Here is a 57,671-nt window from a genome sequence, read left to right as displayed (position 1 = left end):
CGAGCCCGCACGAATCGAGGCTGCGCCAGACCGGGCTGCGCGAGATGATCTCCATGCTTCAGCCGTTTGACGACCTCGAGGCTGAACATCGGGCGGACACCCTGTTCTGGCTGAGCTCGACGGACGACGTGTACCGGCGGGTCAAACCGGCTGTACCGGCACGCCACCTGGTGTCCTACGTGGTGCCAGTCGATCCCCGGACCGGGGACCTGCTCCTGGTGGACCACCGCAACGCGAAGCTGTGGCTGCCGCCGGGAGGCCACGTCGAGCCCGGTGAGGACCCGGCGGTCACCGCGGCGCGCGAACTGGCCGAGGAGCTCGGTGTGACCGGCGCGGCTTCGGCACCGATCTTCCTGACGGTGACCCGCACGGTGGGCATCGACGCGGGTCATACCGATGTGAGCCTGTGGTATCCGGCAACGGTGCACCGGGAGACGCCGATGACGGTGGACCGGGGTGAGTTCGCGGACGTCCGCTGGTGGTCGCGGGCCGAGCTGGCGGCGGCGGATCCGGCACGCTTCGACCCGCATCTGGGGCGTTACCTGGCCAAGACGTCCTGATCAGTTGGCGTGCCAGATCCAGGCGTTGAGGGCTGTCGCGAAGGTCACCCACGCCCAGTAGGGCAGCAGCAGGCCCGCGGCGAGCCGGGAGACCGGGCGGAACAGAAAGACCGTGACGCCGATCATCAGCCACATCACGATGATGTCGGCGAGCGCCAGACCGTACTGGCCGAACCCGAAGAAGATCGGGGTCCAGATCGCATTCAAAACCAGCTGGACAGCGTACGCCGTGAGCGCCGGAGTCCAGCCCACCCGCCGCCACACCAACCAGCCCGCCACGGCGATCAGTACGTAGAGCAGCGTCCACACCGGCCCGAACAGCCATGACGGCGGCGCCCATGGAGGCTGCCGGAGGCTCTGGTATTCCGATGCTGTGCCGGCGACACCCAGTCCGCCGGCGAGTGCGGCCACGGCGACGGCGGCACCGAACGGCGCGAGGCTGAGGTAGGGCCGGCGGGCGGCGTGACTGGTCATGGCCTACGTCTACCCGGCTGTTTTGACGATCATGCACATGAGGGTGTTTGGGAGCGCTTCCGTTCGGGGTATCAGGGCGCCGCCTTACCCCCACAGAATAGAGGCTCTCCGATGTCCATCCAGGGACTGTTCTACATCATCGCCGTGATCCTGCTCGTGCTCGCCGCGCTGCCGATCGGCACCCGGGGCATCTCGCTCGCCCTGCTCGGAGCGGCCTTCGCCCTCCTCGCCTACTCCTGGGACACGATCACCGCCTGATCACCCGGCCACCCCGGCACCGGTCCCGCCGCTTCAGGCAGGGCCGGTGCCGTGCGTCCGGGCCCCGAAACGAGCAGGGCGGGACGAAACAGAGCCGCGGCAGAGCAGAGTCGGATCAGCTGACGGTGCGGCGGTAGATCACCGCCTGCCACGGTTCGAGGAGCAGGCCCGTGGGTGCCGGGGCGTTGGTCAGCAGGAGCTCGGCTGCCGACCAGGCGTCGGCGTCGGGGATCTCCGCTCGGGCCGGTTGGCCGGTGAAGTTGCCGATGACCAGGAGTTCTGTGGTGCCGTGGCGGCGGGTGAACGCGTACAGGCGTTCGTCCTCGGGCATCAGCATGGTGAAGTCGCCGTAGATGACCGCGGGTTCCTCGTGGCGGAGTTCGATGAGGCGGCGGTAGAAGTGGTAGACGGAGTCCGGGTCCTTGGTCGCGGCGGCGGCGTTGATCTCCACGTGGTTGGGGTTGGCGGCGAGCCATGGGGTGCCGGTGGTGAATCCGCCGTTGGGTGAGGCGTCCCATTGCATCGGTGTGCGGGCGTTGTCGCGGCTGCGGGCACGCAGCACCGTGAGGACGTCCGAAGCCTGCCGGCCCTCGTGCTCCACGGCCTGGGTGTAGAGGCCGAGCGCCTCGATGTCGCGGAAGTCGGCGATCGACGCGAACGGCGTGTTGGTCATGCCGAGTTCTTCGCCCTGGTAGACGTACGGTGTGCCGCGGTGCAGGTGCAGGACCGCGCCCAGCATCTTGGCCGAGCGGTTCCGCCACTGCGGCGAGTCGTCGCCGTAGCGCGAGACGACGCGGGGCTGGTCGTGGTTGTTCCAGTAGAGACTGTTCCAGCCCTTGTCGGCGAGGCCGGCCTGCCAGCGCGCGAAGATCGCCTTGAGCCGGGTGAGCTGCAACGGGTAGAGCAGCCACGGGTCGGCACCCCGGTCGACCCAGACGTGGTCGAAGTTGAAGACCATGTCGACCTCGCCGCGTTCCGGGTCGGTGTAGAGGATGGCCTCGTCGACCGTGACGCCGGGCATCTCGCCGACGGTCAGCAACGCGTCCCGGCCGGCGAAGACCCGCTCGTGCATCTCGTGCAGGAACTCGTGGTTGCGCGGGCCGTTCATGTAGTGCGGGCCGCCGTCGCCGTAGAGCGATCCGGCCCGGACCATGCCGTCGGGCAGCGTCGTGTCCTTGGAGATGTGGTCGATGACGTCCATCCGGAAGCCGTCCACGCCCCGGTCGAGCCACCAGTTCATCATCGTGTAGATCGCGTCGCGGACCTCGGGGTTCTCCCAGTTGAGGTCGGGCTGCTTGCGGCTGAAGATATGCAGGAAGTATTCGCCGGTCGCGGGGTCGTATTCCCAGGCCGGGCCACCGAAGACCGATCCCCAGTTGGTCGGCTCGGCGCCGGGGGTCCCGGGCTCGACGCCGTCGCGGGCGGGGCGCCACCAGTACCAGTCGCGTTTCGGGTTGTCCTTCGAGGAGCGGCTCTCGGCGAACCACGCGTGCTCGTCGGACGAGTGGTTGACCACGAGATCCATGACCAGGCGCATACCCCGGTCGTGTACGCCCGTCAGCAGCTCGTCGAAGTCGGCGAGCGTACCGAAGATGGGGTCGATGTCCTGGTAGTCGCTGATGTCGTAGCCGTTGTCGTCCTGCGGCGAGGGGTAGACCGGCGACAGCCAGATCACGTCGGCGCCCAGGCCCTTGATGTGATCCAGGTGGTTGATGATGCCGCGAAGGTCGCCCATGCCGTCACCGTCGGCGTCGGCGAAGCTCCGGGGGTAGATCTGGTAAACGACGGCACTGTGCCACCAGGGGTTGTCCATGGTCTCTCTTTAACACGTGAAGCACTGACGAAACACCGAATCGCTCCCATACTGGGGACCATGAAGGTGGCGCTGCTGGGACCGATCGCTTGGCGTACGCCTCCGATCCACTACGGCCCGTGGGAGCTCGTCACGAGCCTGCTCGCGGAGGGGTTGACCGCCCGCGGGGTGGACGTGACGCTTTTCGCGACGCTGGACTCCGTCACGAAGGCCACCCTGGACGGCGTCGCGGTGCACGGTTACGAGGACGACCCCGATCTGGACGGCCGGGTCTGGGAGGCCCTGCACGTCGCGTACGCCCTGCAGCGCTCCGGCGATTTCGACCTGGTCCACAACCATCTGGACTGGCTGCCGCTCGCGTTCTCCGCACTCTGCCGGGCGCCGATGCTCACCACGATCCACGGTTTTTCGGGGCGGAACATCCTGCCCGCGTACAAACGGGCCCGCTCGTCGTTCGTGTCGATCTCCGACGCCGACCGCAGTCATGACCTGAGCTATGTGGGGACCGTCTACCACGGCGTCGACCTGGACGAGCTCCCGTTCACCGCGGACGGTGGCGACGACCTGGTGTGCTTCGGGCGGATCCATCCGGACAAGGGCACGGACACCGCGATCGAGATCGCCCGGCGGGCGGGACGACGGCTGACGCTCTGCGGCATCGTGCAGGACCAGCGCTTCTTCGAGGAGATGGTCGAGCCGCACATCGACGGGGACCGCGTGGTGTACCGGGGCTCCGTCGGGCCGCAGGACCGGGCGCGGATCCTGGGGGGCAGCGCGGCGTTGCTGCACCCGATCCGGTTCGCCGAGCCGTTCGGGCTGTCGGTCGTCGAGTCGATGATCTGCGGGACGCCCGTGGTCGCGTACAGGAAAGGCTCCATGGCCGAGGTGGTCGACGAAGGTCTCACCGGCCGTCTGGTCGAGGACATCGACCAGGCGGTGGCCGCCGTCGGCAAGATCGACCTGATCGACCGCGGGGCCTGCCGGGCCCGCGCCCGGAGCCGCTTCGGGGCGGACCGCATGGTCGACGACTACCTGGCCATCTACCGCGAATTGCTCAAATGAGCATCAGATGGCCCGGTGGTGAGCCCGCGGCTCGACCCAGGTCCTGAATAACCCTCACTGACCAGGCAATTCTTGTTAACGTCGCATTACTCAATTGCGGCAATTCTCCCGAAAGGGCAGGTCCACAGTTCCGCGCGCCCGTTAGCGCCGCGGGGAGGCAGCCGCCTGAACAGAAGGGGCCTGTCATGCCCGCGACCTACGGATTTCTCAGCACCTATCCCCCGACACAATGCGGTTTGGCGACGTTCAATGCCGCGCTGTCGTCCCACCTCACCGCGGGCGTGCCGGGCAGCGGGGTGGTGCGGTTGCTCTCCGCGGACGCGGCCGGTGGCGGGCTCGAGGTCGACCGGGCGGCACCGCGGGTCGTACACACCTGGCCCACCGACACCGCCGGCGGCTGGACCGCCGCCGCGAATGCGCTGAACCGCTTCGACGTCGCCGTTGTGCAGCACGAGTACGGCATCTACCCGGGGCTCGACGGCGACGAGGTGCTGCCGTTGCTGAGAGCCCTCAAGGTTCCGGCGATCGTGGTGCTGCACACCGTTCTGAGCACCCCGACACCGATGCAACGCTCGGTGCTCGAACGGATCGTGGCGCTCGCGGACGCGGTCGTGACCATGACGGACACCGCTCGTCAGCGACTGACCGCCGGTTACCGGGTCGACCCGCACAAGGTGACCGTGATCCCGCACGGCGCCGCCAGCCATTCCAGCGCGCCCCGCGAGGTCCACGACGTGCCGCACCTGCTCACCTGGGGACTGCTCGGCCCGGGTAAGGGCATCGAATGGGCACTGCGGGCCCTCGCCGGGTTGCGTGACCTGGACCCGATGCCGCGATACACCGTCGCCGGTCGCACCCATCCGAAGGTGCTGGACTACCACGGCGACGGCTATCGCGAATCGCTGGTGCGGCTCGCGGACGAGCTCGGCGTGGCCGACCGGGTGCACTGGGAGGACGTCTACCTGGACGAGGCCTCGCTGAGCCGGCTCATCCGCTCGGCCGACGTCGTGGTGCTGCCCTACGACTCGACCGAGCAGGTCACCTCGGGCGTGCTGATCGAGGCCGTGGGTGCCGGTGTCCCGGTGGTGGCCACGGAGTTCCCCCACGCGGTGGAGCTGCTCGCCGACGGTCCGGGCCTGCTGGTCCCGCATCAGGACCCGGTGGCCATGGCCGCCGGCATCCGGCATGTGCTGCAGTCCCCGGACGTAGCGAATCATCTGACCGGCCTGGCCGGTGGACCGACGCTGCGCTGGCCCGCGGTGGCCGCCCGCTATCAGAGCCTCGCGGCGCACCTGCTGACCGCGAGCACGCCCGTCGCCACCTCGGTTCCCGCGTGAGCGTGACTCTGCGGCTGGTCCCGCCGCCCGTGCGGTTGATCGACGCGCCCGAACCGAACTGGTCACACGTGGCCCGGCTCTCTGATGACACGGGGCTGCTGGAACACGCCCGCAACGCGACCGTACGACGCGAGCACGGCTACTGCGTCGACGACGTGGCCCGCGGCCTGCTGCTCGCCGGCCGGGAACCGCAGCCGACCGCCCTGGTCACCGGGCTGGCGGAGCGCTACCTGGCGTTCGTCACGCATGCGATGGCACCCGACGGCACCGTGCGCAACAGGCTCTCCTTCGACCGGCGCTGGCAGGACGAGCCCGGCACGGACGACTGCTGGGGCCGGGCGCTCTGGGGTCTCGGCACCGCAGCCGGCCGTTGCGCGGTCCCGTGGATCCGCCGGGAGGCCCGGCAGGCGTTCCTGATCGGCGCGCGGCAACGCTCGCAGTGGTCACGCGCGATGGCCTTCGCCGGCCTGGGCGCGGCCGAGGTGCTCCGCGGCGACCCGGCCTGCGGCGAAGCGGCACAACTGCTGGCTGACGCGGCCACCGTCGTGGGTCTGCCGGGAAGCGACCCCGGCTGGGTCTGGCCGGAACAGCGGCTCTCGTACGCGAACCCGGCGCTGGCCGAGGTCCTGATCCACGCGGGCGACCTGCTGGGCGACGAGCACCTCCTGGAGGAAGGTCTCCGCATGCTCGGCTGGTTGTGCCGCGTGCAGGAACACCAGGGTCACCTGTCGACCGTGCCGGTGGCCGGCTGGCAACCGGCGGATCTGAGCACCCCCGACGGCCGGCACCGCTTCGACCAGCAGCCGATCGAGGCCGCCGCGACCGCCGACGCCTGTGCCGCCGCGGCGACAGCGACCGGGGACGACGCCTGGGACGCCCCGCTCTTTCAGGCCATCGCCTGGTTCCTGGGTGACAACGACGCCGGAATTGTCATGTATGACCCACTGACCGGTGGATGTTATGACGGATTGACCCCGGAAGGCCCTAATCTGAATCAAGGTGCCGAATCAACTCTCGCGCTCGTCTCCACGTTGCAGCACGCTCGCGCGTGGGCGGGGCGCAGCGCGACCCGACCGTCAGGCGGCCTTGCGTGACCGCAACTATGGATCCCCAGGAACGTGCCCAGACCACCAGCCTCGCCATGCGCCACGCGCTGACGATGCAGCCCGACGCGCGACGCGTGGTGATCAAGCTCTTCGTGCCCGGCGAGGACGCACAGCTCGTGCAGAACCGCGCGTCGAGCCTCATCGAGCGGATGTTGCGGCTCGACGAGGACGAGATCGCCCGGCTGCTCGACGACGTGCTCACCCGGTTCGCGGGGCGTCACCACGACCTGCTCACGACGTTCAGCCATCACTTCGATCTGGTGCACCACCGGGTCCCGCCGGATGCCGAGCTCTCGCCGAACGCCCGGATGCTGATCGGTGCTTACTTCAGCCATGAGTACGCCATCGAGGCCGCGGCGCTGTGCAACCCGTCGATGGTGCCGCACCCGGATCAGAGCGGGCTGCAGCCGGGCGAGCTCCGGGCGGCGATCAGCCTCCGCCAGATCGGCGAGGGTCACATCTCGTCCATCGGCTTCTGCTCGGCGGTGCTCGGCCCGGACGACAGCTTCCGCCTCGAGGACCGTGACGGCCCGCTCCTGGTCGGCGAGCGGACCGGGGCACGCCACCAGCGGGACGCGCTCGCCGCCGGCCTGGCCGAGCTGGAACTCGACAACGAGCTCTCGGCGACGGTGCTGGCCGCGCTGCCGGAGAGCTACAGCGAGGAGGAGTTCGAGGACGTCCTCGGTCACCTCCCGGGCGAACTGCTGGCCCGCCCGACGACCGGCGAGACCCTGGCGTTCCTGCGCGAGATCGTGGCCACCGATTACGCGGTCGCGTTCCCGGCCACGGTCCCGCTGCACCAGCGCGTGCTCTGGCCCGCCGCCCCGGCCGAGAGCAACGGCATGGAGGACGCCCGGTTCGTGCAGACGGAGGACGCGGAGGGCCGGATCACGTACGCCGCCACCTACACCGCGTACGACGGCAGGCAGATCGCCGGCCGCATGCTGCAGACCCGCGACCTGCGTCATTTCGAGGTCACCGCCCTGCGGGGCCCCGCCGCCCGCAACAAGGGCATGGCGCTGTTCCCCCGCGCGGTCAACGGTCGTCACCTGGCCCTGTGCCGCTCGGACGGTGAGACCCTCGGGCTCAGCGAACGCGACGAGTCCAACCGCTGGCACGCGGCGGTGCCCCTGCTCATGCCGCACCGGGGCTGGGATCTCATCCAGGTCGGCAACTGCGGCTCACCGGTGGAGACCAGCGACGGCTGGCTGGTGCTCACCCACGGGGTCGGCCCCATGCGCCGCTACGCGATCGGTGCCATGCTCCTCGACCTCGACAACCCGGAGCGGGTGATCGCGGACCTGCCGCACGGCCTGCTGGAACCCGACGAGATCGAGCGCGAGGGCTACGTCCCGAACGTCGTCTACTCGTGCGGCGGCATGCTGCACGACGGCCGCTTCTGGCTGCCCTACGGCGCGAGCGACGTACGCGTCGGCTTCGCCAGCATCTCGATCGACAGCCTGCTCGGGGCCATGGTTCCGGTCTCCTGATCAGCTGCAGCGCTGCCCCGGTCCGCGGATCGGGGCGGCGCTGCGTTAAATTCACGTACATGGATGGAAAAGGCACCACGCGGCGGGGAATCCTCAAGCTCGGCGGCGCCGCGGCAGTCACCGCGGTAACGGGGACCGAAGCGATCACCGGCCACGAGGCGTCACCGGCCGGCTTCCATCTCGGCACGTACACCTCGGCGGGCGGCCCCGGCATCGCCGCCGGCCATCTCGACCCCACGACCGGCCGGCCGTCCGTCGAGAGCAGCACCGCCGTTGTACCCGAGGCTTCCTGGCTGGCCATCAGCGCCGCCGGCAGCATTCTTTACGCGATCAGCGAGCAGGAACGCGGGACGGTCAGCGCCCTCACTCCCGCCCTGGAACTGCTCGGCACGGTGGCCACGGGCAACGGCCCGGCACATGTGGCCGTACACCCCGATGGGTCGTTCTTGTTCGTCTCGCTCTATGGCGAGGGTGCCGTGGTCACCCACCCGATCAACGCCGACGGCACGCCCGCGGCAGCGACGGACCGGCGCTCCCACGGCACCGGCGCGCACGCGCACCAGGTCGTCGTCGATCCCCTCGGCGCCTACATCCTCGCCGTCGACCTGGGCCGGGACGCGGTCTACACCTACGCGCTCGACCGCCAGGCGGGCTCCCTCACCGAGGTCACCCGCCTCGAGCTCCCGGCCGGCAGCGGACCTCGCCACCTGGCCTTCCACCCGTCCGGCACGGTCGCCTACCTGGCCAACGAGCTCAATTCGACCGTGACCGTCTGCGCGTACGCCGAGGGCGTCCTGCAGCCCGGCCAGGTCGTGACCGCCGCACCGGAAACCGGGGTGACCAACTATCCGGGCGAGATCGCGGTGTCCCCGGACGGCAGCCACGTCTACGTCAGCAACCGGGGCACGAACACCATCGGCGTGTTCACCACCGGAGCCGACGGTACGACCCTCACCCGCGTGGCCGCCCCCTCGTGCGGCGGGGACTGGCCCCGGCACCTGGCGCTCGATCCAGCCGGTGAGCGGCTCTACGTGGCCAACCAGCGCTCGGGCACGATCGCCTGGCTGCCGCTCCTCGACGGCATCCCCGGCCAGGTCAGCGGCACTGTCGCCGCACCCGGGGCGGCCCAGATCCTCTTCTGAGCAGGGTCAGACCGTGCCGCAGACCACCCAGATGGTCAGTACCGCGAGGAAGTCGCCGCGCTCGCCGGCCGCGCGGACCTGGTCGAGCCAGGCGGCCCGCAGACCGGCCGGGGCCTTCCACGTCTCCTCGGGCACGCCCGCATTGATCATGGGCAGCACCACGGCGGCCGAGGCCGGGTCGGGGAAGTAGCAGGTCACCGGGGTGGCGGTGACGTCGCACAACCCGTGATCCAGGAGGCGACGGCGAAGCGTACGGCCCAGGTCGTCCTGCACCGGGGTGAGCGGGCCCCGCGCGTGCTCGATGACCGCCCTGGCCAGCGCGCTGTCGACGCCGTCGAAGGCCAGCGAGGTCCAGTCGGTGTCGACCAGGCAGACGCGCCCGCCGGTGCGGGTCACCCGGGCCAGCTCGGCGATCGCGCGGCCGGGGTCGTCGACGTGTTGCAGCACCCGCTCGCACCAGACGCCGTCGAAGCTCTCGTCGGCTAGGTCGAGGGCGCCGATGTCCCCGGCGACATAGCTGATCTCGCCGCCCTGATGCCGCTCCCGCGCCGCCGCCAAGGTGGCCTCCGACCGGTCCAACGCCACAACAGCACCGCCGGGAGCGACCGCGGCGGCCAGTTCTCGGGCAACGTCGCCGGTGCCGCAGCCCGCGTCGAGCAACCGCTGCCCCGGGGCGGGCCGCAGCGCCTCCCAGGCGGTGTGCCGCACGCGGCGGATCTCCGGATGACGCGACATCGCCTCGAGGGCCGCCACCAGCATGGCGAGCATGGCGGGCGGCGTCCGGTCGAGGTCCGCGAACGGGGTTCGTTCCAGCTGAGCGGGCTCCATGGCGCCATATTGACTCGGCCGGCGGCGCGGTGCAGGCGGCCGTCAACCTTCCGACACGGAAGCCTCACTTTCGGTGGCGATCTACCGATCAGGCTGGCGTGCGCCGCTGGCAGGATGTCATCCCGACCACGACGCTGGGCCGGGTCCGGCTCGGCGCGGTGGCACTGTCGCTCGTCAGCCTGCTCACCGAGACCGGGCAGATCGGGGCGACCACCGGATCGCCGCTCTGGGACACGTTGGCCCGGGTCTCGCTGGCCGTGCTCGGCCTCGGGTTCGTGCTCACCTACGTGCTCGGCCGAACCTGGCTGCTCGACCCGATCGTGCTGCCGGCGCTGGTGGCCGTCGCGGGGTCGGCGCTCAAGGACCCGGTCGCCACGATCGGTCTGACCATGGTGCTGCTGATGGTCCAGTCGTTGTACGGCTCGTTCCGGTCCTGGGCGGTCCGGTCGGTCTTCGGCATGTTGTCGCTGCCGGCCGCGCTCATCGCCGCACCCACCCCGGTCGGCGCGATCATGGACCTCGGGCGGTCGGCTCAGCTCCTACCCCAGATCGTGCTGGTCACCGCCCTGACCCGGGCCATCTACTCCGCGCTGCGCCGCCAGGAACAGGCCGCCGCCCGCGACGCCCTGCTCGCGCGGGCCGGCAGCGAGGTCCTCGCCGCCACCGACATCGCGACCGTGCACCGCATCGCGCTGGAGACCTCGCAGGGGATCATGGCGTTCGCCCCCGGTGTCGCCGTCGTGCTTGTTGCCAAGACCGACGACGGCCTGGTTGTCGCGGGTACGGTCGGCGAGATCCGGGATCTCACCGGTCTTGTCCTCCCCATGAGCGCCCTGACGGATCCGGCGTCCGCGCTCGCCGATGCGGCGCCACGGATCCGGCACTGGCAGGTGGAGGAGCTGCTCACCGGTCAGCGTTACCGGCTGATCGGGGGCGTGCACCGCGTACCCGAGCCCGTTCACGACGCCTTCCGCACGCTCGGCACGCAGGTCCGGCTCGGCGAGGCCAACCTGCGCTCGCACGCCGAGCTCGACCACCAGGCCAACCATGACAGCCTCACCCAGCTGCCGACGCGGGCGAAGTTCTTCCGAGAGCTGATCAACGCGGTCGACAACAGTACGCCCGGAGAAGTCGCCCTTCTCAACATCGACCTCGACGACTTCAAGCAGGTCAACGACGTCTACGGCCATCCCGCCGGTGACGAGCTGCTGGTCCGGGTCGCCGAGCTCATCGCCGAGGCGGGCGGCGCGCACGGTGTCGCCGGGCGCCTCGGCGGCGACGAGTTCGTCCTGATGCTGACCGGTCTGAAGGATCCGGCCGAGGCCGAGCAGAACGCCGAGTTGCTCTGTTCGCGGCTGGTTCAGCCCATGCGACTGACGGCCGCCACCGTACGCGTCGGTGCGAGCATCGGCGTCGCCCTGAGCGCACCCCGGACCACCGCTGCCGAGCTGACCCGCCGCGCTGACATCGCCATGTACTCCGCCAAGGCCCGGGGCAAGAACCGGGTCGAGATCTTCAACCCGGTCGAGCACGGCGAGGTCGCGCGGCACCGGACCCTGGAGGACCAGCTTCCGTACGCGATAGAGCGCGGCGAGATCCACGTCTTCTACCAGCCGTACCTCGACCTGGGCACCGGCACCTGGGCCGGCGTCGAGGCACTGGTGCAGTGGCAGCACCCGGCGTTCGGTGACGTGGACTGCCGCGAGTTGCTGAACCTCGCCGAACGCACGGGCGACCTCGCGCTGATGACCGCGTACTTCCTGCGCACGGTCGCCGCGCAGCTCGCACCGCTGCCGACCGGCGCCACGACACGCATCGGCATGAACCTCAGCGCCCACCAGCTGTTCGACCCGCGCTTCGCCGACACCGTCCTGGACACGCTCGCGGAGTGCGGGCTCGCACCGTCGCGGCTCGCGCTGGAGATCGTCGAGTCGGAGCACATCGACGACGCCCGGGCCCGGCTGCAACTGGACCGGCTCGCGGCGTGCGGCGTACGGATCGCACTGGACGACTTCGGGACGGGCTACGTGTCGCTGGCCTCGCTGCGGGCGTTCCCGATCCATCAGCTCAAGATCGACGGGGCGTTCCTCGACGGCGATCCGGCGGCCCTGGACCTGGTGCTGTCGGTCGGCAACCTGCTCGGCACGGAGACCGTCGTGCAGGGCGTCACCACCGAGGAGCAGCTCGACCGGCTGCGCCGGACCTCCGCCACCGCCGGCCAGGGCCCGTTGATCGCCCCCATCATGACGGCCGCCGTCCTGGCCGCCCTGCTGACCGACGGCCACGCCCCGATCCCGGGCCGTGCCTGAGAGACCGGCCGGGCCTGAGAGAACGGCCGGGCCTGAAAGAACGGCCGGGCCTGAGAGTTGAGGCGGCCTGAGAGTTGAGGCGGGCCTCGGAGCGACACCCGAGGGGCGCAATGGGCTGATGGGACCGATGAGTATGCGCTGACTGTGGCGAAGATCAGATCCATAGCTTCGCGGCATGGCTCGCAGGGGTCCTGGTTTGTAAGATCCGAAACATGACGGCAACAAGGATCGGACTGGTCGGGTTCGGAGCGGGCGGGCGAATTTTCCATGCCCCGCTCATCGCGGCCGCGGAGGACGTTGAGTTTGCCGGTGTTGTCACCCGGTCCGCCGAGCGGCGGGAGGAGCTGGCGAAGCTGTTCCCGGGGGTCCCCGCGTACGACTCGGTGGCCGATCTCGCCGCCGCCGGCGTCGATGCCGTGACGGTGTCGACACCCGCTGACACCCACGCCGGCCTGGCGAAGGAGGCCATCGGGCTGGGGCTGGCCGTCGTGGTCGACAAGCCGTTCGCGCTGGACGCCGAGGGCGCCCGGGAGATCACCACGCTCGCCGCCGACGCCGGGGTGCTGCTCAGCGTCTACCAGAACCGGCGCTACGACTCCGACCTGTTGACCGTGCAGCGGCTCATCCGCGAGGGCGCGCTCGGCGACGTCCGGCGCTTCGAGTCCCGCTTCGAGCGGTTCGCCCCCGATCGCCAGCCCCCGGCGGCCGGCGGCGGAACCCTGCTCGACTTCGGCGCCCACCTCGTCGACCAGGCCCATCTCCTCTTCGGACCTTCCACCAGGGTGTACGCCGAACTGCGCAGCGACTCCCCCGGCGACCTCGACAGCGACTTCTTCGTGGCGCTGCACCACGAGAGCGGCGTCGAATCGCACCTCTGGGGCAGCTGGCGCCAGGCCGCGCCGGGGCCACGGTTCCGGGTCAGCGGCACTACCGGCACGTACATCATCGACGGGCTCGACGGCCAGGAGGCAGCGCTGAAGGCCGGCCGCTCCCCCGCCGCCCTCGGCGAGCGCTGGGGTGTCGAGGCGGAGCACGCCTGGGGCCGCCTCTACCGCGGCGCGACCGGAGCGCCGGTGCGCAGCGACCGCGGCCGCTGGGACGAGTTCTACCCGGCGTTCGGCAAGGCCGTCCGCGGCGAGGGTCCGCTGCCGGTCGACCCGTGGGACTCCGTCCGCAACATGGAGGTCCTCGACGCCGCCCGCGCCAGCGCCGCCACCGGCGAGACCGTCACCCTCTGACAAACGTCGACGCCGCCGGGTCACGATCCGGCGGCGTCCACAGAGCACCGTCAGAACTCCCGCGGCTGAACTTCCGGCCCCAGCACCCGCGCGGTCGCCAGCGAATCAGCGAAACCCGCGGGTGAAAGGTCAAGACCGCCCGGCACCCAGCACGGTTCGACAGCGCCGGGACCCCCCGTCGCGATGAAATCAGTGCCGGACCCAGCCATAGCGATGAAATCGGCGTCGAAGCCCGTCATCGCGGTGAGGATGTCGGCGGGGGAAAGGCCCGCGAGTTGCAGCGCGCGGATTTCGCGGGCGTTGACCCCGAGCGGCAACGGGCCGTTTCCCAGGTCGGTGCCGTAGCGCACCTTTCCCGCGTACGAGACGAATTGCCGCAGGTTGGCGATGGCGGTCTCGCGAGCCGGGGTTGATGTTCCCCAGCCGTGGATGTCGATGGTGCTGATCCAGGTCATCCGCACGGCGCAGTCACGCACCAGTCCCGCGTCGAGCAATGCCGTCCACGGCGTGTGCGCGAGCATGTCCGCACCCGCCTCGAGCGCGGCCTCGACCGTTCCCGGACCTTCGGCGTGAACGACCACCGGCAGTTCCCGCGAATGTGCCGCGTCGACCAGCGCGGACAGCGTCGACGCAGGCAACATCGGCCCGCCGGCGTGAGCAGTCACCTTGATGAGCGTGGCACCGAAAGCATGGGCCTCGGCGACCGCGTCCGCCGCGTCCGTGGGTGAATGGATTTCGCGGCAACTGTCCGGTGGCACCCAGGAACGGTCGGTGGGATAGCCGCCCGGGGCGGTCAGGAACGGCCCCGCGAATCGTTCGATCAGGAACGGCGTCACCGCGGACGGGTTTCCGCCGAGGTCCCAGACGCCCGAGATCCCGCCCGCGCGCAGGGTCGGCAGATGCACCAGCTGAGCGTGGGCGTGCGCGTCGATAAGCCCCGGCAGAACTGTTCCCGGAAGGTTCACAACAGGCTCCGCAAAGCGTCCAGACCGCGATAGACCTCGGCGAAACTGGTGCTAAGCGGCGCCGGCCCGATACGCAATCCGTCGGGCTGACGGTAATCCGGAATCACCCCGCGCTGCCACAACGGCTCGAGCAGTGCGGCGAATCCCTCGCGCCGCAGAGTCACGTGCCCGCCTCGCCGTGCCGGATCGCGGGGGCTCACCACCGTGACGCCGTGCGGCACCAGCCATTCGTCCGCCAGGAGCAGCACATAATCGGTGAGCTGCAGCGACTTGCGGCGCACGGCCTGAATGGTGGCGGTGGACAGCATGTCCAGGTTGGCGTCGAGCGGAACCATCGCGAGGATCGGCGGCGTGCCGCTCAGCAGCGCCCGGATTCCCGGCGCCGGCTCATATCCGGGGCCCATCTCGAACGAGTCGCGGTGCCCCATCCAACCGTGGATCGGCTGCCCTTCGACAGCGCCGTGCAACGCGGATGCCACATAGGCGAATGCGGGTGCCCCCGGGCCGCCGTTCAGATACTTGTAGGTGCAGCCGACCGCGAGATCGACACCCCAGTCGTCCAGCGAGAGCTCCACCGACCCCACCGAATGCGACAGATCCCAGAGCGTCAGCGCACCGGCGGCATGGGCGATCTCATTGATGGCGGCCGCGTCGGCGAGCCAGCCCGAACGGTAGGCGACATGGCTGAGCAGCACCAATGCCGTCGACGAGGTGACGGCTGCGGCGACCTGATCCGGGGTGATGCCGGCTGCGGGGTCGGTTTCGATCCAGACCAGGTCGAGGTCGCATTCGGCCGCGATGCCTTCGACGATGTAGCGGTCGGTCGGGAAATTGTCCGTGTCGACCACGATCTCGCGACGGCCCGGCCGGGCCGCGACCGCCGTGCGCGCCAATTTGTAGAGCAGCACCGTCGTGGAATCGGCGACCACGACCTGCCCCGGCGCCGCACCGAGCGCCGCCGAACCCAGCCGGTCGCCGAGCCGTTCCGGCCACGAGAGCCACGGATCGGCCGGGGAATTCCAGCCCCGGATCAACTGCCCGCCCCATTGCGTACGCACAAAGCCGTCCAGCAACGCAGCAGTCGCCCGCAACGGCCGCCCGAGCGAATTCCCGTCGAGATACGAGACGACGTCGAAGTCGTCCGGAGCGAGGAACTGCTCGCGCAACGGTGCCAGGGGATCGGCCGCGTCAAGTTCGAGCGCACGCGCCTGCAGGGAGGATGAAGTCACCCCGGTAGAAGATCACAGGAGGTCAGATGTTGACGAGGGTCCCGTTGGTAAGGATCGGACCCCAGTACACCCACTGACCGTCATGGCGGACGAAACGACTGCGTTCCCGCATCTCACCGGGCTTGCCCCGATCGCGGTAGTGCGCCCTGAACTCGACCTGCCCCTCGGCGTCGAACATGCCGCCACCGCTGGACTCGATCACGACGAGGCTGACCCAGCGCAGGTTCGGGTCGGGTTCCACCTCGGCGGGGCGGGTCTCGGGGTGCCACGACTTCAGGACGTAGGCCTCGTTGTCGAGCGCGAAGGCCGCATAACGCGACCGCATCAGCGCCTCAGCCGTCGCCGGGGCCTTGCCTTCGTGAGCGGGACCGCAGCATTCCTCGTAGGGAAGACCGAACCCGCAGGGACAACCAGAAAACGCCATTGCCCTATTGTTCCCCAACGGTCGCGTCGACCGACTGGTAGTACCGGATCTTCTCGCGGATGTGGGTGCGCTGCAGGATCAGCTCGTCGATCCGGTGGCCGATCTGCGTGTCGTGGTCCTCGAGCAGTTCGCGGCGTTCGGTGACGGTGGTGGTGTCGCGGCTCAGCTCGGCGTAGCGGCGCATCTGGGCAATGGGCATGCCGGTGTCGCGCAGGCACCGCAGAATGCTCAGCCAGGCGATGTCGTTGTCGGTGAAGATCCGCTGCCCGCCGGCCGTGCGGGAGACGTTTTCGAGCAGGCCGATCCGCTCGTAGTAGCGCAGGGTGTCGAGGCTGAATCCGGTCTTCTCGGAGATCTCACCGGGCGTATACGACATGCGCCCATCTTAGGAAGCAACGATTTCACTGACCACCCGCTGACAACGGTCGAGCTCCGCGATGAGGTCACGCATCTCCGCGATCGCCGCGACCGCGTCGTGGGTGCCCTCGCGGATGTCCGCGACCTGGTCGCCGATCCCGTTGGTCGCCGTCGCGGTCTCGTTGGCCAGGTCCTTGACCTCGCTGGCGACGACTGCGAAGCCACGACCCGCCTCACCGGCCCGGGCGGCTTCGATGGTCGCGTTGAGGGCGAGCAGGTTGGTCTGTTTGGCGATGGTCGCGATCAGCTCGACGACCTTGCCGATCTCGGCACTGGCGGCCTCCAGCCGGCGGATCACCGCGACGGCCGTCTCCGCGGCGCGTACCGCCGAGCGGGTGGCCGTGGCCATGTCGCCGCTGACGTCCGCGAGCCGGTGCGTCGAAGAATTCGTCACTGTGATCCGCCCATCGCTCGCCCCGGCCTCAACGTCGCCCCCCTTATCGACCAGGCGCGGGTTTTCTCAAGGATCTGCAAGAGCAAGCAGATCGGCGCAAGATGCGGTTCAATTTTTGCAACGGAAAGACGTAAGATTGCGACGTGACCAAACGTCTGGCCGAAGTGGCCAAGAAGGCAGGCGTCAGCGAGGCGACCGTCAGCCGGGTGCTCAACGGCCGCTCCGGCGTCTCCGAGGCGACCCGGGCATCGGTGCTGACCGCGCTCGACGTGCTCGGCTACGAGCGCCCGACCAAGCTGCGCGGCGAGCGGGGCCGGCTCGTGGGGCTCGTCCTGCCCGAGCTGCAGAACCCGATCTTTCCCGCGCTGGCCGAGGTGGTGACCGCCTCGCTCGCGCAGCGCGGCTTCACCCCGGCGCTGTGCGCGCGCACGGTCGGTGGTGTGCCCGAGCGCGACTACATCGAGATGCTGCTGGACCATCAGGTGTCCGGTGTGGTCTTCGCCGGCGGGTCCTACGCGCTGGCCGATGCCGAGCACGGGCACTACAAGCAGCTGCTCGACCGCCGGATGCCGGTGGTCATGGTCAACGGCGGCGTCGGCGATCTGGGGTTCCCGCACATCTCGACGGACGACGCGGTCGCCGTCGAGCAGGCGTACGGACATCTGCGCTCCCTGGGCCACGAGCAGATCGGCCTGGTCCTCGGCCCGGAGGACCACGTGCCCTCACGCCGCAAGCTGGCCGCCGTCGCCGAGGTCGCGGGGTGGACCGGCCCCACGGCGGACTGGCCCGTCGAGCGCACCAACTTCACGATGGAGAGCGCCCGGCTCGCCGCGACCCGGCTGATCGAGCGCGGCATCACCGGCATGATCTGCGCCAGCGACGTGCTGGCGCTGGGATCGATCCGGGCCGCCCGCCGGCTCGGCCTCGACGTGCCACGTGACGTGTCGATAGTCGGCTTCGACGACAGCGCGCTGATGACGTGCACCGACCCGCCGCTGACCACCGTGCGTCAGCCGATCGAGCTAATGGGCCAGGCCGCGGTGGATGTGCTCGTCAACCAGATCGAGGGCGCGGCGGCGACCACCGACGAGCTGCTGTTCGAGCCGGAGCTGGTCGTGCGGGGCTCCACGGCGCCGGTGCCGCGGAAGACCACATAGACCACAGCTGATCAGCGAAAAGGGCGGGCCCAACCGGGCCCGCTCTTTTTTGTGTGACCGCTAACACGACAGTCGCGTTTTTTCTAGTTGCCGTCGAGTTCTTGCGGGCAGGAGTTTGACTTTGTATCGTCATCCGCACGTAACAAAGCAACGAGACTCAGGTCACACATAGCCCCAAGGAAGGGCGTAATCCGCCATGTTCAGAACCAGGTTGCGCAGTGCCCTCGGGCTGATGCTCGTCGCCGGGGTCGCCATGTCGTCGGCTGCGTGCGGCGGGGACGACGACTCGGCCGCGTCGAAGGACGGCAAGGTCACGCTCGTGATCAACGGCCTGCCGCCGGCCACCGAGAAGGCCACCCACGACCGCTTCCTCGCCAACGTCGCGGAGTTCGAGAAGGCCAACCCGAACATCGACATCGACGCCCGCGAGGGCAAGATGGATCCGCAGACTTTCCCCGCGAAGCTCGCCGGCGGCCAGCTCGAGGACGTCTTCTACACCTACTTCACCGACCCGGCCAACCTGATCGCCAAGCGCCAGGTCTCCGACATCAGCAAGTACACCAAGGACTTCCCGATCACCTCGCAGCTCAAGCCCGAGGTGCTCCGGGTGTTCCAGGACGACAAGGGCGCCACGTACGGGCTGCCGTACAAGAACTACTCGATGGGTCTGCTCTACAACCGCGACCTGTTCAAGCAGGCCGGCCTGGACCCGGACAACCCGCCGAAGACCTGGGCCGACGTGCGGACGGCGGCGCAGAAGATCACCGCTCTGGGCAACGGGGTCACCGGTTACGGCGACTACAGCAAGAGCAACACCGGCGGCTGGCACTTCACCACCGAGATCTACTCGCTCGGCGGCGAGGTGGCCGTGAACGACGGCGGCACCTGGAAGGCGGCGTTCAACAGCCCGCAGGGCAAGCAGGTCCTGCAGCAGCTCAAGGACATGCGCTGGACCGACAACTCGATGGGCCAGAAGCAGCTGCTCGAGTGGGCCGACCTGCTCAACCAGATGGGCTCGGGCAAGCTCGGCATGTACCTGGCGACCGCCGACAACATCCCGACGATCGTCAACCAGTACAAGGGCAAGTACGAGACGTACGGCCTGGGCCCGATCCCGGACGGCAAGGGCACCCTGGGCGGCGGTGAGGGCTACATGTTCAAGGCGGGCCTGAGCCCCGAGAAGATCAAGGCCGGCCTCAAATGGCTGACCTTCTGGTTCACCTCGGCCGACCGTTACGAGGCTGAGAACAAGTGGTCGAGCGAGACCAAGCAGCCCGTCGGCCTGCCCGAGCCGGCCATCTTCACCGGCGCGGCCGCCGAGACCCAGGCCGCGTCCGACAAGAAGTACGCGAACGTCCCGCAGGCCAACTACGCACCGTTCACCGCGAGCATGGCCACCATTCCGGTCAAGCTCGAGCCGCCGAACGCGCAGCAGATCTACGCGACCCTCGACGTGGCGATGCAGAAGGTGCTGACCGACAAGAACGCGAACGTCGACCAACTCCTCGCGGATGCGGAGACTCAGGCCAACCAGATTCTGGCCAGCGTCAAGTGAGTGCACTTCCCTCGGTGACCCGCGCGCGTGAGGCGCGCGCGGGTCTCCTGCGCCGCAAGCTGTCCGACAATCTCCTGGCGTACGCGTTCATGGCGGCCGGCCTCGCCTGTTTCGCGCTCTTCTCGTGGTATCCCCTCGTCAAGGGCGTGATCCTCAGCTTCCAGCAGGACAACTTCGTGGTCCCGCCGTACTGGGTGGGCCTCGACAACTACCGGGCGCTGTTCGCCGACCCGCTGTTCTACACGGCATGGAAGAACACGCTGTTCTTCACCGCGCTGGCCCTGGTGTTCGGTTACGTCCTGCCGTTCTTCATCGCGGTGCTGCTCAACGAGTTCCGCCACTTCAGCGGCTACTTCCGGGTCCTGGTCTACCTGCCGGTGATGCTGCCGCCGATCGTGTCGGTGCTGCTCTGGCGCTACTTCTACGACCCGGGCAACGGCCTGTTCAACTCGATCCTGCGTGGTGTCGGTCTGCCCGAGTCGCAGTGGACCCAGTCGTCGGACACGGCGATGATCTCGCTGGTGCTCATCTCCACCTGGGCGAACCTCGGCGGGGCGACGCTGATCTACCTGGCCGCGCTGCAGAACATCCCCGGTGAGCTCTACGAGGCGGCCGAGCTCGACGGCGCGAGCATCTGGCAGCGGCTGCGGCACGTGACGTTCCCGCAGATGCGGTTCATCATGCTGGTCCTGCTGCTGCTGCAGATCATCGCGACCATGCAGGTCTTCATCGAGCCGTACGCGCTGACCGGCACCTCGAACCCGGACACCGTCACGGTGCTGGTGCTCGTCTACCGCTACGCGTTCACCGTGAACAACGACTTCGGGCTCGCCGCCGCGATGAGTGTGCTGCTCTTCGTGGTGCTCGGCGCCTTCTCGGCGATCTACCTGCGACTGACCCGAAGCGCGGACTGAGGAAACAGCCGATGACTCTGACTGCACCACCAAAAGTTCCTGTCGACGGCGCTCCGGGCGTACCCGTCGCATCGAAAAGAAGGCGCAGGACGGCCGCGAGCGGACCTGCCAGCCGGACCCTGATCTCGGTCGTTGATCTTCGGCGGCACCGCACGCTGTATTTTGTCGTGCTCGGGCTGACCCTGCTGGTCTTCACGCTGGTGTTCCTGTTCCCGCTCTACTGGATGGTCAGCGGTGCGGTGAAGTCGCCGGCGGAGTTCGCCCGCAGCACGCCGACGCTGATCCCGGAGTCGTTCCACCCCGGCACGTACGTGACCGCGTGGAACAACATGCAGATCGCGAAGTACTTCACGAACACCGTGTTCTACGCGTTCGGCGGCTGGATCATCTCGCTGCTGGTCGACGTGGGGGTGGCGTACGCGCTCAGCAAGCTCAAGCCCATCTTCGGCAAGATCGTGCTGGGCGGCATGCTCGCGAGCCTGATGCTGCCACCGACGGCGCTGCTGGTCCCGGCGTACCTCACGGTTGCCGACCTGCCGCTGGTGCACATCAACCTGCTGAACACACCGTGGGCACTGTGGCTCCCGGCCGCCGCCAACGCGTTCAACGTGTACGTGCTCAAGCGGTTCTTCGACCAGATCCCGAACGACCTGCTGGACGCGGCCGCCATCGACGGCGCCGGCAAGCTGCGCCAGTTGTGGTCGATCGTCCTGCCGCTGTCCCGCCCGGTGCTCGGGGTGGTCTCGATCTTCATCATCGTCGCGCTGTGGAAGGACTTCCTCTGGCCGCTGGTCGTGCTCCAGGACCCGGACAACCAGACGCTGAGCGTGGCGCTGGCCCGGCTGGCCAACACGAGCCAGGTGCCACCGACGGAGTTCATGGCCGGCCTGGCGATCGCCAGCCTCCCGATGATCGTGGTCTTCCTGATCTTCCAGCGCAGCATCATCGGCGGCCTCGGCTCGGGCTCGTTGAAGGGCTGAGACGAACCATCATGAGAAAGCAGGTCACTGTGGCTATTGCCGACCCGAAATGGTGGCGTGACGCCGTCATCTACCAGGTCTACCCGCGCAGCTACGCCGACGGGAACGGCGACGGCGTCGGGGACCTCGACGGGATCCGCGGCCACCTGGGCCACCTGGCCGCCCTCGGCGTCGACGCGATCTGGATGAGCCCGTGGTACCCGTCGCCGATGGCCGACGCGGGGTACGACGTGGCGGACTTCCGCGACATCGACCCGGCGTTCGGCACGCTCGCCGACGCGGAGGCGCTGATCGCCGAGGCGCACGAGGCCGGCATCCGGATGATCGTGGACATCGTCCCGAACCACATCTCCAGCGAGCACGTCTGGTTCAAGAAGGCACTCGCCGACCCGGCCGCCCCCGAGCGGGAGCTGTTCTGGTTCCGCCCGGGGCGCGGCGAGAACGGTGACGAGATGCCCACCGACTGGGTCGGCGAGTTCGGCGGGAGCACGTGGACGCGTACGCCCGACGGCGCCTGGTATCTGCACCTGTTCACGCCGGAGCAGCCGGACCTGAACTGGGACCACCCCGCCGTGCGAGCCGAGTTCGAGGACATCCTGCGGTTCTGGTTCGACCGCGGTGTCGACGGCATCCGGATCGACTCGGCAGCGCTGCTGTTCAAGGACCGCGACCTCGCCCCGGTCGTCGACGGGCAGCCGCACCCGTTCCACGATCTCGACGAGGTGCACGACGTGTACCGCGCCTGGCGCCGCGTCGCCGACGAATATCCGGACCGCGCGCTGATCGGCGAGGTGTGGATGCCCGAGGTGGAGCGGTTCGCCAACTACCTGCGCCCCGACGAACTGCACGCCGCGTTCAACTTCGACTTCCTCGGCTGTGCCTGGGATCCGGAGCTGATGCGCGAGTGCGTGGATCGCACCCTCAATGCGCACCGTACGGTCGGAGCGCCGGCCACCTGGGTCCTGTCCAACCACGACGTGACCCGCCACGTCACCCGCTACGGCCGCGTCACCACCACGTTCAGCTTCGAGAACAACCTCGACGGCACCCCGGTCGACCTCGAACTGGGCACCCGCCGGGCCCGCGCCGCCGCACTGCTCTCCCTGTCGCTCCCCGGCTCGACCTACGTCTACCAGGGCGAGGAGTTGGGCCTCTGGGAGAACGAGAACATCCCGGTCGACCGGATGCAGGACCCGATGTACGCCCGCCGCGGCCACTCCCGCGACGGCTGCCGGGTGCCGCTGCCGTGGAGCGGTGACTCGCCGCCGTTCGGTTTCACCACGGGCGAACCCTGGCTTCCCCAGCCCGCCGAGTGGAAGGACCGCACGGTGCAGGCGCAGACCGGGGACCCCAGCTCGATGCTGGAGCTCTACCGCTCGGCGATCGCCCTGCGTCGTCTCGAAAAGGGACTTCACACACCGCACCTGGAGTGGATCGCGCGTGGGGCGGGAGCCCTCGCGTACACCAGGGGCCCAGGTTTTGCCTGTGTCCTGAACATGTCGCCGGAAGCCGTAGCGCTGCCGGAGCACGAATCCGTCCTTCTCCTCAGCAGTCCCCTCGACGGCGGGCTTCTCCCCCAGGACACCGCCGTCTGGCTGCGCTTGTAACACCAGAAAGGGATCCCCATGGCCAAGAGAACGCTCGCCGTGCTGGCGGCCGCCGCGACAGTGGCGGCCTCGGCAACAGCGATAGTCACGTGGTCAGCAGCCCCCGCGCTGGCCGCCGGTCTCTCCCCCTTCGACGTCCCCGGCCGCGGTGCCACCGTCCCGTTCACCGAACAGGAAGCGGAGAACGCCGCGACCAACGGCACCAAGACCGGAACGAGCCGCTACTACGGTCAGCTGTCCTCGGAGGCATCCGGCCGCGAGGCCGTCACCCTCGACGCCACCGGCGAATACGTCGAGTTCACCCTGACCAAACCCGCCAACGCGGTCACCTTCCGCTACAGCATCCCGGACGGCAACGGCGGCGCGGGCCTCGACGCGGCGCTCGACGTGCGGGCCAACGGCACCCTGGTCAAGTCGGTACCGGTCACCTCGAAGTACGGCTGGTACTACGGCGGTTACCCGTTCAACAACAACCCGGGTGACACCAACCCGCACCACTTCTACGACGAGGCCCGGACGCTGTTCGGCACGACGTACGCGGCCGGGACGAAGGTCCGGATCCAGGTCGCGTCGACCGCGCAGGCGCCGAGCTTCACGATCGACCTGGCCGACTTCGAGAACGTGCCGGCGGCTCTTCCCAAACCCGCGGGCGCGATCGACGTGGTGGCCGACTACGGCGCGGATCCGAGTGGCGCCACCGACTCCACGGCGCGCTTGCAAGCCGCCGTGAACGCCGGCTCGGCGCAAGGCCGCGTCGTCTACATCCCGCAGGGCAACTACACGCTCTACAGTCACGTGATCGTCGACCGGGTCACGCTCGCCGGGGCCGGGCCCTGGTACACCGTGCTCGGCGGGCGGCACCCCACCCAGCGCAACCTCGCCGCCGGCATCTACGGCAAGTACAACGGCAGCGGCGGCCCGAGCCAGAACGTCACCGTCAAGGACCTCGCGGTCATCGGCGACATCCGCGAACGCAACGACGACGACCAGGTCAACGCGTTCGGCGGGGCGATGAGCAACTCGGTCATCGACAACGTGTGGATGCAGCACACCAAGGTCGGCGCGTGGATGGACGGCCCGATGGACCGCTTCACCATCCGCAACAGCCGCATCCTGGACCAGACCGCGGACGGCGTGAACTTCCACATCGGCGTCACCAACTCCACGGTCACCAACACGTTCGTCCGCAACACCGGCGACGACGGCCTCGCGATGTGGGCGGAGAACACGCCGAACGTCGCGAACTCCTTCACCCACAACACGGTCGTCGCGCCGATCCTGGCGAACAACATCGTCAGCTACGGCGGCCGCGACATCGTGATGACCGACAACGTGGTGACAGACACCGTCACCAACGGCGGCGGCATCCACGTCGCCAACCGCTACCCCGGCGTCAACGGGCAGACCGGCGTTCAGGGCACGTGGACGCTGGCACGCAACACGCTCATCCGGGCCGGCAACTCCGACTACAACTGGAACTTCGGCGTCGGGGCGATCTGGTTCTCCGCGCTCAACGAGGCGTTCCAGAACCCCACCATCAACATCACCGACACGGACATCATCGACAGCTCGTACGCCGCCCTGATGTGGATCGAGGGCCAGACCAACGGCATCCACCTCGACAACGTCAACATCCAGGGCGCCGGAACGTACGCGCTGCAGGTCCAGGCCAACAGCCAGGTCAGCTTCAACAACGTCCGGGCCAGCGGCATCGCACAGCCCAACCCGATCCACAACTGCGTCGGTGCCGGCTTCCAGATCACCCGCACCGGCACCAACACCGGCTGGTACGCCGACCCGCCCTTCTGCGGCCCCTGGCCAACGCCCGTGTGGAACACCACCCCCACAACGCCTCCCACCACAACGCCTCCCACTACAACTCCGCCTACTACGCCCCCTCCTGCCACCGGCAACCTCGCTCTCAACCGGCCGGCAACTGCCACAGGCCAAGCCGATGTGTACGGACCGGGCAACGCAGTCGACGGCAACGCCAACACCTACTGGGAAAGCCCGAACAACGCCTTCCCCCAGTCGCTCACGGTCGACCTCGGCCAGAACCGCCAGGTGTCGCGGATCGTGCTCAAGCTCCCACCCGCAACCGCGTGGGCCACCCGCACCCAGACGCTCTCGGTGCTCGGCTCCACCGACGGCTCGAGCTACTCAACCGTCAAGGCCTCCGCCGGCTACACGTTCAACCCGGCCACGGGCAACACCGCCACGGTCTCCTTCACGGCCACCAACCAGCGCTACCTCCGCCTGACCTTCACCGGCAACACCGGCTGGCCCGCCGGCCAGGTCTCCGAATTCGAGGTCTACACCTCCTGAGGTCCGCCTCGTTCGCAAAACCGAGGCAGCAGGTCCGCCTCGTTCGCAGGGCCCGAGACAGCAGGGCTGTCTCGTAGCAAGACGCGGGGCAGCACGTCCGCCTCGTTCGCACGACCCGGGGAGGGCAGCGTCCACCGATCGCGGCCCTCCCCGTTTTTTAACCGCCCTCATGGAAGAAGGCGCTCCCCCATGTCCAAATTCAGGAGATTTGTCGCCGCGGCAACCTCAGCCGCCCTCGTCACCGTCGGCCTCCAGCTCATATCCCCCACCACCCCAGCCCACGCGGCCGGCCCCAATCTCGCGGCGGGCAAGACGTTCTCCGCGAGCAGCGTCTCCGACGTCTACACCTCCGGCAACGCGGGCGACGGCAACGCGAGCACCTACTGGGAGAGCGCCAACAACGCCTTCCCCCAGTGGCTGCAGGTCGACCTCGGCACGTCGGTCAGCGTCAACCAGGTCATCCTCAGACTCCCCCCGGCAACCGCCTGGTCGACCCGTACCGAGACCCTCGCCGTGCAGGGCAGCACCACGGGCTCGAACTTCGCCGACCTGAAGGCGAGCGCCGGCTACACGTTCAACCCGGCGACCGGCAACACCGTGACCATCGACTTCGGCGCGGCAACCACGCGTTACGTACGCCTGAACGTCACCGGCAACACCGGCTGGCCCGCCGGTCAGATCTCCGAGCTCGAGGTCTACGGCCCGGCCACCGGCGACACCCAGGCACCGACCACGCCCGGCAACCTCGCCTACACCCAGCCGGCGAGCGGGCAGATCCGCCTGACCTGGACCGCGTCGACCGACAACGTGGGCGTCACCGGCTACGAGATCTACGCGAACGGATCGCTGCTCTCCACGGTCAACGCGCTGACCTATCTCGACAACCAGCCGGACAGCGCGACCGTGCAGTACTACGTGCGCGCGAAGGACGCCGCCGGGAACTCGTCGGCGAACAGCAACACGGTCACGCGTACCGGTCAAGGTGGTGACACCACCGCACCGACCACGCCGGGCACGTTGTCGTACACCCAGCCGGCGACCGGGCAGATCCGCCTCGCGTGGGGTGCGTCGTCGGACAACACCGGTGTCACCGGGTACGAGATCTGGCGCAACGGTTCGCTGGCCACGACGGTCAACGCGCTCACCTACACCGACACGCAGGCCGCGAACGTCACCGTCTCCTACTACGTGAAAGCACGTGACGCGGCCGGCAACGTGTCCGCGGCGAGCAACACGGTGACGCGCACGGGCACGATCACGGACGGGACGAACCTCGCCGTCGGTAAGCCGGTCACCGCGTCGTCGAGCATCTTCACGTTCGTCGCGGCCAATGCGAACGACAACGACACCGCGACGTACTGGGAAGGCAGCGCATACCCGGCGACCTTGACGGTTGCTCTCGGCGCGAACGCCACCACCAGCTCGGTCGTGGTCAAGCTCAACCCAGGCACCGATTGGGGTACGCGCACCCAGACGTTCGCCGTCCTCGGCCGCGAGCAGAGCGCGACCGGCTACACGGCGCTGGTGAGCTCGGCGACGTACACGTTCAACCCGGCGAGCGGTAACACGGTGACGATCCCGGTCAGCGCGACCGCCGCCGACGTGCGGCTCAGCTTCACCGCGAACAGTGGCGCGCCGAGCGGACAGGTCGCCGAGTTCCAGGTCATCGGCGTGCCCGCGCCGAACCCGGACCTGACCATCACCGCCCTGACGGCGTCCCCGTCCGCACCGGTCGAGACCGACGCGGTCACGCTGTCGGCCACGGTGCGCAACGCGGGCTCGGCTGCGAGCCCCTCGAGCAACGTCAACTTCTATCTGGGTACGGCCAAAGTCGGCACCGCGACCGTAGGAGCACTCGCCGCCGGCGCATCCGCCACGGTCACCGCGAACGTCGGCGCGCAGAACGCCGGCACGTACGTGCTGAGCGCCAAGGTCGACGAGGCGAACACGGTCGTCGAGCAGAACGACGCGAACAACGCGTACACGAGCCCGTCGAATCTCGTGGTGTCCCCGGTGTCCAGCTCGGACCTGGTCGCGTCGGTGGTGAGCTGGTCGCCGTCGAACCCGTCGGCCGGTCAGACCGTCACGTTCGCGGTCACGCTGAAGAACCAGGGCACGGCGTCGACGGCCGGTGGTTCGCACGGTGTCACGGTCACGGTCATCGGCGCGAACGGCACGGTTGTGCGTACGCTCACCGGTTCCTGGACCGGCACCCTCGCAGCCGGCGCCTCCTCGCCTTCCATCACGCTCGGCACCTGGCCGGCGGTCAACGGTAAGTACACCGTCCGCACGGTTGTCGCCGTGGACGCGAACGAGCTGGCGGTCAAGCAGGCCAACAACACCAGCGAGAAGCCGTTCTTCGTGGGCCGCGGCGCGAACATGCCCTACGACATGTACGAGGCCGAGGACGGCACGACAGGCGGCGGCGCGCAGGTCGTCGGGCCGAACCGCACGGTCGGTGACCTGGCCGGCGAGGCGTCCGGGCGCAAGGCCGTCACGCTGAACTCGACGGGCGCCTATGTGCAGTGGACGACCCGGGCCGCGACCAACACGATCGTCGCGCGGTTCTCCATCCCCGACAACACGACAAGCTCAATCAATGTGTACGTCAACAATGCAGTCAACATGACGCTGCCACTCAACTCGAAGTACGCATGGCTGTACGGCAACGAGACCGCGCCGCAGAATTCCGGCACCGGCCCGCGGCACATCTACGACGAGGCCAACATCAAGCTCACCGGCTCGTTCCCGGCGGGCAGTGTCATCAAGCTGCAGAAGGACAGCGGCAACACGGGGAACATCGCGATCGACTTCATCAACACCGAGCAGGTCGCGCCGGTCGCCAACCCGAACCCGTCGACGTACGTCGTGCCGACCGGCTTCGACCAGTCGTCGGTCCAGGCAGCGCTGGACGCGGCCCGGATGGACAGCAGCAAGACCGGTGTCTACCTGCCCGCGGGTGACTACCAGACCTCCAGCAAGTTCCAGGTGTACGGCAAGCCGGTCCAGATCATCGGCGCCGGCCCCTGGTACACCCGGTTCTTCACCCCGCAGACCCAGTCGGAGACCGACGCCGGCTTCCGCGCCGAGGCCACCGCGAACGGCTCGACGTTCGCCAACTTCGCGTTCTTCGGCAACTACACGATCCGCCAGGACGGCCCGGGCAAGGTGTTCGACTTCGCCAACGTCGCCAACGTGACGATCGACAACATCTGGGCCGAGCACACGGTCTGCCTCTACTGGGGCGCCAACACCGATCACATGGTCATCAAGAACTCCCGGATCCGCGACACGTTCGCGGACGGCGTCAACATGACCAACGGCAGCACCGACAACCTCGTCGACAACAACGACGCCCGAGCCACCGGCGACGACAGCTTCGCGCTCTTCTCGGCAATCGACGCGGGCGGCAGCGACGAGATCAACAACGTCTTCTCGAACCTGTCATCCACCCTGACCTGGCGCGCGGCAAGCATCGCGGTCTACGGCGGCTACGCCAACACGTTCCGCAACATCTACATCGCCGACACCCTGGTCTACTCGGGCATCACCATCAGCTCGCTCGACTTCGGCTACCCGATGAACGGTTTCGGCGCCAACCCGCCCACCGTCTTCGACAACATCTCCATCGTCCGAGCCGGCGGCCACTTCTGGGGCTCCCAGGTGTTCCCGGCGATCTGGGTCTTCTCCGCCTCGAAGATCTTCCAGGGCATCCGCGTCAGCAACGTCGACATCATCGACCCCACCTACTCGGGCATCATGTTCCAGACGAACTACGTCGGCAACCAGCCCCAGAACATCATCCAGGACACAGTCTTCACCAACGTGACCATCACCGGCGCCCAGAAGAGCGGCGACCAGTTCGACGCCAAGTCCGGCTTCGCCCTCTACGCCAACCCCCTGCCAGAAACGGGCCAGGGCCCGGCAGTCGGCTCGGTCACCTTCACCAACCTCCAGCTCAGCAACAACTACCGCGACATCGAAAACACCACCTCAACCTTCACCATCAACCGCAACTAGCCCACCCCCGACCTCAGGGCCCGCACCGATTCGGTGCGGGCCCTGAATCGTTAGCGATTAATGGCTACGCGGGCACCTCACCGTGCCGCTCCTCGCGGACAGGGCCACTTCGGCAACGATTCATGATCCTGGTACGGGTATAGCCAGGTTCCACGGTGATCGGGAGACGCCTTTCGGAAAGAACACCCGGACGATCCGATCCAGGTTTTCATTGCTGCCAGGTCCTCACGGGGAGCGCGAGTGCGAGGACATTGCATGTCGGAGTATCGCGCCTTCCTGCCCGAGTCAACCGGCTAGCAGCGTTTCCCAGATGCTCGCCGTCGCCGTCGCCGATGACGCCGACGACGGCATGGGCGGCGCCAGCCAGGCGAAAGACCACGGACTCGCGGGCCTCGCCGACTGGATCGACACCCGCTACAAGTCACGGAAGCCTCCGATCGCTTATCCGGAATGACTCATCAGCCGAAGCCCCACGGCGGCCCCGCCGGGCCCGGCGGGGCAGGTCGCGCGGACGTGTCGCGCGGACGTGTCGCGCGGACGTGTCGCGCGGACGTGTCGCGCGGACGTGTCGCGCGGACGTGTCGCGCGGACGTGTCGCGCGGACGTGTCGCGCGGACGTGTCGCGCGGACGTGGGAGGTCGTCGCGCGCGTCAAGGCAGGGCATAGCCCGGCTGTCGGGCCACCTTCTCGCGGCAGAGGCCACGCCGCTGATGCCTCCGATCGCGACAGTGGGCCACGCGTGTATGCCTCCGACGGCGTGTCCGGCGTGTAGGAGTTCGCCGGTAGCCGCCATGAGGATTGCGGCAACGTGGTGCGTGGCGGCCGCTGCTTGCGGCGAGCTCCGGGGCCGTGGTCAGGAACGGCCCGAGGAAAGGTCTAGAAAGGATCGGAGGTGAACACGTGTCGCGTCACAGTGGCGGCCAGGGCGGTCGGGCGGTCGGGGCGCCGGGGCGGTCGGGGCGCCGGGGCGGCCAGGGCGCCGGGGCGGCCAGGGCGCCGGGGCGGCCAGGGCGCCGGGGCGGTCGGGGCGGTCGGGGCGGTCGGGGCGGTCGGGGCGGTCGGGGCGGTCGGGGCGGTCGGGGCGGTCCATTGTTGGTGGGTTAGCAGGCGGCGGCGTACTTCGCTCGCCAGCGGTTGGTGAAACGGCCCCAGTCGAACAGGTCGCCGGCAGCACGCCTGCGTTCACGCTCGTATTCGGCGTCGGCCTGCGCGCGGCTGGTGTTCGCGTCACGAAACAACGCGCGTGCGGCCTCGATCCACATTACCTTGCCATCCGGTGTCTGAGCCTCGGGAGAGTCACGCCGCAGCCGAGCGGTATGGCCAAGTGCTTTCCCGAAAGCCCTGCGAACTCGGTGCTCACGCCGGAAAGCCTCGGTTGCCGCAGAGTAGTTCCGGCGCCGTGTCGGGTCACGCATCCACGCCAATTCAATTAGCGTGAAGATCTCTCCCTGCACATATCTCATTCCTTGATCCTCCTCAACGGGTCCCATGATCGGAAGGATGGGTGTGCCATTGTCGGGTTGAGGGAGATCACACGGTTTTGAATGGCAAATGGCGAGTGTTCGGATAGGAGTGAAGTGGCGGTGGGAGGATTCTGGGAAGGCGATGATTGCCGGGCCCGTTCGAAGTGACACGTGGACGGGTCAGGGGGCAATGCCGTTCAGATAAGGCCGCTTGGGCAGGTCAGTAGCGGTGCCGCTGGTTCGGGGTGGCGGACGATGCGGTCGGTGGGGCGTTTGACGCGGTAGGAGTTGTGGCGGGCGCGTTTGAGGACGCGGGGGCGACTTCGTTGCCGTCGTGGCGGGTTGGGCTGGGACCGGATTTCGGTGAGCGCCTCGTCGAGGGCTGCGTAAAGGTGCTCAGGGGGTGATGGCCGCCTGGTCGGTGACCTGGCGGCGCACGACCCGTAGGCCTTTGACGAACGACATCCGGTCCGGGTCGTAGCCGGCCGGATCGGCGGCCTGCAGCAGGAGCGCGCGGATGGCGTAGTGGGCCAGGAGCAGGCCCCAGAGTTGTTGTTCGACCAGGTCCGGGGTCTTCGAGTGGAGGATCTCCCCGCGACCGCGGAGGTCGGTTTTGATCTCGTCGAACGCGGTTTCTTCTTCCCAGCGTTGGTGATATGCCCCGGCCAGATCGGTGGCGGGGATGTCGTGGGGGTCGGTGACGGTGGTGACAACGACGATCAGGCCACCGTCGGGATTTCGGTCCGGGACCGTGTACTCGACCACCCTTACCAGGCGGGCCACCTCGGCGGGAATGTCCTGGCCGGCGCGGGCTTGCTCGACCAGTCGTGCCCGGCGGGCCGCGCTGAGGCCGGGGGCGTAGATCAATGCGTGGTAGGAGCCGTCGGACAGCCAGCGCAGCACACCGACCGATACCGACGCCCCGATCCGCCAGGCCAGATCGGCGCCGGTGGCAGCGACGGTGCTGAACAGTTCGAAGGAGTAGAGGCCGGCGTCGGCCATCACCAGCATGTCCGGGCCCACTGTGCCGGACAGGTCGGCGGCCAGGGTGCGTTCCCCGGTTCGGCAGCCACCCAGCACGGCGCCGACAACAGCGTGGCTGCCGCATTCGGCCAGCGCGGCGACATGCAGTTTCGGATACGCCGACGCTTTCGGGCCCGAGCCCATCCGGCCAAAACGTTCCACGTTCTGCTCGGTGTCAGCGACGTCGAAGCTAGTCGCGTCGATCGCCATCAACCGGCGCCGGGCCAGCCAGGCACCTTTGGTCCCGGGGCCCGCGACGGGCACCGCAGCCCGCTCGAACAGCGCTTTCATCGGTTCCGCACCGAGGCGCTGGCGGGCCTGGGTGATCGCGGACTTGGTCGGGACCTGCCAGTCGTCGTCCCACGAACCGAGCCGGCGCAGGTTACCGACCAGCCGGCGCATCACCTCGTCATAGGACTCCGCGGCGAACAAGCCCATCGCGATGACGTAACGGATCATCACATGCGCGGGCAGCCGACGCGACCGTTTCTCTTTCCGGCCGGTGCGGTTGAGGACCTCTTCGAGCAGGTCACGGTCGAACCGGGCAGACACCACACCCAATCCGATGTGGTCGGTCAACCGGCCCCACGGCCCGTCCTCTGCCTCTACCACCGATGACGTCACGGCCCGAAACCGTACCGACCACCACGCTCGACGTCAGCTCACCACGCTGACCTCGACCGAGGCCCTATCTGAACGGCATTGGGTCAGGGGGCGGCCGCGAGGCCGAGGGTGCACCCCGTACCCCGAGGTCGCGGGCTTCCAGGGGGAGTGGCAAACACTGCGGCCCTGTCCGCATCCGAGGACCCAGCTGCGGATGCTCGGCGACCTGACCGGTGGTTGCACGGCCTGATGCACCTCGCGACAGCAAAGGTGTCTGAGAAAGTTGTGCGGTGCGTGCAACTCTTCGGGGCGCGGGGCTCCTCTTACCGGCGACGAAGGGAGATACGACCGAGTGGATGCCAAGGAGACCGAGAGCTTCCGCGAGTTCGTTCGCAACCGGTCGGAGTCGCTGCGTTCGCTGGCGTATGTGACGTGTGGGGACTGGCAGACCGCGGAGGATGCTGTTTCTGGCAGTCTGGCCCGGCTCTATCTGCGCTGGGGCAAGGTTGCCTCGCCGGAGGCCTATTCGCGCACGATGGTGGTGCGGGCGGCGATCGGGGAGAAGCGGCGGCCGTGGCGGCGGGAGCGGTCGGCCGGGGATGCGTTGCCCGATGTTGCCGTGCCTGATCATGCCGGGAAGACCGATGAGCGGCTGCGGCTGCAGGCGGCTCTGGGACGTGTGCCGAAACGGCAGCGGGCGGTGCTGGTGCTGAGGTTCCTCGAGGGCCTCAGCGTCGAGGAGACCGCCGAGGTCCTGGGGTGCCGGCCCGGCACCGTCAAGAGCCAGTGCGCGCGGGGACTGAACACGCTGCGGACCGTTCTGGCCGCCGATGACATCACCCTGCAAGCAGACGAGAGGAGCGACCATGTCCTATCACATTCAGGACGTGTTGAAATCGGTGCGTGACACGGCGCCGGAATCGCGCACGACAACTGACGACATCATCGCGCAGGCCGGGCGCATCCGGACCAGGCGCACGGCCGCCACGGTGCTGAGCGGCGCCGCCGTTTTCGCAGCGCTCGCCATCACCGCGGTCACCACGCTCGATGCACCCAGCGGTGGCGGGCAGGCCGCCGCTCAACCGCTGCCGCAGGCCTCGTCGGCGGCGTTCCCCGAGCCGCAGAAGTCCGCGCTGCCGGTTCGCAAGGTCGACTTCACCACGAAGCTGGCCGGCTATCGCACGGGCGCCTACCGGGTGGGCCCGGTCTCGCGGATCACCGAGGGCTACGCGGTCCTGCCCGTCTATCAGGACAACGCGGACCAGGACGGCATCAGGGACGGCGAGATCACCGTCTACAACAAGGGCGTCTACGACCCGGCCCTGTTCGGCGGCACGCTCGGCGACACGACGCTGGTCATCGGCGATCAGTATTCGACCAAGGTGGCCGGCCGTCCCGCCCTCGGGCAGGACTGGACCTTCAAGTCCCCGGTCCAGGCGGACAAGCAGTGGCTGCGGGCCGCGCTTGCCTGGCAGTATGCCGACAACTCCTGGGCCACCTTCCTGCCCAACTACGGCAAGAAGGACATCTCCCGAGCCGATGTCGTGAAGGTCGCCGCGGGGCTGACAACGGCCGCGAAGCGCGAGCTCAAGGTGCCGTACACCCTGTCGTACGTGCCGGAGGGCTGGCAGACCGTCGCGGTCGATCAGGTGAGCGCTACCTCGAGCCCCGTCGTGTCGCAGGTCTGGCTGCACCACGGTCCCGTGCAGGACTCCGCCACCCGGATCGACGAGGTGCTGCCCGACAGCCTCAAGATCCTGGTGATGAAGGGCGATCCGAAGGACTCGGACATCGTCGGCAAGGACGGCGTGCACTGCTACCCCGAGCTGCCGTCCTGCACGATCATCGACGGTGGCTACACGATCGACGTGGGCGGCTGGAACAACTCGCTCTCCGTCGACGAGGTCCGCAAGGTCGCCGAGGGCATCAAGCCGCTCGACTACGCCGACCAGAGCACGTGGGTCCCTGCAAACAAATAGGGCTCAGGCCGTCTCGGGAATGACGGCGGGACGCAGACCGGCGGCGCACACGAAGATGCGCCGCCGGTGCTGTGCCTGGCCACGACGGTCGAGCTGGTAACCGTCGAGCCAGACCCATCCGTTGTAGGTGGGGCGGGAGTCGACGGCGATGATGCGGAAGTCGAAACTGGCGGGGCCCGTGAACTGGACGCTGGCGGCCCGCCCGACGTGGACGACGCCACCCGCCTTCAAATCACCCATGTCTCATGCTGTCCTGGGCCGCGGCCGGCGTAAACCGGCCTCTCGGACGAAGATTTTGCGGCGCAGCACGGGACGGCCCGTCCGGTCGAGCTGGTAACCGTCCAGCCAGACCCAGCCGTCATAGGTCGGGCGGGAGTCCACATCGACCACGCGGAAGGCGAAGCCGGCGGGCCCCGCGAACTGGACGCTCGCCGCTCGTCCCACCAGGACGACGTCGCCCGCCCGCACCATCTGCTCCGCAATGGTCAATGAAGTCACCCTTCGCCGACTTCACCTTGGGCGCTCCGCGGGCGGACCTCAATGGCGATTGCACTATTGGCACAAAGATTGCAGATTTATGACACGTTCACACGTGTACGCACTCCATCTGCTACCGAGTACATCCGCGCTTCGGCTAAATCGAAGTAGAGACCGGTAAGCGTGAGCCGCTCCTCGGCCATCGCCCGGCGCACACTTGGATAGCCACGCAGGTTCTCGAGCTGCTGCGCGACGTTCGCGGTGATGCAGTCCTCTTCCGAGATGCCGTCCGAAGAGGACAGGCGCGCTTCCGCCAGCCAGGAGCCCAGGGCCGACGGCGAGCCGGCCGCTCCACCCATCAGGGCGCGTATGGCCCCGCAGCCGGAGTGCCCGCAGACCGTGATCGTGGTGACGCCGAGGACGTCCACCGCGTACTCGATGCCGGCGCCGACCGAGTCGTCGCCGGAGCCGTACGCGGGCACGATGTTGCCGACGTTGCGAATGCAGAACAGGTCACCGGGCCCGCTGGTGGTGATCATGTTGGGCACGAGCCGGGAGTCGGCGCACGTGATGAAGAGCTGCTCCGGCTTCTGCCCGTCCCGCGCCAGGTCGGCCAGGTGCGGACGGACCAGCGGCGCGACGCTGCGCTCGAACTCGTCGATCCCGGCCTGCATGGCGTCGTCGCGCTGTTCGTTGATCGAGACCCACTGCGACCAGGAGCCGAGGTAACGCGCCGGGCGGGCCTGGGACCGGACGCCGCCGAGCCGCCCGGCCGTGGCCTGGTGGAACCAGCTCTCGCTCACCTCGCGGACGTGCACGTGCCCGCCGCCGCGCTCGTACGCGTCCCGCCAGTCCTGAATCGCCTCGAACGCCCCCTGGTCGAGATAGTCGAGGTGCAGTTCCAGTTCGACGCGCTCGCCGGGAGGGACCGTGGAGAGCTCGCGGGCGATCCGGCCGGCGCCGAGGAAGGCGAGTGTGCCGGTGATGACGACAGTCCACTGTCCCTCGGCCGGCGACGTCCGGGTGATCTCGCACCGGGCCAGGCGGCCGATCATGAACACGACGGCGGTGGCCATGCCCAGCGCGACACCGGTGAGCAGGTCGGTGAAGACGACGCCGATCGCGGTCACCAGGTAGGTCGGCAGTTCGCGATGCCGCGCGTACGCCTTGATCTGGGCCAGGCTGATCAGCCGCAACCCGACAACGACGAGCACGGCGGCCAGCGCGGCGAGCGGGATCTGCTCCAGCAACGCCCCGAGGACGAGCACAGAAACCGCAACCCAGAACCCATGCAAGATCGCGGAGCCACGGGTACGCGCCCCAGCTGCGACGTTCGTGGAACTGCGCACGATCACCCCGGTGACGGGCAGCCCGCCGAGCGCCCCGGACACCGTGTTGGCGGCGCCCTGGGCGAGCAGTTCCCGGTTGAGATCCGCGCGCTTGCCCTCATGCAGCTTGTCCACGGCGACCGCGGAGAGCAGCGACTCGACGCTCGCGACCAGCGCGATGGTCACGACCGCCATGGCGATCGCCCCGGCACTGCCGTCCGGCCAGCGCGGGACGGTGAGCTCGCCGAGCGGGTTCGCGGGCAGGTCCACCCGGGCCAGGTCGAAGCCGGCGAGCGAGGCCGTCAGCGTCGCGGCGGTCACCGCGATCAGCGCGGCGGGCAGCAGCGATGTCTTCACGAACCGCGGCCACAGCAGCAGGATCGCGATGGTCAGGACGCCGACGATGACGGCGGGCCCGTGGTTGCCGATGATCTGCCGGGGCAGTTCGCGCAGGTTGTGCCAGGCGGAACTCTGGGCGGCGCCACCGAGCACCACGTGCACCTGGCTCAGCGCGATGACGATGCCGATCCCGGCGAGCATGCCGTGCACGACGGCCGGCGAGAGGGCGAGGGCGGCACGACCGAGCCGCAACGCACCCAGGGCGAGCTGCACGAGCCCGGCCATGGCGACGATCGCGGTGGTCGCGGCCCACCCGAAGTCCGCGACGGTGCCGGCAACGATCACGGTCAGCCCGGCGGCGGGCCCGCTGACCTGCAGTGGGGCGCCGCTGAGCGCCCCGGCGACGATGCCGCCGACGACAGCGGCGATGAGCCCCGCGAGCAGCGGGGCACCCGAGGCCGCGGCGATGCCGAGCGACAACGGGATGGCGATGAGAAACACGACGATCGACGCGGGCAGGTCGTCATGGACAAGGGTCTGCCAGCGGTGGGGCCTGTCTACGTCGGTGCGTTCCGGCGTGGGCATGATGGTCCCTTCGTAGCCGTTTCGGCTTGGTTGCGGCCCTCAGGAGATAAGCCGCAATGGGGAAATTTCGGTCACCCTAACCAAGGTCCGTGAACGCACTGTTACGCAGAGCAATACTTCCGGGTACTCTCAGCTCTTTCTCAGCCGCGCCTGCACCCGGAGCAGCGGCCGCAACACCATGGCCGCCGCCGCCATCCGGCGGGGAAAGGACACCACCACAGCACGGGTACGCACACAGCCCAGCACCACGTCCACAGCCCGCTCCACCGTGATCATCATGGGCTTGACCGCACCCTTCGCCATCTTCGTATCGACGAACCCGAACCGGATCGTGCTCACCGCCACCCCGTGCGGGCGCACCGCCGCCGACAACGACAGCAGGTAGGCGCTCAGCCCGGCCTTGGAAGCGGCGTACCCGGGGGCCTCCGGCGACACCATCACGTCCGAGAGGCTGGACAGCCCGATGAAATGCCCCCGCCCCGCCGCCACCATCCGCGGCACCACCACCTCGACGGCCCGCGCGGCTCCGACCAGGTTGACCTCGATCGCCCGGGTCTGCGCTCCCAGGTCAGCCAGGTCGAGCATCTCCCCCACCCCGGCGGCGTAGACACACAGGTCCACGTCGCCGACCCCCTCCAACGCCGCACCGAAGTCCGCCGCGGTCACGTCAGCGGTCAGGTGGGCGTACCCCTCATGGTCGAGAACGGCCGGGCGCCGCGACACCCCGGTGACCACCCACCCGCCGGCGAGCAACCGCCGCGTCAAAGCCAGACCGATACCGTCGGTGTTACCGATGACCAGGGCATTCTGCACGCCCGGAGGATAGTCCACGGTGGATCACGCTCGTTACGATCCGCGGCATGATGAAGGTCGCGTCGGTGACGTTGCTGCTGTCCGCCGCACTGCTCGGCGGCTGCTCGGAATCGTCCGAGGAAACCGTTCGAAGCACCAAGGGCAAGACGGTCGAGCGGGTCGAGTATCTCGGCGAGGTCGAGGAGGCCTACTGGGTCAACGACGAGACCAAGGACGTCACCACCGGCGACGAGCAGGCCGGCCTCTGGCAGCAGGGGGTCGCCCGGCTCACCCCCGCGGAATTTCAGCTCTTCCGCAACAGCGGCGACTGGAACCAGGTCAGCACCGCACCGATCATCCCCGCCGCCCTGAAGGACAAGCTGCACTTCGGCGACACGTGGTCACTGGGCGAAACCGATCACGGCACCTTCTACCTCGAATCAGACACCCACTCCGTCGTCTTCATCGTCTACGACTGAGCAGCACTGTCTAAGGCTGAGGTCGGCCGGCCATGACCAGCACATCGCCGACCAGCCGTTGTGCGTGGTCGTGATCAACCGGCAGGGCGAACACGACACGGTAGTAGAGCGGCGCGATGACGTGGTCGAGGATCTGCGCGACCGTCGGTGCCGTCTCGCCGCGTTCGCCGGCCCGGCGGACCATCTCCGCCGCCTGCTCGCGCCGCGTCTCCGTGAGCACGCAGCGGGAAACGATCTCGACGCGCGCCGACACCATCGCGCGCAGATATCGGACCCGCTCGGGACGGGTGATGTCGCGGGCGATGAGGGTCGCCCACTCGGTCAGGTCCCGCTCGAGTGATCCGGTGTCGGGCAATGACTCGCCGTCCCGGGTGAGAGCGGCGACCGCGACTTCCTCGAGAAGCGCGTTGACGTCGTCCCAGCGCCTGTAGAGCGTTGTCGGGTTGACCCCCGCCCGCTCGGCGATGACGGGGAAGCTGATCTTGTCGACGCCCTCGCCCATGAGCTCACCGACCGCCGTGTAGATCGCGGTCCGCACCCGGCCACTGCGCCCTCCGGGGCGACTGGTGGGCACTCGGTCAGGCACGTCACAACCTTAAGCAAATATCTTTGCTTTAACAAGACGCTGCCCTACGGTGCTTAAAGCAAAGACCATTGCTTTCCAGTGGAGGTAGTGGAGGGTCTCGTGCTCAACCGTCCAGTCTCGTTCCTCGTCGCCGGAGCCGCAGGCACCGCGACTCTGACGGCCGCCTCGGCGCCGTCACCGCTCTATCCCGTCTACCAGCGCCTCTGGGGCTTCTCCGCATTCACACTGACGGTCGTCTTCGCCGTCTACGTCTTCGCGTTGCTCGCCGCGCTGCTGACCGTCGGCTCGATCTCCGACCGGGTGGGACGCAGGCCCGTCGCTTCCGGAGCCCTTGTTCTCCTCGCGCTGGGCATGCTGCTCTTCGCAATCGCGGGAGGTCCCGGTGGACTGATGGCCGCGCGAATCGTGCAGGGCTTCGCCGTCGGCGCGGCCACCGGCACCACCACGGCCGTGATCATGGATGCGGCGCCGAACCCGCGCGCCGGCTCGATCGTCAGCAGCGCGGCCCCCTCACTGGGGATCGCCGTCGGGGCGGTCCTCGCCGGCGCCCTGGTGGAGTTCGCACCTTTCCCCCGCCAACTCGTCTTCTGGGTCCTCGCTGTCGGCTATCTGGTGCTGGCAGCGCTCGTGTGGTGGATTCCCGAGAGCGCCCGCCCCGAGCCGGCCCCGCGGACGTCGATCTGGCGGGCACTGCTGCCCAGCGCAGGGCTTCCGCAGGTCACGCGACCGGTCTTCGTCGCGCTGGTGCCGTCCATCGGCGCGACGTGGGCGCTCGCCGGGCTGTACCTGTCGCTCGGGTCGTCGATTCTCAGCACCGTCCTCGGGGTGCACAGTCACTTCGTCGTGGGCATCGTGCTCGGGGTGTTCTTCGCCTCGGGGATAGCAGGCACTGTCGTGTCGACGGTCCTGCCGCCGCGCCTTCGCGAGTGGGCCGGCTATGGAGCTCTCGCCGTCGGCGTTCTGGTCACGATCGCGGCGACGCTGACAAGTTCGGTGCCGCTCTATCTGGCCGGGTCGGTGGTCGCCGGGGTCGGCTTCGGGGCGGCGTTCCGGTCCGCCATCAATGCGCTCGGCGATGCGGCACCCGATGCCCAGCGAGGAGAGACGTTCGCGACGATGTACATCGTCAGCTATCTCGCCTTCAGTGTGCCGGCGCTCGCGGCCGGGCTCGCCGTCGAGCGGTTCGGGCTCAAACCGACGGCCGTCGCGTACGGGACGCTCGAAGTCGCCCTGGTCCTGATCGCGACGGCCGCAGGAATCGCCCGTTCACGCCGCCCCGCCGGCCTCAAAGCCGCATGACCGCCCGCACAGCCGTCCCCAAGCCGCATGACCGCCCGCACACCCGGATTCACAGCAGCCCGACCGGCCACGCAGCCGGATCAAAGCAGCGCGACCGGCCACGCAGCCGGATCAAAGCAGCGCGACCGGCCACGCAGCCGGGGTCAGGAGCGGGTGATGGCCGCGCGGCCGGCTTCGAGGCGGGCGACCGGGACGCGGAACGGGGAGCAGGAGACGTAGTCGAGGCCGACGTCGTGGAAGAAGTGGACGGATTCGGGGTCGCCGCCGTGTTCGCCGCAGACGCCGATCTTGAGGTCGGGTTTGACCGCTCGGCCCTCGTCGGTGGCGATGCGGATCAGACGGCCGACGCCTTCGCGGTCGATGGATTCGAAGGGGGAGATGCCGAAGATGCCCAGCTCGAGGTAGCGCCAGAAGAAGGCGCCCTCGACGTCGTCGCGGGAGAAGCCCCAGCCCATCTGGGTGAGGTCGTTGGTGCCGAAGGAGAAGAAGTCGGCTGCCTCGGCGATCTGGCCGGCGGTGAGGGCGGCCCGGGGGACCTCGATCATCGTGCCGATCAGGACGCGGACGCCGGTGCCGCTGATGACTTCCTCGACGATGTGCTCGCACTCCTGGCGGACCATTTCCAGCTCCTGCACCGCGCCGACCAGCGGGACCATGATCTCGGGCTGCGGGTCGAGGCCCTCGCCCGCAAGCTGGGCGGCGGCCTGGGCGATCGCGCGGACCTGCATCGCGAACAGGCCGGGAATGACCAGTCCGAGGCGTACGCCACGCAGGCCGAGCATCGGGTTCTGCTCGTGCATCCGGCGCACGGCGTCGAGCAGCTGGGCCTCTTCGGCGTGGTCCTCGCCGCGTTCGCGGGCCACCGCCACGGTGACGGCGAGCTCCTCCAGCGACGGCAGGAACTCGTGCAGCGGCGGATCGATGAGGCGCACGGTCACCGGGCGGCCGTCCATCGCGCGGAACAGCTCGACGAAGTCGGCGCGTTGCAAGGGCAGCAGGGCTTCGAGGGCGGCCTTGCGATCGCCGTCGGCGCCGGCCAGGATCAGGCGTTCGACCAGCTCTTTGCGATCGCCGAGGAACATGTGCTCGGTGCGGCACAGGCCGATGCCCTCCGCACCGAAGCGGCGGGCCCGCGCGGCGTCGGCCCCGGTGTCGGCGTTGGTGCGCACCGCGAGGCGGCGACGCTCGTCGGCGTGGTCCATGAGCGTGTGGACGGCTTCGACCAGTGTGGAGTCGACCGGCTCACCCTCGAAGTACTGCACGACCTCGGAGGGGCGCACGGGGACGGGCCCGAGGTAGACCCGCCCGCTGGTGCCGTCGATCGAGATGACGTCGCCCTCGGCGACCGTACGCCCCGCCACCGTGAACCGGTCACGGGAGATCTCCACCGCGTCGGCGCCGCAGACACAGGTGCGGCCCATGCCCCGCGCGACGACCGCCGCGTGGCTCGTCTTGCCGCCGCGGGCGGTGAGAATGCCCTTCGCGGCGATCATCCCGGCGAGGTCCTCGGGGTTCGTCTCGCGCCGCACGAGGATGACGTCCTCGCCCGCCGCGGCCAGCTCGGTCGCCCGCGCCGCGCTGAACACGACCTTGCCCACCGCGGCACCCGGGGACGCGCCGATGCCGCTGGTCAGCACGGCGGGCTCACCGGCCAGGTCGAAGCGGGGGAACATCAGCTGCGCGAGCTGGGCGCCGTTGACCCGCAGCAGCGCCTCGTCGAGGTCGATCGCGCCCTCGGTGACGAGCTGCGCCGCGATCCGGAACGCGGCCGCGGCGGTGCGCTTGCCGACCCGGGTCTGCAGCATCCAGAGCTTGCCGCGCTCGATGGTGAACTCGATGTCGCAGAGATCACGATAGTGCCCCTCGAGCAGGGCCATGATCTCGATAAGCTGATCGTACGAGCGGTGGTCGAGCTCCTTGAGCTCCTCCAGCCCGACGGTGTTGCGGATGCCCGCGACGACGTCCTCACCCTGGGCGTTCTGCAGGTAATCGCCGTAAATGCCCTGCGCGCCGGTGGCCGGGTCGCGGGTGAAAGCGACCCCGGTGCCGGAATCCGGGCCGAGGTTGCCGAAGACCATCGCGACGACGTTGACGGCCGTGCCGAGGTCGGCGGGGATGCGCTCCTGGCGGCGGTAGAGCACCGCGCGCTCGGCGTTCCAGGACCGGAAGACCGCCTCCATGGCCAGGCGCAGCTGCAGCTGCGGTTCCTGTGGGAACTCGTGCCCGGTGTGCTTGGCGAAAATGTGCTTGTAACGCTCGGTGAGTGCACGCAGGTCGGCCGCGTCGAGCTGCAGATCATTGGTGGCACCGCGCGTTTTCTTCGCCTCTTCCAGCGCGTCGGAGAAATCGTCACCAGGCACGTCGCAGACAGTTTTGCCGAACATCTGCACGAGCCGGCGGTAGGAATCCCAGGCGAACCGCTCGTCGCCGCCGGCCTGGGCCGCGAGCCCGGCCACACTGGCGTCGTTGAGCCCCACGTTGAGCACGGTCTCCATCATGCCGGGCATCGAGAAGGCCGCCCCGGAGCGCACCGACACCAGCAGCGGATCGGAAGGATCTCCCAGGTGACGGCCCATGGTCGATTCCAGGGCGGCGAGATGGCTGTCGATCTGTCCGGCGAGCTCGTCCGGAGCGCTCCCGGTCGCCAGGTAGGCGCGGCAGGCCTCGGTCGTGACGGTGAACCCCGCCGGGACCGGCAGCCCGAGCCGGGTCATCTCGGCGAGGTTCGCACCCTTGCCGCCGAGCAGCTCTTTCAGATCTTTGTGGCCCTCGGAAAAATCGTAGACATACTTCTCGCCGGACATGATCGCCTCCTGGGGGAATCGTGCGAACAGCGGCAATGATTAACGGAGGTTAAGTGCCCGGCGGCGGCGATTCCAACCGCTCGTGAAGAATTGCACAAGCCCACGCGTATTTGCGTTCGGAAGCACGCTCCCGCGAGCACTTGCGCGCACCGCCCCTGCGCACACAGCGCGGGGTGTCACGATCGTCATGCTTGACGTAGGCCGGAAATGGGCACGTCACAGCTTCGGTACACGAGCTGACAAGGCTCCGGGAAAGCCCGAGACGGCGAGCGCGACAGCTAGGGGTCTGGAACATGACGGAGTCACTCAAGGTCAGCGAGAGCGACGGTAGCGGCGTGGTCGGCACCGACCTCACGCTCGGCGCCGAGGAGGAGCTCCACGTAGTGGATCTCAAGACCCGTGAGCTGGTGCCGCGCGCGCCCGAGATCCTGGAGCAACTCGACGGCGCCAACTACTCGGCGGAGCTGCACCGCTCGGTGGTCGAGACGAACACCCCGGTCGCCCAGAGCCTGGACGAGCTGCGCGACGGGATCGTGACGCTGCGCCGCCGGGCCATCGGTGTCGCCGAGTCGCTCGGGCTCGGCCTGGTCGCGGCGGGCACGATGCCGATCGTCGACCTCGACTCGCTGCCGGTCACCCCGACCTCGCGTTACCAGCGGATGGTCGACGAATACCAGATGCTCGCCCGTGAGCAGCTCATCTGCGGCGCCCAGGTGCACGTCGGCATCGCGGACCGCGACGAGGCCGTCTCCATCGCCCAGCGGGTCGCCCCCGCGCTGCCGGTGCTGCTCGGCATCTCCGCCAGCTCGCCCTACTGGATGGGCGAGGACAGCGGCTATGCGAGCGTCCGGTCGCTGGTCTGGATGCGCTGGCCCACGGCCGGGGACAGCGGTGTCGTCAAGGACGCCGCCGACCACGACGCCCTGGTCGCCGATCTGATCGCGTCCGGCACGATCAGTGATCCCAAGATGGTCTATTTCGATGTACGCCCGTCAGCGCACCTGCCCACCGTCGAGCTCCGGGTCACCGACTCGAGCCCCGACGTCGACACCGTGGTGCTGCTCGCCGGGCTCTTCCGCGGTCTCGTGCTGCGCGCCCAGCAGGACTACCGGGCCGGGCGCCCGCTGGTCGTGACCCGTCCGCCGCTGCACCGCGCGGCGATGTGGCGCGCTGCCCGCTCCGGGCTGGAGGGCGACCTGCTCGACCTGCCGCGCTCGCCCGTGCCGGTGCCCGCCGCGGTCGCCGTGGAGCGCCTCGTCGGCGATCTGCGCCCGCAGCTGGAGGAGCTCGGCGACTGGGAGCAGGTCTTCGACCTCTCCGTGCAGGCGCTCAGCCGGGGCAGCTCGGCGGCACGCCAGCGCCGTGCCATGGCCCGCCGCGGGCGGCTCTCCGATGTGGTCGATCTCGTGGTCGCCGACACCCGGGGCGGCGCCACCGGCATCGGGCCCGGGGGCCAGACGGTTCCGGCCGGGCTCACGCCGTACGCCTCCACGGGCGACGAGGCCTTCCCGGGCGGGGACGTCGTTCCCGCGTACGAAGGCGTCCTGAATGTTCTGAGCGCACTCGGACCGGCCGGCCTGCGCCGCCGCGAGGACGCCAAGGACGACGAGCAGCGCGCCCGCGGGATCACGTTCAGCGTGGCCGGCGAGGCGGCGACCCGGCTCTTCCCGTTCGACCTGGTGCCGCGGATCGTGCCGGCCACCGACTGGAAGGAGCTGCGCACCGGCCTGGTGCAGCGGGTCCGGGCACTCGACGCGTTCGTCAACGACGTGTACGCCGAGCGCCAGGTGGTCCAGGACGGCATCGTGCCGGAATGGGTCATCGACGGCTCCCCCGAGCTGCGTCCCAGTGGCGCCCTGGTCGACCGGCCCGGTGTGCGCGCCCAGGTGGCCGGTGTCGACCTGGTGCTCGACGGCGACGGCAACTGGCGGGTGCTGGAGGACAACCTTCGGGTGCCGTCCGGCATCGCGTATTCCATGCAGAACCGCCGGCTCGCCGAGTCCGTACTGCCGGAGCTGCCCCGCCCCGACGACCTGCTCAGCCCGGAGGGCACCCCGCAGCTGCTCAAGCAGGCACTGCTGGACGCCGCGGGCCCGGCCGCCGGTGACGACCCGCAGCTCGTGGTGCTGAGCCAGGGCCCGGACGACTCGGCGTGGTTCGAGCACCGGATGCTCGCCGAGGAGATGGGCATCCCGCTGGTCCGCAGCACCCAGCTGCTCGTCGACGAGGGCCGCGTCTACCGGATCGTCAGCGGCCGCAAGCACCGCGTCGACGTCATCTACCTGCGGATGGGCGAGGACAGCCTGGTCCACTCCCCCGGCGCGGACGGCATGCCGCTGGGGCCGAGCCTGGTCACCGCGCTGCACGCCGACACGATCGTGCTCGCCAACGCGCTGGGCAACGGGATCGGCGACGACAAGGCCGTGTACGCGTTCGTGCCGAAGATGATCGAGTACTACCTGGGCGAGAAGCCGCTGTTGCAGGACGTCAAGACGTACCTCTGCGGCATCCCGGAGCAGCGCGTCGAGGTGCTGGCCCGGCTCGAGGAGCTCGTGCTCAAGCCCGTCGACGGCTACGGCGGCGACCGGATCGTCATCGGGCCGCATGCGAGCCCCGAGGACCTGGCCGCCGTACGCCGCCAGATCCGCACGGCCCCGCACCGCTGGGTCGCGCAGGAGGTCGTGCAGCTGTCGACGGCTCCTGTCTTCGACGGTCACCAGCTCGCCCCGCGCCACGTCGACCTGCGCGCCTTCGTCTTCACCGGCCGGGAATCGGTGGTCGCCCCCGCGGCCCTGACCCGGGTGGCCCCCGCCGGGAGCATGATCGTCAACTCCTCACGCGGCGGCGGCTCGAAGGACACCTGGCTGCTGGGCGAATAACACCGCCCTTTGGTCAGCACTGTCACAGCTTGGACACACCCCCGAAACGGAACCCGTGGAGGTTGAGAAACTATGTGCGGAATTGGCGGCGAACTGAGGTTCGACGACCGGACGGCCGACCCCGAGGCCGTCCGCCGCATGCTGCCCTGCCTGGAGCACCGCGGCCCGGACGCCGAGGGCCTCTGGCACCAGGGGCCGGTCGCGCTCGGCCACCGGCGGCTGCAGATCATCGACCTGTCCGCATCCGGCGCCCAGCCGATGGTCGACGAGCAGCTCGGCCTGACCCTGGTCTTCAACGGCTGCATCTACAACTACCAGCAGCTTCGCGAGGAGCTGCGCGGGTACGGCTACACGTTCTTCTCCAGCTCCGACACCGAAGTGATCATCAAGGCGTACCACCGCTGGGGCGCCGACTGTGTGCAGCACTTCCTCGGGATGTTCGCCTTCGCGATCCTCGAGCACGCCACCGGCACGGTGATGCTGGCCCGTGACCGGCTCGGCATCAAGCCGCTCTACCTCGCGGAGACGCCGGGGCGGCTGCGCTTCGCGTCCAACCTGCCGTCGCTGCTCGCGGCCGGTGACGTGGACACCTCGATCGACAAGGTCGCGCTGCAGCACTACATGACGTTCCACTCGGTCGTCCCGGCGCCGCGCACGATCGTCGCGGGGGTGCGGAAACTGCCGCCGGCCACCGTACGCATCATCCAGCGCGACGGCACCTCCACCGAGACCGTCTACTGGGAGGCCTCGCACACCCGGATCGCCACCCCGTCGGGCCGCAAGGAGTGGGCCGAGGCCATCCACGCCTCGCTGCGCACCGCGGTCGAGCGGCGGATGGTCGCCGACGTGCCGGTCGGTGTGCTGCTCTCCGGCGGGCTCGACTCGTCGTACATCGTGGCGCTGCTCGCCGAGCAGGGCCAGCGCGGGCTCACGACGTTCTCGATCGGCTTCGAGTCCGCTGCCGGGGAGAGCGGCGACGAGTTCGCCTACTCGGACATCATCGCCAAGCAGTTCGACACCCGGCACCACCAGATCCGGATCGGCCGGGACCGGTTCCTGCCCGCCGTGGCCCGCACGGTCGCGGCGATGAGCGAACCCATGGTCAGCCATGACGCGATCGCCTTCAACCTGCTCAGCGAGGACGTCGCGAAGCAGGTCAAGGTCGTGCAGTCGGGGCAGGGTGCGGATGAGATCCTGGCCGGCTACAGCTGGTACCCCCCGCTCGCCGACGTGCCGCGTGATCGCGCTGTGGACGCGTACGCCCAGGAATTCTTTGATCGTCCCCACCGTGAGCTGGCCCGCCAGCTGAACCCGCAGTGGCTGATCGACACCGACGTGAGCCGCGAATTCGTGGCGGCGAGCTTCGCCCGGCCCGGCGCCGAGACCTCGGTCGACGCGGCGTTGCGGCTGGACACCCAGGTGATGCTCGTCGACGATCCGGTCAAACGGGTCGACAACATGACGATGGACTGGGGCCTCGAAGCGCGCGTACCGTTCCTGGATCACGAACTGGTCGAGCTCGCGGCGGCCTGCCCGCCCGAGTTGAAGCTCGCGCAGGGCGGCAAGGGCGTGCTCAAGGACGCCGCCCGCGGGGTCGTGCCCGACGAGGTGATCGACCGGACCAAGGGATACTTCCCGGTTCCGGGGATCCGGCACCTGGAAGGCACGATGCTGGAGATGGTTCGCGAGGCACTTCACGCACCAGCGGCCCGTGAACGAGCACTATTTCGCCCGGAGTATGTTGACGCGCTCCTGGCAGACCCGAACACTCCTCGTACGAAGCTCGGGGCGAACCAGCTGTGGCAGCTCGCTCTTCTCGAGATGTGGCTGCAGGACAAGGGGATCTAGCAACCGAAGGAGGACCCGTATGACCGGTCAGCTCAACCGTGTCGACGTCACTGTTCTGCCCGCTGGATGGGCGACGAGGGGTACTTATCCTTCGGAAGTGTCGGGCAGCTGGTCGCCGGCGTTGTCGCCCGACGGCCGGCATGCGGCATACGTGTCCGACCGCAGCGGCTCCCCGAAGGTGTGGGTGCAGCCGGTCGGCAGTGAGCTGACGTTCCTCGTCGACACCGGCGAGGAACCGGTCGTCTCGGTCCACTGGTCCACCGGCGGCGGCTGGCTGGCCTGCGTGCTGGCGCCCGGCGGCGCCCCGCGCACGGAGGTCTGGCTGGTCCGCCCGGACGGCTCGGCGCTGCACCAGGTCGCGGGTTTCAGCACCGACAGCGCGGAGAACGTGCGCTGGCTGCCGGGGCGCCCGTTGCTCGCGGTCACGGAGAACCTCACGACCACGCTGCTGGTCGACGCCGAGCACGGCACCCGCGCCGACATCGCCACCGGCGAGCTGATCTCGCTCTTCGACGTCTCCCCGGACCGGTCCCGCGCCCTGCTGCGGCAGGGTCCGCGGGGCAGCCGCTACATCGCTGTCCGCGACCTGGCCACGGGCGTCGACGAGTACGTGACGAGCGGCGAGCAGGCGTGTTTCGGCCCGGACGGCTCGGTGTGGGCCCGCAGCGACGCCGGTGAGCGGCCGGTCCTGCTGCAGGGGTCCGTCCTCCGCGCCGAATCGGACGATGCCGAGGTGGAGGCTTTCGCGCTCACCTCGGACGGCACCAAGCTCGCCGTGCTGTGGAACGTCGACGGCGGCCGGTCCGCGCTGACCGTCGACGGCATGCCGGTGGAACTGCCCGGCTGGGTCGTGTCACAGCCGGCGTGGAGTTCCGACGGCAGCACGCTGACCTTCACCGCCGAGGGGCCGGGACAGCCGCACGGCGTATGGACCTGGACTCTGCCGGGCGGGCTGGTGCCCGTGTCGGTGGACGAGGTCGTCGAGAAGGCGATCCACCCCACGCTGCGCCGCTTCGCCGCCCACGACGGGCTCGAGATCAGCGGCTGGCTCTTCGAACCGCTCGGCCCCGGCCCGCACCCGACGGTTCTCTGGCTGCACGGCGGGCCCGAGGCGCAGGAGCGTCCCGGGCACGGCCCGCTGTTCCAGTCGCTGGTCGACCGGGGCATCGCTGTGTTCGCGGCGAATGTGCGCGGCTCGTCCGGTTTCGGCCGCAGCTTCGTCAACGCGGACAACGGCGCCCTGCGCTACGGGGCCATCGCCGACGTGAAGTCCTGCGTCGAGCACCTCGTCGCGACGGGCGTGACCGACCCGGAGCGGGTCGGCTGCATGGGCCGCTCGTACGGCGGCTACCTCACCCTGGCCGCACTGACGACCTACCCGGAGCTGTTCGCGGTGGGCATCGACGTCTGCGGCATGTCGAACTTCGCCACGTTCTACGAGCACACCGAGCCGTGGATCGCGGCGGCGGCGGTCTCGAAGTACGGCGACCCGGTCCGCGACGCCGACCTGCTGCGCGATCTGTCGCCGATCACCCGCATCGACAACCTCCGCGCGCCGCTGATGGTGGTGCACGGCGAGAACGACAGCAACGTACCGGTCATCGAGGCCGAGCAGGTCGTCGAGGCCCTCGCCGAACGCGGGGTCGAGCACCGCTACCTGCTCTTCCCCGGCGAGGGCCACGAGTTGCTGCACCGTTCGTCACGGGCGGAGTACCTGCGCGAGACGGTCGGCTGGCTCACCCGGCACCTGCTCGGTCTGCACAGCCTTTCTGCGCACTGAGTACAGCCACGCGGGGACGGACACCACCGCGAAGACGACCGCGGCGACCGCGAAGCCGAGGTGCACCGACTCCGTGAAAGCGGTCGGCGGCGCCTCGGCCTCCGCGAGCTTCGACGCGAAGTGGCTGGTCAGGATCGTGCCCAGGATGCTGGTGCCGAGCACGCTGCCGATCTGGCGGAACATGTTGAGCGCGGCACTGGCCATGCCCGCCCGCTCAGCGCCGACACTGGCCACGGCCGCGGCGGTCACCGGAGCCAGGACCAGACCCTCCCCAAGACCAAAAAGCACCAGACCAGGCCACACATGAGCGTACGACTGGTGCGCGGGCGTGATCAGCAACAGCGCTGCGCCGGCCGCGGTGATCAGGAGCCCGCCACCGAGCATCACGCGCAGCCCCACACGCCGTGCCAGCCTGGCGGCGACCGCACTGACGGCGATGTAGACGACGAAGAGCGGTAGCAGCTGGAACCCGGTGTCCAGCGCCGAAGCTCCCTGAACCCGCTGGACATAGAGCACGACCAGCAGCGGGACGCCACCGAAGCCGAACATGGCGGCCACGGCGACCAGCATCGCGGTGCTGAACGCCACCGACCGGAACAGCCGCAGCTGGAGCATCGGATCGGCGCTGCGCAGCTCGACGACGACGAACAGCGCCAGCGCGACCACGAAGACCGCCAGCGCCGTCAGGACCCTGCCCGCGCCGATACCGTTGTGCCCGCCCTCGATGATCGCGTAGGTCAGCGCGGTCACCGTGGTGGTGGCCAGCAGCAGCCCGGGCACGTCGAGCCGGCGGCCGAGGTGCCGGCTCTCGGCGACCAGCAGCGGCGTGACGATCAGCACGACGACCGCGAGCACGGCGTTGGCGAGGAAGACGCTGTGCCAGGAGAAGCCCTCGAGCAGCGCCCCGGCGACGATCGGCCCGGCGGCGAGGCCGAGCCCGGAGGCGCCGGCCCAGATGCTGATCGCCTCGGTGCGCTGGTGCGGGTCGGGGAAGTTGTGGCTGACGATGGTGAGGCTGGTCGGCAGGATCATCGCGCCGCCCGCGCCCATCACCGCCTCGGCCGCGATGAGCGCCCCGGCGCTGTGGGCGGTGAAGGCCAGCACGCTGCCGGCGCCCAGCACGGCGGTCCCGGCGAGGAACACCAGGCGTCGCCCGAGCAGGTCCCCGAGCGTGCCCATGGACAGCGTCAGCCCCGCGACCACCAGGCTGTACGCGCTGGTCACCCACACGATCGTCGTGGCGGAGGCGTGCAGGTCCGCCTGGATGGCCGACAGCGAGCCGACCGTGGCGGTGATGTTGACGAAGGTCATCATCACGCCCAGGCAGACCGCGACCAGGGCGAGCCACGGTCGCTCGCTGCGCCCGGTTTCTGTGCTCATGCGGGTTCTCCCAGAAGTAAAGCGATCACTTTCCTTCGGCACGGTAACGCAGCCCGACGGGGAAAGTACAACGATCGCTATACTTCTGTTGTGAACGCAACAACGGGTACGCGTGGCGGCCGCGGCGCGCGGGAGCGGATCCTGGCGGCCGCCGCCGAGCTTTTTTACGCCGACGGCATCCACGCCACGGGGATCGCCCGGCTGACGGACGTCGCGCACGTGTCGACGCGTACCTTCTATCAGCACTTTCCGAGCAAGAACGCGCTGGTGGCGGCGTACCTGGAACGGTTCGACGCGGAAACCCCGATGCCGGCCGAGCAGGAGCTGACGCGCACCGACCTGGCACCACGCGAGCGGTTGATCCAGGTTTTCGCCACGTTGAAGACGCGCGGCCGGCGGCCCGTGCGCGGGTGCCCGTTCCACAACGCCGCGGTCGAGGCCGCCGGGGAGATGTCCGAGATCGCCGAGACGGTCGCGCGGCACAAGGACGCGTTCCGGCAACGGCTGGCCGACACCGCCGCCGAGGCCGGCATTGCCGACGCCGAGCTGCTGGGGCGCCGGCTCGCTCTGCTGTACGAGGGCGCGACCGCTCTGTCGACTTCGCGCAACGACGGGCAGGCGGCGGCCGACGCCTACGATCTGGCGAAGGAGCTGATCGAAGGGGGCCGATAGCGTGGCGCAGCTGGCATTCGTGGAGGACGGGCCGGATGACGGGCCGCTGATCATCTTCGTGCACGGGTGGCCCGGCATCGGCCTGACCTGGGTGCGACAGCTGGACTACTTCGCGGCTCGGGGCTACCACGTCGTCGCGCCCGATCTGCGGGGGTACGGCGGCTCGCCCGTGTTCGGCGAGCCCAGTGCGTACCGTCAGGAAGAGGTTGTGGGTGATCTGCTGGAGCTGCACGATCGGCTCGGCGCCGCACCTGCCGTCTGGGTCGGCCATGACTGGGGCAGTCCGACGGTGTGGAACATCGCGACGCACCACCCCGCACGCTGCCGGGCCGTGGCGACGCTCGCTGTGCCGTTCGGGACCGTGGAGCTGGGGCTCGATGCGCTGGTCGGGCTCGTCGACCGGGAGCGCTACCCCGACGAGAGCTATCCGTACGGGCAGTTCGACTACATGGCCTACTACGAGCGATTCCCCTCGCAGGTGACAGCCGTTTTCGAAGCCGACCCGTCAGCCACCGTGCGGGCCCTCTTCCGGCGGGGCAACCCGAAGGCGAGCAGCCGTCCGGCGCCCACGGCCACGACCACCGCGGACGGGGGCTGGTTCCGCGGTGGCGACCGGGCGCCCGACCTGCCGCTGGACGAGTCCGTGCTGACCCCGGGGCTCTTCGCCGAGCTGGCCGGCTCGTTCCAGCGCAACGGATTCGCGGGCCCGACCGCCTACTACCTGAACCACCGGGCCAACGCGGACTACGCAGCGACGGGCGGGCCACTCACCGTCCCGGTGCTGTTCATCGGCGCGGAGTTCGACCCGGTCATCGACCTCACCGCCCCGGCCATCCTCACCGGCATGCGCGCGACGTGCCCGGATCTCACCGAGGTGACCGTGCCGGCCGCCGGGCATTGGCTGCAGCTGGAGGCGGCCGGCACGGTCAACGCTCAGCTGCTCGACTGGCTGACCGGCTTTCCCACATCCGAGCCCCCGGCGGCCGGGAAGACCGGGAGCACCACCCGCGACGGGTGATCGGCGTCGTGGAAGACCTCGAAGCGGTTGGTACGGCCCTGCGTCGCCGTGCCGAACGGCTCCGCGGTGCCCATGTTGCGGGCGTAACGCGGGAACGCGCCACCACTGACCTGGACGCGCACCCGGTGGCCGGCCCCGACCCGGTAGGCGGTCGGGAACAGCTCGACGTCCACCGCCAGCACGCCGTCCGCGACCTCCGTGACGTCGTCACCGGGGACGGTGCGGGGGTCCAGGCGGCGGATGCCGTCGACGATGTTGCGGGAGACACCCTTCGGGTCGACGTCGCAGAGGCGGACGAAGACGTCGGCGTGCGGGAGCTCTGTGCGTACATAAATCTGGGCCTTGACCTGCCCGACCAGATCCAGATCGGCCGTCAGCGCCGGGCCGGTGAAGACCAGGACGTCGGCGCGCTGCTCGACCACCGCGTTGTCGGCCTGCTTGCCCGGCGGCTGCAGCAGCGGGCCGCCCACCGTCGGGGTCGGGTCCACCGGATCGTAGGTGAACGTGCCCGGGGCCGCCGACGCCTCGGGCTCCGCGGTCAGCCCGCCGTCCCCGCGCAGGTGGAAGGGCTGCGCCCGGGTCGCCGCCGGGGGCCACTCGCCCAGCGCCAGCCACCTGTTGGCCTGTTGGAGGAAGACCCGGACCGGCGCCGCGTCCTCCGGCGGCGGGCCGCCGCGCAGGTGATGATCCAGCCACGCGAGATCCGTCTTGGCGACCATGCGCAGCTCGCCCGGCTCACCGTGTAACCACGGGCCGACCACGATCCGTGCAGGCACTCCCGCGGCGCGTAACGCGGTGTAATCGGTCATCGTGCCGGCGAGAAACAGGTCCCACCAGCCGGTGACCATGCTGACCGGCGGCATCCGGCTGAAATCCGCGTCGTTGTGGTTCGCCTCCGACCAGAACTCGTCACCCGGCTCGGAATGCGCGACGAAGTCCCGCCAGAACGGCACCGGGGCGCCCGCCACCGCCACATCAACCGCCTGCAACGGCAGCCGTTGCAACGCAGCGTGCACCCGGCCGCGCAGCCGCGGATCGGGCAGCCCGCTGCGCTCCTGCCGGCCGATCGACGACGACCAGGTCAGCCCGGTGTGGATCTGCGGCGCGCCGTGGTTGTAGAACAGCGTGCCGGTCACCTCGGACGACGTGATGTGCGGGGAGACACAGACCAGCGGCGGGTCGGCGTACGGCGCCACCGCCCACTGGGTGTGCCCGAAATAGCTGCCACCGGTCATCGCGATCCGGCCGTCGCACCACGGCTGCTCGCGCAGCCACGCCAGCGTCGCCAGGCCGTCCTCACGCTCGGTCGTGAACGGGCGGAACTGGCCGCCGGAGCCGAACGTGCCGCGGGTCGCCTGCATGAACACCTGGAAGCCACGGCGGGCCAGGGGCGCGGCGAACATCTGCGCGTAGAGCCCGGACCGGCCGTAGGGCACCCGGATCAGGACCACGGGCAGCGGTTTCTCCTGACCCACCGGGACGTAGTGGTTGGCGAGCAGGGAGATGCCGTCCGGCATGGGAACCGCGACGTCTTTCCTGATCTCGTACGCGACCGCGCTGGTCGGCAGCCCCAGCGCCCGGTCGGCGGCGGCGCCGGCCACCCTGCTCAACATCGTCATGCTCCGACTGTATTTCGTTTCCGTGACGGGACACACGCCCGGTTTGTGACGTGTTTCGTTGCCGTCCGGCCCCGTGCAGGAGAAAGGTTGGAGGCACGCGAGCGGACGGAGTGGATGACCATGCGAGGCGGGGCCCGGGCATGGGCGGTGTGGGGAATCGCTCTGTCGGCGTACGTCGTCGCTGTCCTGCATCGCACCTCGCTCGGTGTGGCCGGGCTCGACGCGCAGCAGCGCTTCGGGATCGGCGCCGGCGCGCTCGCCTCGTTCGCCGTGCTGCAACTGCTCGTCTACGCCGGGCTCCAGGTCCCGGTCGGGGTGCTGCTCGACCGGTTCGGGTCGCTGCGCCTGATCGTCGCCGGCGCGCTCATCATGGCGTCCGGGCAACTGCTGATGGCGTTCGCCGACGGGCTCACCGGCGCGGTGATCGCCCGGGTGCTGGTCGGCGCGGGCGACGCCATGACCTTCATCAGCGTGCTGCGCCTCGTGCCGCAGTGGTTCCCGACCAAACGGGTCCCGGTGGTCAACCAGCTCAGCGGCATCGTCGGGCAACTGGGCCAGGTGCTCAGCGCCGTGCCGCTGGCCGCGCTGCTCGCCGGGCCGGGCTGGACCACCGCGTTCGTCAGCGCCGCCGCCACCGGGCTCTTCGTGGCCATCCTCGCGCTGGTCGCGTTGCACGACACCCCGGAGCGCCGGGTCAACACGGGCGCGGCGATATCCGCCCGCAAGCTCGGCCAGGACCTGCGCTCGGCCTGGCAGCACCCCGGCACCCGTCTCGGCCTGTGGACCCACTTCACGACCCAGTTCACGGGTACGGTCTTCGCGCTCATGTGGGGCTACCCGTTCCTGATCGCGGGCGAGGGGCTGTCCCGCGGCACCGCCAGCACCCTGCTCACGCTCTTCGTGCTCGTCGGCATGATCGGCGGCCCGCTGATCGGTGTCGTGGTGCAGAAGCACCCGCTGCGCCGTTCGTGGGTGGTGCTCGCCGTGGTCGCCGCCAATGCGCTGGGCTGGGGACTCGTGATCGCGTGGCCCGGCCGGGCGCCGATGGCGGTGCTCCTGATCCTGGTCGTGGCGCTCGGATTGGGCGGCCCCGGCTCGATGATCGGCTTCGAGTTCGCCCGCACGTTCAACCCGCCCAACCGGCTCGGCACGGCGACCGGCATCGTCAACGTCGGCGGCTTCGTCGCGTCGCTGGTCACCATCGAGCTCGTGGGGCTGATCCTCGACGCCCGCACGGGTGGCCGTGCCGATTACGACATCACGGATTTCAAGGTCGCCATGTCCGTGCAATACGCTCTGATGGCCATCGGCGTGCTGGGCATCCTGCGCACACGCCGGTTGGCCCGGCGGCGCATGGCCGCGGAGGGCGTGCACGTGCGCCCGCTTCGTGAGGCTCTGGCCGACCGTGGATGGTTTAGCTCCGAGCGCATCGGTAAAGGCTGAAGCTTCAGACGCGCACCGAATCAACAGTTTTGTGTGAGGAGGACATGACCGAGCAAGCACCGGACCGTCTGTGGTCCGGTATCCAGATCAGCAAGGTCGTCGCCGGAACCCTGGCTGCGATCGCCGCAGCGGTGCTGGGCTCCTTCCTGGGAGTCGCGGGCACTCTGGCAGGAGCGGCGCTGGCCAGTGTGGTCGGCTCCGTCGGAACGGAGATCTTCAACAACTCCCTGAAACGCGGCACGAAGACACTGCAGACCGTCGCGCCCACGTTCATCCGGGCCCCGGCAGCGATCGGCACCCCAGCCGTCGCCGCCGCCTCCGAGGAGGACAACCCGGCGCACACCGTCCCCGACGACGCCGTCGTGGAAGACGCCGCCGTCCCGGCGGTCAAGCCGCGCCAGAAGATCCGCTGGGGCCACATCGGTCTCGCGGCGGCGGTGCTCTTCGCGCTCTCCATGGGCTCGATCAGCATCATCGAGGCGTTCACCAAGAAGCCGCTCTCGGCCTCGGTCACGGGCAGCACGGCCACCGGCAGCACGGTCTTCGGCCACAAGAAGTCCAGCGACACCACCGACGAGAAGCCGTCCACGGAAACGTCGACGGCCCCCTCCGAGGCCCCGGCAGACGGCACCGACCCGGCCGAGGACCCCTCGACGGCGAGCAGCGCCGAGCCGACCAGCACGGCGACCTCCTCAGCCCCCGAGGACGGCCCGACCACGGAGCCGACCACGGACGCCCCGCAGCCGGACTCCACCGGCGGCACCGGCGACCAGTCGGAGCTGGACGGCACCCAGCAACAGGACAGCAGCGGTAGTGGCAGCGGCGCCCAGCAGGAACTGGCACCGGCACCCCAGCCCTCCGAATAGTTCCGCAAGCGTCCGAAGCTCCCGCACTCCCCCTGAGTGCGGGAGCTTCGTCGTCTCCGGGATACATCCGAGACGACCGGGGAACATTGACCCCATGAAGACGAACGAACTCCTGGCCGAAATCCACGGCCGGCTCCCCGACCTCGTGAAGGGTGCAGTGAAAGACCTGACCCCCGAGCAGCTCGCCACGGCACCGGCCCCCGGCGCCAACACGGTGGGCTGGCTGGTCTGGCACCTCGCCCGCGGGCAGGACAGTCAGATCGCCGACCTCCTCGGCGAGGACCAGATCTACGAAACGGGAACCTGGGCGGCAAGCTTCGGCCTCAAACCCGACCCGTCCGACACCGGCTACGGCCACACCCCGGACCAGGTCACCCAGGTACGCCCCACCAGCAGCAAAGCACTCATCGACTACTACGAGGCAGTCCACGCCCGCACGGCCGGCTACCTCTCCGGCCTCACCGACAAGGACCTGGACCGGATCGCCGACGACGCCTGGGACCCCCCGGTAACCCTCGGCGTCCGCCTCATCAGCATCCTCGACGACGACACCCAACACGCCGGCCAGGCCGCCTACGCCCGCGGCCTGCTCAGCTGACCAACCCGGCCTGCCCCCGGCAGGGCATCCACCCGAAGGCAGCAGCGCACGAACTCAGGGCCAGCGCGCAAGCTCAGGGCCAGCGCGCAAGCTCAGGGCCAGCGCGCAAGCTCAGGGCCAGCGCGCAAGCTCAGGGCCAGCGCGCAAGCTCAGGGCCAGCGCGCAAGCTCAGGGCCAGCGCGCAAGCTCAGGGCCAGCGCGCGAACT

48 protein-coding genes (1 of these 48 running past the window's edge) are annotated in these 57,671 nt (G+C 69.2%); 30 read left to right on the top strand and 18 right to left on the bottom strand.

The features are described 5' to 3' along the window. Both Aco04nite_RS32545 and Aco04nite_RS32540 read left to right on the top strand, forming a co-directional pair. Positions 1 to 70: the final stretch of an MFS transporter gene (locus Aco04nite_RS32545; RefSeq protein ID WP_280519398.1), read on the top strand. It extends 1,358 nt beyond the left edge of the window; only the last 70 of its 1,428 coding nucleotides appear in the window; the start codon falls outside the window, past its left edge; it ends in the stop codon at positions 68 to 70. After that, on the top strand, positions 54 to 560 hold the full coding sequence (locus Aco04nite_RS32540) for an NUDIX domain-containing protein (RefSeq protein ID WP_244876456.1): 507 nt from the start codon (positions 54 to 56) through the stop codon (positions 558 to 560). Before Aco04nite_RS32545 ends, Aco04nite_RS32540 begins: the two co-directional genes overlap by 17 nt. On the opposite strand, the gene Aco04nite_RS32535 is transcribed toward Aco04nite_RS32540, so the two are convergent. Next, on the bottom strand, positions 561 to 1,034 hold the full coding sequence (locus Aco04nite_RS32535; protein ID WP_213001071.1) for a TspO/MBR family protein: 474 nt from the start codon (positions 1,032 to 1,034) through the stop codon (positions 561 to 563). It abuts the gene before it with no gap. A 111-nt stretch (positions 1,035 to 1,145) separates the two neighbouring features. Here Aco04nite_RS32535 and Aco04nite_RS32530 point away from each other — a divergent pair, with 111 nt between their 5' ends. Beyond that, positions 1,146 to 1,292 carry a hypothetical protein gene (locus tag Aco04nite_RS32530; RefSeq protein ID WP_203839018.1) on the top strand — a complete coding sequence of 49 codons (147 nt, stop codon included), beginning with the start codon at positions 1,146 to 1,148 and terminating at the stop codon, positions 1,290 to 1,292. A gap of 115 nt (positions 1,293 to 1,407) precedes the next feature. On the opposite strand, the gene Aco04nite_RS32525 is transcribed toward Aco04nite_RS32530, so the two are convergent. Continuing rightward, positions 1,408 to 3,105, bottom strand: coding sequence for a glycoside hydrolase family 13 protein (locus tag Aco04nite_RS32525; RefSeq protein WP_213001070.1), 1,698 nt, complete (start codon positions 3,103 to 3,105; stop codon positions 1,408 to 1,410). Positions 3,106 to 3,165: 60 nt separating this feature from the next. Between Aco04nite_RS32525 and Aco04nite_RS32520 the strand changes: the two genes are divergently transcribed. From Aco04nite_RS32520 to Aco04nite_RS32500, 5 genes are all read left to right on the top strand, one after another. Next, positions 3,166 to 4,167, top strand: a complete 1,002-nt coding sequence (locus Aco04nite_RS32520; protein WP_213001069.1) for a glycosyltransferase family 4 protein — start codon at positions 3,166 to 3,168, stop codon at positions 4,165 to 4,167. A 185-nt stretch (positions 4,168 to 4,352) separates the two neighbouring features. Beyond that, complete coding sequence (locus Aco04nite_RS32515) at positions 4,353 to 5,504, top strand: glycosyltransferase (RefSeq protein WP_213001068.1); 1,152 nt, start codon at positions 4,353 to 4,355, stop codon at positions 5,502 to 5,504. Next, entirely contained in the window at positions 5,501 to 6,598 is a 1,098-nt protein-coding gene (locus tag Aco04nite_RS32510) for a glycosyltransferase (RefSeq protein ID WP_213001067.1), read from the top strand. Before Aco04nite_RS32515 ends, Aco04nite_RS32510 begins: the two co-directional genes overlap by 4 nt. Further along, positions 6,595 to 8,100, top strand: a complete 1,506-nt coding sequence (locus Aco04nite_RS32505) for a glycoside hydrolase family 130 protein (protein WP_244876455.1) — start codon at positions 6,595 to 6,597, stop codon at positions 8,098 to 8,100. Before Aco04nite_RS32510 ends, Aco04nite_RS32505 begins: the two co-directional genes overlap by 4 nt. A gap of 59 nt (positions 8,101 to 8,159) precedes the next feature. Beyond that, a complete protein-coding gene (locus Aco04nite_RS32500; protein ID WP_213001066.1) occupies positions 8,160 to 9,242 on the top strand; it encodes a lactonase family protein in 1,083 nt (360 codons plus the stop codon). Between the two features lie 6 nt (positions 9,243 to 9,248). On the opposite strand, the gene Aco04nite_RS32495 is transcribed toward Aco04nite_RS32500, so the two are convergent. Further along, positions 9,249 to 10,070: a methyltransferase domain-containing protein gene (locus tag Aco04nite_RS32495; protein ID WP_213001065.1), complete on the bottom strand. Its 822-nt coding sequence runs from the start codon at positions 10,068 to 10,070 to the stop codon at positions 9,249 to 9,251. 98 nt (positions 10,071 to 10,168) lie between these two features. On the opposite strand from Aco04nite_RS32495, the gene Aco04nite_RS32490 reads away from it, so the two are divergent. Further along, entirely contained in the window at positions 10,169 to 12,379 is a 2,211-nt protein-coding gene (locus Aco04nite_RS32490) for a putative bifunctional diguanylate cyclase/phosphodiesterase (protein ID WP_213001064.1), read from the top strand. Positions 12,380 to 12,591: 212 nt separating this feature from the next. Further along, positions 12,592 to 13,617, top strand: a complete 1,026-nt coding sequence (locus Aco04nite_RS32485) for a Gfo/Idh/MocA family protein (protein ID WP_213001063.1) — start codon at positions 12,592 to 12,594, stop codon at positions 13,615 to 13,617. A 50-nt stretch (positions 13,618 to 13,667) separates the two neighbouring features. Here the strand turns inward: Aco04nite_RS32485 and Aco04nite_RS32480 are convergent, their stop codons facing one another. From Aco04nite_RS32480 to Aco04nite_RS49770, 5 genes are all read right to left on the bottom strand, one after another. Further along, a complete protein-coding gene (locus Aco04nite_RS32480; protein WP_244876454.1) occupies positions 13,668 to 14,522 on the bottom strand; it encodes an amidohydrolase family protein in 855 nt (284 codons plus the stop codon). A gap of 56 nt (positions 14,523 to 14,578) precedes the next feature. Further along, on the bottom strand, positions 14,579 to 15,811 hold the full coding sequence (kynU, locus tag Aco04nite_RS32475; protein WP_213001061.1) for a kynureninase: 1,233 nt from the start codon (positions 15,809 to 15,811) through the stop codon (positions 14,579 to 14,581). A 22-nt stretch (positions 15,812 to 15,833) separates the two neighbouring features. After that, entirely contained in the window at positions 15,834 to 16,139 is a 306-nt protein-coding gene (locus Aco04nite_RS32470) for a YchJ family protein (protein ID WP_438874826.1), read from the bottom strand. A gap of 100 nt (positions 16,140 to 16,239) precedes the next feature. Further along, the gene (locus Aco04nite_RS32465; RefSeq protein ID WP_213001060.1) at positions 16,240 to 16,611 is read right to left on the bottom strand and encodes a MerR family transcriptional regulator; all 372 of its coding nucleotides are present in this window, start codon (positions 16,609 to 16,611) and stop codon (positions 16,240 to 16,242) included. Positions 16,612 to 16,620: 9 nt separating this feature from the next. Beyond that, a complete protein-coding gene (locus Aco04nite_RS49770) occupies positions 16,621 to 17,001 on the bottom strand; it encodes a methyl-accepting chemotaxis protein (protein WP_213001209.1) in 381 nt (126 codons plus the stop codon). A 188-nt stretch (positions 17,002 to 17,189) separates the two neighbouring features. Between Aco04nite_RS49770 and Aco04nite_RS32455 the strand changes: the two genes are divergently transcribed. From Aco04nite_RS32455 to Aco04nite_RS32420, 8 genes are all read left to right on the top strand, one after another. Further along, positions 17,190 to 18,203 (top strand): LacI family DNA-binding transcriptional regulator, encoded by a 1,014-nt coding sequence (locus Aco04nite_RS32455; RefSeq protein WP_213001059.1) that lies wholly within the window; start codon positions 17,190 to 17,192, stop codon positions 18,201 to 18,203. A gap of 196 nt (positions 18,204 to 18,399) precedes the next feature. Next, entirely contained in the window at positions 18,400 to 19,758 is a 1,359-nt protein-coding gene (locus Aco04nite_RS32450) for an ABC transporter substrate-binding protein (protein ID WP_213001058.1), read from the top strand. A gap of 14 nt (positions 19,759 to 19,772) precedes the next feature. Beyond that, positions 19,773 to 20,672, top strand: coding sequence for a carbohydrate ABC transporter permease (locus Aco04nite_RS32445; RefSeq protein WP_213001057.1), 900 nt, complete (start codon positions 19,773 to 19,775; stop codon positions 20,670 to 20,672). An 11-nt stretch (positions 20,673 to 20,683) separates the two neighbouring features. Further along, entirely contained in the window at positions 20,684 to 21,652 is a 969-nt protein-coding gene (locus Aco04nite_RS32440; RefSeq protein WP_213001056.1) for a carbohydrate ABC transporter permease, read from the top strand. 11 nt (positions 21,653 to 21,663) lie between these two features. Next, complete coding sequence (locus Aco04nite_RS32435; protein WP_213001055.1) at positions 21,664 to 23,259, top strand: glycoside hydrolase family 13 protein; 1,596 nt, start codon at positions 21,664 to 21,666, stop codon at positions 23,257 to 23,259. A gap of 18 nt (positions 23,260 to 23,277) precedes the next feature. Further along, positions 23,278 to 25,584 (top strand): galactose-binding domain-containing protein, encoded by a 2,307-nt coding sequence (locus tag Aco04nite_RS32430; protein ID WP_213001054.1) that lies wholly within the window; start codon positions 23,278 to 23,280, stop codon positions 25,582 to 25,584. Between the two features lie 189 nt (positions 25,585 to 25,773). Continuing rightward, the gene (locus tag Aco04nite_RS32425) at positions 25,774 to 29,604 is read left to right on the top strand and encodes a galactose-binding domain-containing protein (RefSeq protein ID WP_213001053.1); all 3,831 of its coding nucleotides are present in this window, start codon (positions 25,774 to 25,776) and stop codon (positions 29,602 to 29,604) included. 310 nt (positions 29,605 to 29,914) lie between these two features. After that, on the top strand, positions 29,915 to 30,058 hold the full coding sequence (locus Aco04nite_RS32420; RefSeq protein WP_213001052.1) for a hypothetical protein: 144 nt from the start codon (positions 29,915 to 29,917) through the stop codon (positions 30,056 to 30,058). A gap of 646 nt (positions 30,059 to 30,704) precedes the next feature. Here Aco04nite_RS32420 and Aco04nite_RS32415 read toward each other — a convergent pair. Together Aco04nite_RS32415 and Aco04nite_RS32410 are read right to left on the bottom strand one after the other, a co-directional pair. After that, a complete protein-coding gene (locus Aco04nite_RS32415; RefSeq protein WP_213001051.1) occupies positions 30,705 to 31,067 on the bottom strand; it encodes a hypothetical protein in 363 nt (120 codons plus the stop codon). A 396-nt stretch (positions 31,068 to 31,463) separates the two neighbouring features. Then, complete coding sequence (locus Aco04nite_RS32410) at positions 31,464 to 32,714, bottom strand: IS4 family transposase (protein WP_213001050.1); 1,251 nt, start codon at positions 32,712 to 32,714, stop codon at positions 31,464 to 31,466. A 331-nt stretch (positions 32,715 to 33,045) separates the two neighbouring features. Between Aco04nite_RS32410 and Aco04nite_RS32405 the strand changes: the two genes are divergently transcribed. Together Aco04nite_RS32405 and Aco04nite_RS32400 are read left to right on the top strand one after the other, a co-directional pair. Further along, complete coding sequence (locus Aco04nite_RS32405; RefSeq protein ID WP_213001049.1) at positions 33,046 to 33,600, top strand: SigE family RNA polymerase sigma factor; 555 nt, start codon at positions 33,046 to 33,048, stop codon at positions 33,598 to 33,600. After that, the gene (locus Aco04nite_RS32400) at positions 33,560 to 34,672 is read left to right on the top strand and encodes a hypothetical protein (RefSeq protein WP_213001048.1); all 1,113 of its coding nucleotides are present in this window, start codon (positions 33,560 to 33,562) and stop codon (positions 34,670 to 34,672) included. Before Aco04nite_RS32405 ends, Aco04nite_RS32400 begins: the two co-directional genes overlap by 41 nt. A 3-nt stretch (positions 34,673 to 34,675) precedes the next feature. On the opposite strand, the gene Aco04nite_RS32395 is transcribed toward Aco04nite_RS32400, so the two are convergent. The 4 genes from Aco04nite_RS32395 to Aco04nite_RS32380 form a co-directional block, all read right to left on the bottom strand. Then, positions 34,676 to 34,912, bottom strand: a complete 237-nt coding sequence (locus tag Aco04nite_RS32395) for a hypothetical protein (protein WP_213001047.1) — start codon at positions 34,910 to 34,912, stop codon at positions 34,676 to 34,678. A gap of 3 nt (positions 34,913 to 34,915) precedes the next feature. After that, positions 34,916 to 35,161 carry a hypothetical protein gene (locus Aco04nite_RS32390; protein ID WP_438874825.1) on the bottom strand — a complete coding sequence of 82 codons (246 nt, stop codon included), beginning with the start codon at positions 35,159 to 35,161 and terminating at the stop codon, positions 34,916 to 34,918. Positions 35,162 to 35,247: 86 nt separating this feature from the next. Further along, positions 35,248 to 37,401 carry a SulP family inorganic anion transporter gene (locus Aco04nite_RS32385; protein WP_213001046.1) on the bottom strand — a complete coding sequence of 718 codons (2,154 nt, stop codon included), beginning with the start codon at positions 37,399 to 37,401 and terminating at the stop codon, positions 35,248 to 35,250. A 129-nt stretch (positions 37,402 to 37,530) separates the two neighbouring features. Beyond that, positions 37,531 to 38,214: an SDR family NAD(P)-dependent oxidoreductase gene (locus Aco04nite_RS32380; protein ID WP_213001045.1), complete on the bottom strand. Its 684-nt coding sequence runs from the start codon at positions 38,212 to 38,214 to the stop codon at positions 37,531 to 37,533. A 47-nt stretch (positions 38,215 to 38,261) separates the two neighbouring features. Here Aco04nite_RS32380 and Aco04nite_RS32375 point away from each other — a divergent pair, with 47 nt between their 5' ends. Further along, on the top strand, positions 38,262 to 38,672 hold the full coding sequence (locus Aco04nite_RS32375) for a hypothetical protein (protein ID WP_213001044.1): 411 nt from the start codon (positions 38,262 to 38,264) through the stop codon (positions 38,670 to 38,672). Between the two features lie 10 nt (positions 38,673 to 38,682). Here Aco04nite_RS32375 and Aco04nite_RS32370 read toward each other — a convergent pair whose 3' ends face one another. Then, on the bottom strand, positions 38,683 to 39,258 hold the full coding sequence (locus Aco04nite_RS32370; RefSeq protein ID WP_244876453.1) for a TetR/AcrR family transcriptional regulator: 576 nt from the start codon (positions 39,256 to 39,258) through the stop codon (positions 38,683 to 38,685). A 99-nt stretch (positions 39,259 to 39,357) separates the two neighbouring features. On the opposite strand from Aco04nite_RS32370, the gene Aco04nite_RS32365 reads away from it, so the two are divergent. Continuing rightward, positions 39,358 to 40,557: an MFS transporter gene (locus Aco04nite_RS32365; protein WP_213001043.1), complete on the top strand. Its 1,200-nt coding sequence runs from the start codon at positions 39,358 to 39,360 to the stop codon at positions 40,555 to 40,557. Between the two features lie 143 nt (positions 40,558 to 40,700). Here the strand turns inward: Aco04nite_RS32365 and ppdK are convergent, their stop codons facing one another. After that, positions 40,701 to 43,361: a pyruvate, phosphate dikinase gene (gene ppdK, locus Aco04nite_RS32360; protein WP_213001042.1), complete on the bottom strand. Its 2,661-nt coding sequence runs from the start codon at positions 43,359 to 43,361 to the stop codon at positions 40,701 to 40,703. Between the two features lie 293 nt (positions 43,362 to 43,654). Between ppdK and Aco04nite_RS32355 the strand changes: the two genes are divergently transcribed. The 3 genes from Aco04nite_RS32355 (at position 43,655) to Aco04nite_RS32345 (ending at position 49,868) form a co-directional block, all read left to right on the top strand. Further along, positions 43,655 to 46,240 (top strand): carboxylate--amine ligase/circularly permuted type 2 ATP-grasp protein, encoded by a 2,586-nt coding sequence (locus tag Aco04nite_RS32355; RefSeq protein ID WP_213001041.1) that lies wholly within the window; start codon positions 43,655 to 43,657, stop codon positions 46,238 to 46,240. Positions 46,241 to 46,312: 72 nt separating this feature from the next. After that, positions 46,313 to 48,088: an N-acetylglutaminylglutamine amidotransferase gene (locus Aco04nite_RS32350; protein ID WP_213001040.1), complete on the top strand. Its 1,776-nt coding sequence runs from the start codon at positions 46,313 to 46,315 to the stop codon at positions 48,086 to 48,088. Positions 48,089 to 48,185: 97 nt separating this feature from the next. Then, on the top strand, positions 48,186 to 49,868 hold the full coding sequence (locus tag Aco04nite_RS32345) for a S9 family peptidase (RefSeq protein WP_244876452.1): 1,683 nt from the start codon (positions 48,186 to 48,188) through the stop codon (positions 49,866 to 49,868). Here Aco04nite_RS32345 and Aco04nite_RS32340 read toward each other — a convergent pair. Beyond that, positions 49,788 to 51,248, bottom strand: a complete 1,461-nt coding sequence (locus Aco04nite_RS32340) for an MFS transporter (protein WP_213001038.1) — start codon at positions 51,246 to 51,248, stop codon at positions 49,788 to 49,790. The two genes, Aco04nite_RS32345 and Aco04nite_RS32340, sit on opposite strands and share 81 nt — an antisense overlap. A 90-nt stretch (positions 51,249 to 51,338) precedes the next feature. On the opposite strand from Aco04nite_RS32340, the gene Aco04nite_RS32335 reads away from it, so the two are divergent. Both Aco04nite_RS32335 and Aco04nite_RS32330 read left to right on the top strand, forming a co-directional pair. Next, the gene (locus Aco04nite_RS32335) at positions 51,339 to 51,920 is read left to right on the top strand and encodes a TetR/AcrR family transcriptional regulator (protein WP_203839053.1); all 582 of its coding nucleotides are present in this window, start codon (positions 51,339 to 51,341) and stop codon (positions 51,918 to 51,920) included. A gap of 1 nt (position 51,921) precedes the next feature. Next, positions 51,922 to 52,938 carry an alpha/beta hydrolase gene (locus Aco04nite_RS32330; RefSeq protein WP_213001037.1) on the top strand — a complete coding sequence of 339 codons (1,017 nt, stop codon included), beginning with the start codon at positions 51,922 to 51,924 and terminating at the stop codon, positions 52,936 to 52,938. Here the strand turns inward: Aco04nite_RS32330 and Aco04nite_RS32325 are convergent. Further along, positions 52,854 to 54,557, bottom strand: a complete 1,704-nt coding sequence (locus tag Aco04nite_RS32325) for a CocE/NonD family hydrolase (protein ID WP_213001036.1) — start codon at positions 54,555 to 54,557, stop codon at positions 52,854 to 52,856. The genes Aco04nite_RS32330 and Aco04nite_RS32325 overlap by 85 nt on opposite strands. A gap of 87 nt (positions 54,558 to 54,644) precedes the next feature. Between Aco04nite_RS32325 and Aco04nite_RS32320 the strand changes: the two genes are divergently transcribed. From Aco04nite_RS32320 to Aco04nite_RS32310, 3 genes are all read left to right on the top strand, one after another. Then, a complete protein-coding gene (locus Aco04nite_RS32320) occupies positions 54,645 to 56,000 on the top strand; it encodes an MFS transporter (protein ID WP_244876451.1) in 1,356 nt (451 codons plus the stop codon). A gap of 44 nt (positions 56,001 to 56,044) precedes the next feature. Further along, a complete protein-coding gene (locus Aco04nite_RS32315) occupies positions 56,045 to 56,866 on the top strand; it encodes a hypothetical protein (RefSeq protein ID WP_213001035.1) in 822 nt (273 codons plus the stop codon). Between the two features lie 94 nt (positions 56,867 to 56,960). Beyond that, the gene (locus tag Aco04nite_RS32310) at positions 56,961 to 57,464 is read left to right on the top strand and encodes a mycothiol transferase (protein WP_213001034.1); all 504 of its coding nucleotides are present in this window, start codon (positions 56,961 to 56,963) and stop codon (positions 57,462 to 57,464) included. Positions 57,465 to 57,671 lie beyond the last annotated feature (207 nt).

It is taken from the genome of Winogradskya consettensis (genome assembly GCF_018332715.1).
Classification (GTDB): Bacteria; Actinomycetota; Actinomycetes; order Mycobacteriales; family Micromonosporaceae; genus Actinoplanes; species Actinoplanes consettensis.
The sequence above is the reverse complement of the archived record's forward strand: the minus strand, read 5'-3'. Positions and strand labels throughout refer to the sequence as shown.

What these genes read in the sequence shown, in the direction of transcription:
- Aco04nite_RS32540 (WP_244876456.1), top strand. Translation starts at nt 54, where the DNA reads ATGCTTCAGCCGTTTGACGACCTCGAGGCTGAACATCGGGCGGACACC.
- Aco04nite_RS32535 (WP_213001071.1), bottom strand. Translation starts at nt 1,034, where the DNA reads ATGACCAGTCACGCCGCCCGCCGGCCCTACCTCAGCCTCGCGCCGTTC.
- Aco04nite_RS32530 (WP_203839018.1), top strand. Translation starts at nt 1,146, where the DNA reads ATGTCCATCCAGGGACTGTTCTACATCATCGCCGTGATCCTGCTCGTG.
- Aco04nite_RS32525 (WP_213001070.1), bottom strand. Translation starts at nt 3,105, where the DNA reads ATGGACAACCCCTGGTGGCACAGTGCCGTCGTTTACCAGATCTACCCC.
- Aco04nite_RS32520 (WP_213001069.1), top strand. Translation starts at nt 3,166, where the DNA reads ATGAAGGTGGCGCTGCTGGGACCGATCGCTTGGCGTACGCCTCCGATC.
- Aco04nite_RS32515 (WP_213001068.1), top strand. Translation starts at nt 4,353, where the DNA reads ATGCCCGCGACCTACGGATTTCTCAGCACCTATCCCCCGACACAATGC.
- Aco04nite_RS32500 (WP_213001066.1), top strand. Translation starts at nt 8,160, where the DNA reads ATGGATGGAAAAGGCACCACGCGGCGGGGAATCCTCAAGCTCGGCGGC.
- Aco04nite_RS32495 (WP_213001065.1), bottom strand. Translation starts at nt 10,070, where the DNA reads ATGGAGCCCGCTCAGCTGGAACGAACCCCGTTCGCGGACCTCGACCGG.
- Aco04nite_RS32485 (WP_213001063.1), top strand. Translation starts at nt 12,592, where the DNA reads ATGACGGCAACAAGGATCGGACTGGTCGGGTTCGGAGCGGGCGGGCGA.
- Aco04nite_RS32465 (WP_213001060.1), bottom strand. Translation starts at nt 16,611, where the DNA reads ATGTCGTATACGCCCGGTGAGATCTCCGAGAAGACCGGATTCAGCCTC.
- Aco04nite_RS49770 (WP_213001209.1), bottom strand. Translation starts at nt 17,001, where the DNA reads ATGGCCACGGCCACCCGCTCGGCGGTACGCGCCGCGGAGACGGCCGTC.
- Aco04nite_RS32450 (WP_213001058.1), top strand. Translation starts at nt 18,400, where the DNA reads ATGTTCAGAACCAGGTTGCGCAGTGCCCTCGGGCTGATGCTCGTCGCC.
- Aco04nite_RS32440 (WP_213001056.1), top strand. Translation starts at nt 20,684, where the DNA reads ATGACTCTGACTGCACCACCAAAAGTTCCTGTCGACGGCGCTCCGGGC.
- Aco04nite_RS32435 (WP_213001055.1), top strand. Translation starts at nt 21,664, where the DNA reads ATGAGAAAGCAGGTCACTGTGGCTATTGCCGACCCGAAATGGTGGCGT.
- Aco04nite_RS32430 (WP_213001054.1), top strand. Translation starts at nt 23,278, where the DNA reads ATGGCCAAGAGAACGCTCGCCGTGCTGGCGGCCGCCGCGACAGTGGCG.
- Aco04nite_RS32425 (WP_213001053.1), top strand. Translation starts at nt 25,774, where the DNA reads ATGTCCAAATTCAGGAGATTTGTCGCCGCGGCAACCTCAGCCGCCCTC.
- Aco04nite_RS32420 (WP_213001052.1), top strand. Translation starts at nt 29,915, where the DNA reads ATGCTCGCCGTCGCCGTCGCCGATGACGCCGACGACGGCATGGGCGGC.
- Aco04nite_RS32415 (WP_213001051.1), bottom strand. Translation starts at nt 31,067, where the DNA reads ATGAGATATGTGCAGGGAGAGATCTTCACGCTAATTGAATTGGCGTGG.
- Aco04nite_RS32400 (WP_213001048.1), top strand. Translation starts at nt 33,560, where the DNA reads ATGTCCTATCACATTCAGGACGTGTTGAAATCGGTGCGTGACACGGCG.
- Aco04nite_RS32395 (WP_213001047.1), bottom strand. Translation starts at nt 34,912, where the DNA reads ATGGGTGATTTGAAGGCGGGTGGCGTCGTCCACGTCGGGCGGGCCGCC.
- Aco04nite_RS32385 (WP_213001046.1), bottom strand. Translation starts at nt 37,401, where the DNA reads ATGCCCACGCCGGAACGCACCGACGTAGACAGGCCCCACCGCTGGCAG.
- Aco04nite_RS32375 (WP_213001044.1), top strand. Translation starts at nt 38,262, where the DNA reads ATGATGAAGGTCGCGTCGGTGACGTTGCTGCTGTCCGCCGCACTGCTC.
- ppdK (WP_213001042.1), bottom strand. Translation starts at nt 43,361, where the DNA reads ATGTCCGGCGAGAAGTATGTCTACGATTTTTCCGAGGGCCACAAAGAT.
- Aco04nite_RS32355 (WP_213001041.1), top strand. Translation starts at nt 43,655, where the DNA reads ATGACGGAGTCACTCAAGGTCAGCGAGAGCGACGGTAGCGGCGTGGTC.
- Aco04nite_RS32350 (WP_213001040.1), top strand. Translation starts at nt 46,313, where the DNA reads ATGTGCGGAATTGGCGGCGAACTGAGGTTCGACGACCGGACGGCCGAC.
- Aco04nite_RS32340 (WP_213001038.1), bottom strand. Translation starts at nt 51,248, where the DNA reads ATGAGCACAGAAACCGGGCGCAGCGAGCGACCGTGGCTCGCCCTGGTC.
- Aco04nite_RS32325 (WP_213001036.1), bottom strand. Translation starts at nt 54,557, where the DNA reads ATGACGATGTTGAGCAGGGTGGCCGGCGCCGCCGCCGACCGGGCGCTG.
- Aco04nite_RS32315 (WP_213001035.1), top strand. Translation starts at nt 56,045, where the DNA reads ATGACCGAGCAAGCACCGGACCGTCTGTGGTCCGGTATCCAGATCAGC.
- Aco04nite_RS32310 (WP_213001034.1), top strand. Translation starts at nt 56,961, where the DNA reads ATGAAGACGAACGAACTCCTGGCCGAAATCCACGGCCGGCTCCCCGAC.